Origin of the sequence: Arthrobacter sp. AL12 (assembly GCF_029960645.1) — a bacterium.
Lineage (GTDB): Bacteria > Actinomycetota > Actinomycetes > Actinomycetales > Micrococcaceae > Arthrobacter.
On the sequence record NZ_JASBQY010000014.1, the window covers coordinates 57,672 to 108,608 of the forward strand.

At 65.8% G+C, this 50,937-nt stretch carries 45 protein-coding genes and 1 pseudogene (1 of these 46 cut by a window edge); 24 read left to right on the forward strand and 22 right to left on the reverse strand.

Annotated features, from left to right (window positions below; translation table 11 throughout):
• From QK291_RS14495 to purU, 3 genes are all read right to left on the reverse strand, one after another.
• Nucleotides 1-363 carry the 5' portion of a cyclodeaminase/cyclohydrolase family protein gene (locus QK291_RS14495; RefSeq protein WP_282383119.1) on the reverse strand. Its footprint begins 264 nt before the window's first position, so only the first 363 of its 627 coding nucleotides appear in the window; its start codon is at nucleotides 361-363; its stop codon lies beyond the left edge, outside the window.
• 98 nt (nucleotides 364-461) lie between these two features.
• A complete protein-coding gene (locus tag QK291_RS14500) occupies nucleotides 462-2,954 on the reverse strand; it encodes an FAD-dependent oxidoreductase (RefSeq protein ID WP_282383120.1) in 2,493 nt (830 codons plus the stop codon).
• Nucleotides 2,955-3,011: 57 nt separating this feature from the next.
• On the reverse strand, nucleotides 3,012-3,926 hold the full coding sequence (gene purU / locus QK291_RS14505) for a formyltetrahydrofolate deformylase (protein ID WP_282383121.1): 915 nt from the start codon (nucleotides 3,924-3,926) through the stop codon (nucleotides 3,012-3,014).
• 120 nt (nucleotides 3,927-4,046) lie between these two features.
• Between purU and QK291_RS14510 the strand changes: the two genes are divergently transcribed.
• From QK291_RS14510 to QK291_RS14560, 11 genes are all read left to right on the forward strand, one after another.
• Nucleotides 4,047-4,730, forward strand: coding sequence for a GntR family transcriptional regulator (locus tag QK291_RS14510; RefSeq protein ID WP_282383123.1), 684 nt, complete (start codon nucleotides 4,047-4,049; stop codon nucleotides 4,728-4,730).
• 206 nt (nucleotides 4,731-4,936) lie between these two features.
• On the forward strand, nucleotides 4,937-6,235 hold the full coding sequence (gene glyA / locus QK291_RS14515) for a serine hydroxymethyltransferase (protein ID WP_282383195.1): 1,299 nt from the start codon (nucleotides 4,937-4,939) through the stop codon (nucleotides 6,233-6,235).
• Nucleotides 6,235-7,452, forward strand: a complete 1,218-nt coding sequence (locus tag QK291_RS14520; protein ID WP_282383198.1) for a sarcosine oxidase subunit beta family protein — start codon at nucleotides 6,235-6,237, stop codon at nucleotides 7,450-7,452. The genes glyA and QK291_RS14520 overlap by 1 nt, the downstream gene beginning before the upstream one ends.
• A 14-nt stretch (nucleotides 7,453-7,466) precedes the next feature.
• On the forward strand, nucleotides 7,467-7,886 hold the full coding sequence (locus tag QK291_RS14525; protein ID WP_282383125.1) for a sarcosine oxidase subunit delta: 420 nt from the start codon (nucleotides 7,467-7,469) through the stop codon (nucleotides 7,884-7,886).
• Nucleotides 7,883-10,861, forward strand: a complete 2,979-nt coding sequence (locus QK291_RS14530) for a 2Fe-2S iron-sulfur cluster-binding protein (RefSeq protein ID WP_282383127.1) — start codon at nucleotides 7,883-7,885, stop codon at nucleotides 10,859-10,861. Before QK291_RS14525 ends, QK291_RS14530 begins: the two co-directional genes overlap by 4 nt.
• On the forward strand, nucleotides 10,854-11,489 hold the full coding sequence (locus QK291_RS14535) for a sarcosine oxidase subunit gamma family protein (protein WP_282383129.1): 636 nt from the start codon (nucleotides 10,854-10,856) through the stop codon (nucleotides 11,487-11,489). The genes QK291_RS14530 and QK291_RS14535 overlap by 8 nt, the downstream gene beginning before the upstream one ends.
• Nucleotides 11,489-12,862 carry an L-serine ammonia-lyase gene (locus tag QK291_RS14540; RefSeq protein ID WP_282383131.1) on the forward strand — a complete coding sequence of 458 codons (1,374 nt, stop codon included), beginning with the start codon at nucleotides 11,489-11,491 and terminating at the stop codon, nucleotides 12,860-12,862. The genes QK291_RS14535 and QK291_RS14540 overlap by 1 nt, the downstream gene beginning before the upstream one ends.
• A 461-nt stretch (nucleotides 12,863-13,323) precedes the next feature.
• A complete protein-coding gene (locus QK291_RS14545; protein ID WP_282383132.1) occupies nucleotides 13,324-13,917 on the forward strand; it encodes a TetR/AcrR family transcriptional regulator in 594 nt (197 codons plus the stop codon).
• 332 nt (nucleotides 13,918-14,249) lie between these two features.
• Nucleotides 14,250-15,953, forward strand: coding sequence for a choline dehydrogenase (gene betA, locus QK291_RS14550; RefSeq protein ID WP_282383134.1), 1,704 nt, complete (start codon nucleotides 14,250-14,252; stop codon nucleotides 15,951-15,953).
• A 33-nt stretch (nucleotides 15,954-15,986) separates the two neighbouring features.
• On the forward strand, nucleotides 15,987-17,546 hold the full coding sequence (locus QK291_RS14555; RefSeq protein ID WP_282383136.1) for an aldehyde dehydrogenase family protein: 1,560 nt from the start codon (nucleotides 15,987-15,989) through the stop codon (nucleotides 17,544-17,546).
• Between the two features lie 157 nt (nucleotides 17,547-17,703).
• The gene (locus QK291_RS14560; protein WP_282383137.1) at nucleotides 17,704-19,254 is read left to right on the forward strand and encodes an APC family permease; all 1,551 of its coding nucleotides are present in this window, start codon (nucleotides 17,704-17,706) and stop codon (nucleotides 19,252-19,254) included.
• A gap of 382 nt (nucleotides 19,255-19,636) precedes the next feature.
• Here the strand turns inward: QK291_RS14560 and QK291_RS14565 are convergent, their stop codons facing one another.
• Nucleotides 19,637-20,791: an MFS transporter gene (locus QK291_RS14565; protein WP_282383139.1), complete on the reverse strand. Its 1,155-nt coding sequence runs from the start codon at nucleotides 20,789-20,791 to the stop codon at nucleotides 19,637-19,639.
• An 890-nt stretch (nucleotides 20,792-21,681) separates the two neighbouring features.
• Here QK291_RS14565 and QK291_RS19070 point away from each other — a divergent pair.
• Nucleotides 21,682-22,071, forward strand: a complete 390-nt coding sequence (locus tag QK291_RS19070) for a hypothetical protein (RefSeq protein WP_348994582.1) — start codon at nucleotides 21,682-21,684, stop codon at nucleotides 22,069-22,071.
• Between the two features lie 314 nt (nucleotides 22,072-22,385).
• Nucleotides 22,386-23,498, forward strand: coding sequence for a DUF6226 family protein (locus QK291_RS14575; protein ID WP_282383145.1), 1,113 nt, complete (start codon nucleotides 22,386-22,388; stop codon nucleotides 23,496-23,498).
• 194 nt (nucleotides 23,499-23,692) lie between these two features.
• Here the strand turns inward: QK291_RS14575 and QK291_RS14580 are convergent, their stop codons facing one another.
• A complete protein-coding gene (locus QK291_RS14580) occupies nucleotides 23,693-25,273 on the reverse strand; it encodes an alkaline phosphatase D family protein (protein WP_282383146.1) in 1,581 nt (526 codons plus the stop codon).
• 113 nt (nucleotides 25,274-25,386) lie between these two features.
• Entirely contained in the window at nucleotides 25,387-25,539 is a 153-nt protein-coding gene (locus QK291_RS14585; RefSeq protein WP_282383147.1) for a hypothetical protein, read from the reverse strand.
• 396 nt (nucleotides 25,540-25,935) lie between these two features.
• Here QK291_RS14585 and QK291_RS14590 point away from each other — a divergent pair, with 396 nt between their 5' ends.
• Nucleotides 25,936-26,445, forward strand: a complete 510-nt coding sequence (locus QK291_RS14590) for a hypothetical protein (protein WP_282383148.1) — start codon at nucleotides 25,936-25,938, stop codon at nucleotides 26,443-26,445.
• A 294-nt stretch (nucleotides 26,446-26,739) separates the two neighbouring features.
• Here the strand turns inward: QK291_RS14590 and QK291_RS14595 are convergent, their stop codons facing one another.
• Nucleotides 26,740-26,937 carry a hypothetical protein gene (locus QK291_RS14595; protein WP_282383149.1) on the reverse strand — a complete coding sequence of 66 codons (198 nt, stop codon included), beginning with the start codon at nucleotides 26,935-26,937 and terminating at the stop codon, nucleotides 26,740-26,742.
• Nucleotides 26,938-27,180: 243 nt separating this feature from the next.
• Here QK291_RS14595 and QK291_RS14600 point away from each other — a divergent pair, with 243 nt between their 5' ends.
• A complete protein-coding gene (locus tag QK291_RS14600) occupies nucleotides 27,181-28,158 on the forward strand; it encodes a type II toxin-antitoxin system PemK/MazF family toxin (RefSeq protein ID WP_282383150.1) in 978 nt (325 codons plus the stop codon).
• Nucleotides 28,159-28,161: 3 nt separating this feature from the next.
• Here QK291_RS14600 and QK291_RS14605 read toward each other — a convergent pair whose 3' ends face one another.
• From QK291_RS14605 to QK291_RS14630, 6 genes are all read right to left on the reverse strand, one after another.
• On the reverse strand, nucleotides 28,162-29,520 hold the full coding sequence (locus tag QK291_RS14605; protein WP_282383151.1) for a DUF3322 and DUF2220 domain-containing protein: 1,359 nt from the start codon (nucleotides 29,518-29,520) through the stop codon (nucleotides 28,162-28,164).
• A gap of 44 nt (nucleotides 29,521-29,564) precedes the next feature.
• Nucleotides 29,565-32,981: an ATP-binding protein gene (locus QK291_RS14610; protein WP_282383152.1), complete on the reverse strand. Its 3,417-nt coding sequence runs from the start codon at nucleotides 32,979-32,981 to the stop codon at nucleotides 29,565-29,567.
• Nucleotides 32,978-33,658 carry a DUF4194 domain-containing protein gene (locus QK291_RS14615; RefSeq protein ID WP_282383153.1) on the reverse strand — a complete coding sequence of 227 codons (681 nt, stop codon included), beginning with the start codon at nucleotides 33,656-33,658 and terminating at the stop codon, nucleotides 32,978-32,980. The genes QK291_RS14610 and QK291_RS14615 overlap by 4 nt, the downstream gene beginning before the upstream one ends.
• Nucleotides 33,655-35,097 carry a DUF3375 domain-containing protein gene (locus QK291_RS14620; protein WP_282383154.1) on the reverse strand — a complete coding sequence of 481 codons (1,443 nt, stop codon included), beginning with the start codon at nucleotides 35,095-35,097 and terminating at the stop codon, nucleotides 33,655-33,657. Before QK291_RS14620 ends, QK291_RS14615 begins: the two co-directional genes overlap by 4 nt.
• Before the next feature lie 184 nt (nucleotides 35,098-35,281).
• On the reverse strand, nucleotides 35,282-36,286 hold the full coding sequence (locus QK291_RS14625; RefSeq protein WP_282383156.1) for a hypothetical protein: 1,005 nt from the start codon (nucleotides 36,284-36,286) through the stop codon (nucleotides 35,282-35,284).
• A 3-nt stretch (nucleotides 36,287-36,289) separates the two neighbouring features.
• Nucleotides 36,290-37,180 (reverse strand): hypothetical protein, encoded by an 891-nt coding sequence (locus QK291_RS14630; protein ID WP_282383158.1) that lies wholly within the window; start codon nucleotides 37,178-37,180, stop codon nucleotides 36,290-36,292.
• Between the two features lie 673 nt (nucleotides 37,181-37,853).
• On the opposite strand from QK291_RS14630, the pseudogene QK291_RS14635 reads away from it, so the two are divergent.
• A pseudogene (locus tag QK291_RS14635) lies at nucleotides 37,854-38,375 on the forward strand (DUF6226 family protein); the annotation flags it as partial.
• 75 nt (nucleotides 38,376-38,450) lie between these two features.
• On the opposite strand, the gene QK291_RS14640 reads toward QK291_RS14635, so the two are convergent.
• Nucleotides 38,451-38,837, reverse strand: a complete 387-nt coding sequence (locus tag QK291_RS14640; RefSeq protein WP_282383159.1) for a type II toxin-antitoxin system VapC family toxin — start codon at nucleotides 38,835-38,837, stop codon at nucleotides 38,451-38,453.
• A gap of 8 nt (nucleotides 38,838-38,845) precedes the next feature.
• Nucleotides 38,846-39,109 carry a type II toxin-antitoxin system prevent-host-death family antitoxin gene (locus QK291_RS14645; protein WP_282383160.1) on the reverse strand — a complete coding sequence of 88 codons (264 nt, stop codon included), beginning with the start codon at nucleotides 39,107-39,109 and terminating at the stop codon, nucleotides 38,846-38,848.
• 346 nt (nucleotides 39,110-39,455) lie between these two features.
• Here QK291_RS14645 and QK291_RS14650 point away from each other — a divergent pair, with 346 nt between their 5' ends.
• The 3 genes from QK291_RS14650 to QK291_RS14660 all read left to right on the forward strand — a co-directional run bounded on the left by QK291_RS14650 (nucleotide 39,456) and on the right by QK291_RS14660 (nucleotide 41,701).
• Entirely contained in the window at nucleotides 39,456-39,977 is a 522-nt protein-coding gene (locus tag QK291_RS14650; protein WP_282383162.1) for a hypothetical protein, read from the forward strand.
• Nucleotides 39,978-40,039: 62 nt separating this feature from the next.
• Nucleotides 40,040-41,335: an acyltransferase gene (locus tag QK291_RS14655; protein WP_282383165.1), complete on the forward strand. Its 1,296-nt coding sequence runs from the start codon at nucleotides 40,040-40,042 to the stop codon at nucleotides 41,333-41,335.
• 123 nt (nucleotides 41,336-41,458) lie between these two features.
• Complete coding sequence (locus QK291_RS14660) at nucleotides 41,459-41,701, forward strand: SRPBCC domain-containing protein (RefSeq protein ID WP_282383167.1); 243 nt, start codon at nucleotides 41,459-41,461, stop codon at nucleotides 41,699-41,701.
• A 203-nt stretch (nucleotides 41,702-41,904) separates the two neighbouring features.
• Here the strand turns inward: QK291_RS14660 and QK291_RS14665 are convergent, their stop codons facing one another.
• The 3 genes from QK291_RS14665 to QK291_RS14675 form a co-directional block, all read right to left on the reverse strand.
• Nucleotides 41,905-42,483: a protoglobin domain-containing protein gene (locus QK291_RS14665; RefSeq protein WP_282383169.1), complete on the reverse strand. Its 579-nt coding sequence runs from the start codon at nucleotides 42,481-42,483 to the stop codon at nucleotides 41,905-41,907.
• 213 nt (nucleotides 42,484-42,696) lie between these two features.
• Nucleotides 42,697-43,098 (reverse strand): VOC family protein, encoded by a 402-nt coding sequence (locus QK291_RS14670; RefSeq protein WP_282383172.1) that lies wholly within the window; start codon nucleotides 43,096-43,098, stop codon nucleotides 42,697-42,699.
• A gap of 10 nt (nucleotides 43,099-43,108) precedes the next feature.
• Nucleotides 43,109-43,546: a helix-turn-helix transcriptional regulator gene (locus QK291_RS14675; RefSeq protein ID WP_282383174.1), complete on the reverse strand. Its 438-nt coding sequence runs from the start codon at nucleotides 43,544-43,546 to the stop codon at nucleotides 43,109-43,111.
• A gap of 268 nt (nucleotides 43,547-43,814) precedes the next feature.
• Here QK291_RS14675 and QK291_RS14680 point away from each other — a divergent pair, with 268 nt between their 5' ends.
• Nucleotides 43,815-44,018: a cold-shock protein gene (locus QK291_RS14680; RefSeq protein ID WP_024365339.1), complete on the forward strand. Its 204-nt coding sequence runs from the start codon at nucleotides 43,815-43,817 to the stop codon at nucleotides 44,016-44,018.
• Nucleotides 44,019-44,130: 112 nt separating this feature from the next.
• Here QK291_RS14680 and QK291_RS14685 read toward each other — a convergent pair whose 3' ends face one another.
• The 3 genes from QK291_RS14685 to QK291_RS14695 form a co-directional block, all read right to left on the reverse strand.
• On the reverse strand, nucleotides 44,131-44,481 hold the full coding sequence (locus QK291_RS14685; RefSeq protein WP_282383176.1) for a DUF6176 family protein: 351 nt from the start codon (nucleotides 44,479-44,481) through the stop codon (nucleotides 44,131-44,133).
• A gap of 129 nt (nucleotides 44,482-44,610) precedes the next feature.
• Nucleotides 44,611-45,120, reverse strand: a complete 510-nt coding sequence (locus QK291_RS14690; RefSeq protein ID WP_282383178.1) for a hypothetical protein — start codon at nucleotides 45,118-45,120, stop codon at nucleotides 44,611-44,613.
• The gene (locus QK291_RS14695; RefSeq protein ID WP_282383180.1) at nucleotides 45,068-45,931 is read right to left on the reverse strand and encodes a hypothetical protein; all 864 of its coding nucleotides are present in this window, start codon (nucleotides 45,929-45,931) and stop codon (nucleotides 45,068-45,070) included. Before QK291_RS14695 ends, QK291_RS14690 begins: the two co-directional genes overlap by 53 nt.
• Before the next feature lie 173 nt (nucleotides 45,932-46,104).
• On the opposite strand from QK291_RS14695, the gene QK291_RS14700 reads away from it, so the two are divergent.
• The 3 genes from QK291_RS14700 to QK291_RS14710 all read left to right on the forward strand — a co-directional run bounded on the left by QK291_RS14700 (nucleotide 46,105) and on the right by QK291_RS14710 (nucleotide 48,874).
• Entirely contained in the window at nucleotides 46,105-46,299 is a 195-nt protein-coding gene (locus tag QK291_RS14700) for a hypothetical protein (RefSeq protein WP_282383181.1), read from the forward strand.
• A gap of 168 nt (nucleotides 46,300-46,467) precedes the next feature.
• The gene (locus tag QK291_RS14705) at nucleotides 46,468-48,045 is read left to right on the forward strand and encodes an FAD-dependent oxidoreductase (protein ID WP_282383182.1); all 1,578 of its coding nucleotides are present in this window, start codon (nucleotides 46,468-46,470) and stop codon (nucleotides 48,043-48,045) included.
• Between the two features lie 73 nt (nucleotides 48,046-48,118).
• Nucleotides 48,119-48,874: a ZIP family zinc transporter gene (locus QK291_RS14710; RefSeq protein ID WP_282383184.1), complete on the forward strand. Its 756-nt coding sequence runs from the start codon at nucleotides 48,119-48,121 to the stop codon at nucleotides 48,872-48,874.
• A 36-nt stretch (nucleotides 48,875-48,910) separates the two neighbouring features.
• Here QK291_RS14710 and QK291_RS14715 read toward each other — a convergent pair whose 3' ends face one another.
• Nucleotides 48,911-49,093, reverse strand: coding sequence for a PspC domain-containing protein (locus QK291_RS14715; protein WP_282383186.1), 183 nt, complete (start codon nucleotides 49,091-49,093; stop codon nucleotides 48,911-48,913).
• A 117-nt stretch (nucleotides 49,094-49,210) separates the two neighbouring features.
• On the opposite strand from QK291_RS14715, the gene QK291_RS14720 reads away from it, so the two are divergent.
• The gene (locus QK291_RS14720) at nucleotides 49,211-50,479 is read left to right on the forward strand and encodes a plasmid pRiA4b ORF-3 family protein (RefSeq protein WP_282383188.1); all 1,269 of its coding nucleotides are present in this window, start codon (nucleotides 49,211-49,213) and stop codon (nucleotides 50,477-50,479) included.
• Nucleotides 50,480-50,937: the final 458 nt, after the last annotated feature.

Genomic DNA, 50,937 nt, shown 5'->3' on the forward strand with positions numbered 1-50,937 from the left:
GATGAGCTGTGCGGGGGTTTGCGCGGCCAGGATAAGGGCGCCCTGGATGGATTCCGTTCGTGCGGCCTTGAGGTCGTCCGTCCCGGTCGGAAGCTTGTACGAAGCGATGACGCCCCGGAACGCATGCTGGTCAGCGTCAGCCAGCCGCAGCGCCTCGGCCACCATTCCGTCCGCAGCGGCGATGATCCTTTGAACGAGGTCGGCGTGCTGGTCGTATTTCGGGCCGGTGGTGTACCTTCCAACCATGGCGACGAGGGCCGCCCCCTGGGCGGCGTGGATGGCTGCGACGGCGCCGCCGCCGGGGGTGGGCTCGCGTGAGGCGAGGCTGGCGAGGTAGCCATTGATTGTGTCTGAGCTGATCATGTGTCTTCCTGAGTATGAGAGCCATGGAAGGCTGCGGCCCGGACCCTGGTCCCAGGGGAGGGGTCCGGGCCGCTGCCTTGAATGGTCCGGCGGGGTTTTTAGCCGCGGAGCCTGGTCATCGTGGGGTCGTACAGCGGATCTGCGGTGACCGTGGCCTGGATGCGCCGGCCGAAGTACTCGATCTCAACGGAATCGCCCACGGAGACAGCGGCTGGGAGGTACGCGTAGGCGATCGGTTTGGCGACGGTGTAGCCGTAGGCGGCGCTGGTGACGTAGCCGACCGCCTGGTCCTTGTAGAAGACCGGTTCCTTGCCCAGGACGATGCTCCGGCCGTCCTCGACCGTCAGGCAGCGCAGGTGCCGTGCGGAGTTTTCCTCGGTACGGCCTTCCAGCGCTTCCTTTCCGACGAAGGATTCCTTGGCCATCTTCACGGCGAATCCCAGTCCGGCTTCCAGGGGGTCGTGCTCGGTGGTCATGTCTGTGCCCCAGGAGCGGTAACCCTTTTCAAGACGCAGCGCGCCGAACGCTGCACGGCCTGCCGCGATGACACCGTGAGGCTGGCCGGCCTTCCACAGCGCATCCCAGAGGCGCTGCCCATTGTCTGCGCTTGTGTAGAGTTCCCAGCCCAGCTCGCCGACGTAGGACAGGCGCATGGCCGTGACGTTGACGCCGCCGATCACTACCTCCTTGGCGCGGAAGTAACGGAGACCGTCGTTGCTGAAATCGTCGCTGCTGACAGTGCTGATGAGGTCCCGGGCGAGGGGGCCCCAGAGGCCGATGCAGCACGTGCCGCCCGTCGTGTCGCGCACCTGTACCCAGTCGCTGGCGCTCCCGCTTTCAGTCTGATGGCGGGCTGCCCTCTCAAAGTAGGCTGTGTCGATGTTTCCGTTGGCTCCGAGCTGAAAGGTGTCTTCGCTCAGCCGGGCTACGGTGATGTCGCTTCGGATGCCGCCGGCGTGGTCCAGCAGGAGGGTATAGGTAACTGCGCCGGGCTTCTTTGCCATGTCCGCGGTGGTGAGTTCCTGCAGCAGCTTCAGTGCTCCCGGGCCGGAGACCTCGAGGCGCTTGAGCGGAGTCATGTCGTACATGGCCACCGCCGTGCGGGTCTTCCAGGCTTCAGCGGCGGCAATCGGCGAGCTGAACATCCCCGACCAGGCGTCGCGGGCCGGCGGCAGCCAGCTGTCCGGCATTTCCTTCAGCAGCTCCGCGTTGGCTTCGAACCAGTACGGGCGTTCCCATCCGCCGCCCTCCAGGAAGAACCCGCCCAACTGCTTGTGGCGGGCGTGGAACGGACTCACGCGGAGGTTGCGGGGGGAGAGCTTGGACTGGAGCGGGTGGAGGACGTCGTAGATTTCCACGAAATTCTGCTGTGACGTTTCGCTGACGTATTCCGGGGTCAGCTGAACCTCTTCAAAGCGATGAATATCGCAATCACCCAGATCGATCTCCGACCTGCCGGTGGTCAGCAGTTCGGCAACGGCGCGGGCGATACCGGCAGAGTGGGTCACCCACACGGCTTCGGCGACGAAGAAGCCGTCCAACTCCTTGGACTCGCCCACCAGGGATCCGCCGTCGGGGGTGAAAGAGAAGATGCCGTTGAAGCCATCCTCTATATCGCTTTCCCGCAGCGCGGGCAGCATCCGTTTCGTGGCTTCCCAAGCCGGCAGGAAGTCCTCCACGGTGAAATCCAGCCGGGAGGGCATGTTGTGTTCGCTGATCGCGGAGGGCTCAAAGGTGCCAAGTTCGTCAAGGTCCACGGGCATGGGGCGGTGGGCATAGGAACCGATGCCGTAGCGTTCGCCGTGCTCGCGGTAGTAAAGGTCCTGGTCCTGGTGTCGCAGAATGGGCAAGGAGGCCCCGTGGGGCAGGTCGTTCTTGCCCTTCAACGCCGGCACCGGAGTGGTCTTGACGTACTGGTGGGCCAAGGGCAGAAGAGGAACGGACATGCCGATCATTTCGCCGATCTTGGCGCCCCAGAAGCCTGCGCAGGAAACCACGATGTCCGCGGGGATAACACCGTCGGATGTCTGGACGCCCGTGACGCGCCGGCCGGACTGTTCAATACCGGTCACCGTAGTGTTGCCCCGGTACTTGACGCCCGCGGCTTCCGTACGTTTGATCAGCAGCTGAACGGCGCGGGCGGCGTTGGCCAGGCCGTCGCTGGGGACATGGAGTCCACCCAGGACGTCCTCCTCGTTCAGGAGCGGGTAGAGCTCCATGCACTCCTCACGCGAGAGCATCTTGCCGTCAATTCCATACGATGCCGCGTATCCGAGCTTCCGCTTCAGGTCAGCGAGACGGGTCTCGGTGGTGGCGACCTCGAGGCCGCCGACCTGGTTGAAGCAGCTGACGCCGTCCTCGGTCAAGGACAACAGCTTCTCCACCGTGTACTTGGCGAAGAGCGCCATGGACTTTGAGGGGTTCGTCTGGAAGACAAGGCCCGGGGCGTGGGAGGTGGAGCCCCCGGGCATGTTCAGTGGCCCTTGGTCCAGGACGGTGATGTTGTTCCAACCCCGGGTGACCAGTTCATCGGCCAGGTTCGTGCCGACGATTCCGGCTCCGATAATGACAATGCTTGGCGTCGATGCCATGTGGTTTCTCCTGCTGATATTCGTGTGTGTTGTCTCTGCGGGTTTGGTGGCTTCTACTTACCGAAACACGACGGTGCTGGTCCGATCCAGCAGCACACGGTGTTGGCAGTGCCAGCGCACGGCGCGGGACAGCGCCAATGCCTCCGCGTCCTGGCCAACCGTTGAAAGGGCGGTCGGTCCGTAGCTGTGGTCGACCCTGATGACTTCCTGTTCGATGATTGGCCCCTCATCCAGTTCCGCGGTGACGTAGTGGGCCGTGGCGCCCACCAGCTTGACGCCACGATCGTAGGCCTGGTGGTAAGGGCGCGCACCCTTGAATCCCGGGAGGAAGGAATGGTGGATGTTGATAGCCCGGCCTGCCAAAGAGCGGCAAAGGTCGTCGGACAGTACCTGCATGTACCGGGCGAGTACGACGAGGTCGATGTTATGCTCGTCCACCAGTTCCAGCAGGCGCCGCTCGGCATCTGCCTTGGTCTCGGGGGTCACCGGGAGGTAGATGAAGGGGACGCCGGCGGCCTCGGCCATGGCCCGGTGAGTTTCATGGTTGGAAACCACAAGGGCGATGTCGCCGCCGAGGCTTCCGCCCCGCCACCGGAACAGCAAGTCGTTCAGGCAGTGGCCGAACTTGGACACCATGACGAGGAGGCGCTGCTTCGTCTCGTCATGAAAGCTGAATTTCATGTCGAAGCGGTCAGCGATCGAACGGAATTCTTCCTCGAGCCCGTCCGGGGTGTGGGCAGAGGGGCCCGAGAATGCCGTGCGCAGATGCAGAGTCTCGCGGAGGCCGTCATCGAACTGCTGGTGTTCTTCGATGTTGAAGCCACGCTCAAAGAGGAACGTGGTGACCGCTTGGACGATGCCTGCGCGTTCGACGCACGACAATGTGAGAACGAACTTCTTCGTCGGCTCTTCCCCAAGAACCTCCGACCGGGGCAGCGTGCTGGTAGATGAGTCTGTCGCCGTTAGCGTCATGTCTCCGCCTTTAGATATATTCTTATAATTGTTACTGATATATTAGACTTGATCACCAGCGTATACTGGTCATTGGGAGAGGTCAATAGCCTTCTCACTGGAATTGAAAGGGGTCCACGGATGGCTGTCGAAGCTGTGGTGCGTGCTGGTGATGACGCCGCAAGGAGGTCGTTGGCGGATATAGCCTATGAACGCATCCGGGACCGGCTGCTGATGCTGGACATTAAGCCCGGCGACCTCCTTAATGATGACCAGCTCGCCAAGGACCTTGGCGTCGGGCGGACACCGGTGCGCGAAGCCTTGAAGCGGCTGGAGCTCGATCGCCTCGTTGTGTCCTACCCGCGGAGAGGAACTTTCGCGACGCGCGTGGAGGTTACTGACCTTGCGTTCATTTCCGAAATCCGCACGCAGCTTGAACCCCTTGCCGCTGCCCGTGCTGCGCGCGTGGCCACGGCGTCTGCCAGGGAGCAATTGCGCGATGTCATGCGCGCCGTTGAGGCATTCGACGCGGGCGCAGCGTCCGTCGTCGAAACGCTGCGGCTGGACGCCAGTGTGCACCGAGGCATCTATGCGGCCGCCGGCAATCCCCACCTTGAAGATGTCCTGATCCGCTACGACAATCTCGCAACACGAATCTGGTGCATGGTCCTGGATCGCCTGCCCGACCTGTCCCGGCACGTCCATGAGCACGTGGACCTGCTCCGCGCCGTTATCGACGGAGATGAGGCAGGGGCCGCTGAACTCGCACGGATCCACGTCAGTGGCTTCGAGCATGCGGTACGCGAAGCTCTTTTCGCCGCCTGAGGCAGGCGCCGCCGGCCACGAAACTAAAGCGCAGCCCTGAATGGGCTGCGCTTTAGCCCATTCCGGGCCGATTTGGTCCGCTGGGTGGCCCCCAGCCCCGCCGGCCAGGCCGGCCGGAAAATCTGTTGACACCTACCGGCACGGATAGCATACTTGAGTCACTGAACTAATATATCAACAGGATATTAGAGAGACTAGGAGACATGATGGTCGATGTTCTGACCCGCTCGCTCGCAGAGACCGATCCCCAGGTCCACGCCGCTGTGCACCAGGAATTGCTGCGCCAGCAGGGGACACTGGAGATGATCGCCTCCGAAAACTTTGCGCCGACTGCCGTCATGGAAGCCCAGGGATCTGTGCTGACCAACAAGTATGCCGAAGGCTACCCCGGCAAGCGCTACTATGGCGGCTGCGAGCACGTCGACGTGGTCGAGCAGCTGGCCATCGACCGCCTCAAGTCACTCTTCGGCGCCGAATTCGCTAATGTCCAGCCCCACTCCGGCGCCCAGGCCAATGCAGCGGCGATGTTCGCCCTGATCCAGCCCGGCGACACCATCCTGGGCCTCAACCTCGCACACGGTGGCCACTTGACCCACGGGATGCGAATCAATTTCTCCGGCAAGCTCTACAAAGTGGTCCCGTACGGAGTCGCCGAAGACACCATGCTGATTGACATGGCTGAAGTCGAGCGCCTGGCGGTCGAGAACAAGCCGAAGCTGATCGTCGCCGGCTGGTCCGCTTACTCCCGGCAGCTGGACTTCGCCGAGTTCCGCCGGATCGCGGACCTGGTGGGTGCCTACCTGATGGTGGACATGGCGCATTTCGCAGGCCTGGTGGCCGCGGGGCTTCACCCCAACCCCGTGCCTCACGCCCACATCGTCACGAGCACCACCCACAAGACCCTGGGCGGCCCGCGCGGTGGTGTGATCCTGACCAACGACGCCGGCATCGCCAAGAAGGTCAACTCCGCGGTGTTCCCCGGACAGCAGGGTGGCCCGCTGGAGCACGTCATTGCCGCGAAGGCTGTTGCGTTCAAGCTCGCTGCTGAGCCGTCGTTCCGCGACCGCCAGGAACGCACCCTGGAAGGCGCCCGCATCATCGCAGAACGCATGCTGTCCGCCGACGTTGCAGAGTCCGGCGTCACCGTAGTCAGCGGTGGCACTGACGTGCACCTGGTCCTGGTGGATCTGCGCAATTCGGAACTGGACGGCCAGCAGGGCGAAGACCGCCTGCACCGGATCGGCATCACGGTCAACCGCAACGCCGTGCCCTTCGACCCGCGTCCGCCGATGGTCTCGTCCGGTCTTCGTATCGGCACGCCGGCACTGGCCACGCGTGGCTTCGGGAAGGCAGAATTCACCGAGGTCGCGGACATTATCGCCGCAGCACTCAAGCGCGAGTTCAGCGACGAGACCGTGGCGGAACTCCGGCAGCGGGTTGAAATCCTGGCCGGAAAGTTTCCCCTCTACCCCAACCTCTCCTCTGACGTGACCGAGGTGGCATGATGGCCGATCTGCTTCCGGAGCACCCGGAATTCCTCTGGCGCAACCCGGACCCCAAGAAGAGCTATGACGCCGTGATTGTGGGCGGCGGCGGGCACGGCCTCGCCACGGCCTACTTCCTGGCCAAGAACCACGGGATGACCAACATCGCCATCCTGGAAAAGGGCTGGCTGGCCGGCGGCAACATGGCCCGGAACACCACGATCATCCGCTCCAACTACCTCTGGGACGAGAGCGCCGCGATCTACGAGCACGCCCTGAAACTGTGGGAGATCCTGCCGGAGGAGCTCGAGTACGACTTCCTGTTCAGCCAGCGCGGCGTCATGAACCTGGCCCACACCCTGGGCGACGTGCGCGAAAGCATGCGCCGGGTCGGGGCCAACAAGCTCAACGGCGTGGACGCCGAGTGGCTGGACCCGCAGCAGGTCAAGGAACTCTGCCCCATCCTGAACATCAATGACAACATCCGCTACCCCGTGATGGGCGCCACCTACCAGCCGCGCGCCGGCATCGCCAAGCACGACCACGTCGCCTGGGCGTTCGCCCGCAAATGCGACGAACTCGGCGTGGACATCATCCAGAACTGCGAAGTCACCGGCTTCGTCAAGGACGGCAACAGGGTCACCGGCGTCAAGACCAACCGCGGCACCATCAACACCGAAAAGGTCGGCCTCTGCGCGGCCGGGCACAGCTCGGTCCTCGCGGAAATGGCCGGGTTCCGGCTGCCCATCCAGTCCCACCCGCTCCAGGCACTGGTCTCAGAACTGCACGAGCCCGTCCACCCCACGGTGGTCATGTCCAACCACGTCCATGTTTACGTCTCCCAGGCGCACAAGGGTGAACTGGTCATGGGCGCCGGCGTCGACTCCTACAACGGCTACGGCCAGCGCGGTTCCTTCCATGTGATCGAGCACCAGATGGCAGCCGCCGTCGAACTCTTCCCGATTTTCGCCCGCGCCCACGTGCTCCGGACCTGGGGCGGGATCGTGGACACCACCCTCGATGCCTCCCCGATCGTGGGCACCACCCCGGTGGAGAACATGTTCGTCAACTGCGGCTGGGGCACCGGCGGTTTCAAGGGCACCCCGGCAGCGGGCCTCACCTTTGCCCACACCATCGCCACGGGAACTCCGCACGAACTGAACAAGCCGTTTGCGCTGGAGCGGTTCGAAACGGGCGCCCTGATCGACGAACACGGCGCCGCCGCCGTGGCCCACTAGAAGAGAGTCCGGACATGCTCCTCATTTCATGCCCCAACTGCGGCTCCCGCGACGAGACCGAGTTCCACTACGGCGGCCAGGCCCACGTGGCCTATCCGGAGAACCCGAACGAACTGAACGACCGTGAATGGGCCGAGTTCCTGTTCTACCGCGACAACACCAAGGGCGCCTTCGCCGAACGCTGGCTCCACAGCACCGGCTGCCGCCAGTGGTTCAACATGCTCCGCGACACCGTCACCTACGACATCCAGGCTGTCTACCCGATGGGCGCCGCCCGTCCGGACAAATCCGCCCCGGCGCCTGAATCCGGCACCGCCAGCACCGCCCCGGACAGCACCACCACCGGGACCGCGGCGCCCAGCATCGCTGCAACCAGCACTGCCACAAGCACAGCCCCCGCCAGCGCCACCGCCCCGGAAGGAGCAACCAAGTGACTTCCAAGAACGCCCGCCTCGACGCCGGCGGACGCATCGACCGCACCATCTCCTGGCGTTTCACCGTGGACGGCGAGGATTTCACCGGCCACCCCGGCGACACCCTCGCCTCGGCCCTGCTCGCCAACGGCCGCATCGCCGCCGGCAACTCGCTGTACGAGGACCGCGCCCGCGGGATCATGTCCGCCGGGGTGGAGGAATCCAACGCGCTGGTTCGTATTGAACCCCGGTTCCCGGGCCACGTGGCCGAGTCGATGCTCCCGGCCACTACCGTCACTCTGGTGGACGGCCTGAAAGCAGAGCTGCTCAACGGCCTGGGCAAGCTGGATCCGGAGGAGGACCGCGCCGAGTACGACAAGAAGTACGTCCACACCGATGTCCTGGTGATCGGCGGCGGTCCGGCCGGCCTCGCCGCGGCCCGCGAGGCCGTCCGCACTGGCGCCCGGGTCATCCTGATGGACGACCAGCCCGAGTTGGGAGGGTCGCTCCTGTCAGGGTCCACGGCTCCCGGCCTGGTCGAGACCATTGAAGGCAAGCCGGCCCTGGAGTGGGTGGCGGACGTTGAGGCCGAATTGGTTTCCGGCCCCGAGTGCACCGTCCTGAACCGCACCACCGCCTTCGGCGCCTACGACGCCAACTACGTCATCGCCGTCCAGAACCGCACAGACCACCTGTCCAGCCCCGCAGCACCGGGCGTGTCCCGGCAGCGGATCTGGCACGTGCGCGCCAACCAGGTGGTGGTTGCTCCCGGAGCCCACGAACGCCCGCTGGTGTTCGAGAACAACGACCGCCCCGGCATCATGCTCGCTTCGGCGGTCCGCAGTTATCTCAACCGCTACGCCGTTGCCGCGGGGCAGCGCGTTCTCATCAGCACCACCAATGACAGCGCCTACGCGCTGGCTGCGGACCTGCAGGCTGCCGGCGTCAAGGTAGCCGCGGTCGTCGATGCCCGTGCCAAGTTCACGGACGTTGCTGCGGCCGCCGTCGAGGCAGGCACCCGGGTGCTGATCGGCAGCGCCGTGGCCGCCACCGCCGACGGAACAGGAACAGCCTCGGACGCCGGCGACGGCCGTCTCACCGCCGTCACGGTCCGCAGCATCAACGACGACGGCGAACTCACCTCCGGCATCGAAGAGATCGGCTGCGATCTGCTGGCCGTTTCCGGTGGCTGGAGCCCGCTGGTCCACCTTCACTCCCAGCGGCAGGGCAAGCTGCGCTGGGACGATGAGCTCGCCGCTTTCGTGCCGAGCACCGTGGTCCCGAACCAGCAGACCATCGGCTCCGGCCGCGGCAGCTTCGAACTCGCGGACTGCCTGGCCGAGGGCATCTCCGCCGGAGCGTCGGCCGCCGCCGCCGCTGGCTTCAGCCCTGAAAATGCTGGCGCAGTCGTCGGTCCGCTGGTCTTTCCGGAACCGAAGGCGTCGGCCCCGACCCGGCAGCTGTGGCTGGTCCCGGGCCAGTCCGGCACTCCGGAGGACTGGCACCACCACTTCGTGGATTTCCAGCGTGACCAGTCTGTGTCCGATGTGCTGCGCTCCACCGGAGCCGGCCTGCGGTCCGTGGAGCACATCAAGCGCTACACCTCGATCAGCACCGCCAACGACCAGGGCAAGACCTCCGGCGTCAACGCGATCGGCGTCATCGCCGCCGCGCTCCGCCAGGCAGGGGAAGCCTCGCGCGGGATCGGCGACATCGGCACCACCACCTACCGTGCACCGTTCACCCCGGTGGCGTTCGCGGCTCTCGCCGGACGCCAGCGCGGTGAATTGTTCGACCCCGCCCGTGTCACCTCCATCCACCCGTGGCACGTCGCCCAGGGTGCCCTGTTCGAGGACGTCGGGCAGTGGAAGCGCCCCTGGTACTACCCGCAGGCCGGGGAGGACATGGACGCCGCAGTGCTGCGGGAATGCGCCGCCGTCCGGGAGTCCGTGGGCTTCATGGACGCCACCACGCTGGGCAAGATCGAGATCCGCGGCAAGGACGCCGGGGAGTTCCTGAACCGGATCTACACCAACGCGTTCAAGAAGCTCGCCCCGGGTTCCGCGCGCTACGGCGTGATGTGCATGGCCGACGGGATGATTTTCGACGACGGCGTCACGCTCCGCCTTGACGAGGACCGCTACTTCATGACCACCACCACCGGCGGCGCCGCGAAGGTCCTGGACTGGCTGGAGGAATGGCTGCAGACCGAATGGCCGGACCTGGACGTGCACTGCACCTCGGTGACCGAACAGTGGTCCACCATCGCCGTCGTCGGACCCAAATCCCGGGCCGTCGTGGCGAAGCTGGCTCCTGAACTGGCGGCCAACGGCGGCCTGGACGCCGAGGCGTTCCCGTTCATGACGTTCAAGGAAACCACCCTCGCCTCCGGCGTGCAGGCCCGGGTCTGCCGGATCTCGTTCTCCGGCGAACTGGCCTACGAGATCAATGTCCCGTCCTGGTACGGGCTGAACATCTGGGAAGCCGTGGCCGCGGCGGGGGCGGACTTCAACATCACCGCCTACGGCACCGAAACGATGCACGTGCTGCGGGCCGAAAAGGGTTACCCGATCGTCGGGCAGGACACCGACGGGACTGTCACTCCGCAGGACGCGGGCATGGAATGGGTGGTGTCCAAGGCCAAGGACTTCATCGGCAAGCGCTCCTACGCCCGCAAGGACGCCGGCCGCACCGACCGGAAGCATCTGGTCAGCGTCCTTCCCGTGGACGGAACGATCCGGCTGCCCGAAGGCACCCAGCTGGTGGAAAAGGGCATCACCATCAACCCCGCCGACGGCCCCGTCCCCATGCAGGGTTTCGTGACCTCGAGCTACCACAGCGCCGCCCTTGGACGTTCCTTTGGGCTGGCACTGATCAAGAACGGCCGCAACCGCATCGGCGAAACCCTGGTGGCCGCCGCCGGCGACCAACTCGTTGATGTTGTGGTGGCAGAAACCGTACTTTATGACCCCGAAGGGACCCGCAAAGATGGCTAAGACAGCAGCACTGACAGGCGTCAATGGACTCCGGGACATCCGCCGCAGCCCCGCCTCCCACCTGGCCGAGGCCCTGGATGCCGGCTCCGTCCGGGGCCAGGTCGTCCTCAACGAAGGCCCGTTCCAGACCATGGCCGGAGTCCGCGTGGACCCCCGCTCCGAGGGAGGATCCCGGATCGCAGCCGTGACCGGCGGACTGCCGGTGCGCTGCGGCGAAGTGACCGGCACGGACAGCATCAGCGTCCTCTGGCTCGGACCTTCCGAGTTCCTGGTGGTGGCACCGGAAGCTGCCCATGATTCCTTGGGTGGCACCCTCATCGGATCCCTCGTGGAAGCACTGGGCGACGCCCCGGGCCAGGTGGTGGACCTCTCCGCCAACCGCACCACGTTCGAGCTCTCCGGCCCGCAGGCCCGGGCAGTTCTGGAAAAGGGCTGCGCCCTTGACCTGCACCCCCGCAGCTTCACCCCGGGAACAGCCCTGAACACCGAGGTGGGCAACATCCCGGTGGTCCTTGAGAAGACCGGGGAGGAAAGCTTCCGGCTCTTCCCCCGCGCCTCCTTCGCAGACTTCCTGGGCCGGTGGCTCCTCGATGCCATGCGCGAGTACGGCTCGCCGGAGGTCCCCTGATGGCGCTTAGCGTCCTGGATCTCTTTTCCGTTGGCATCGGGCCCTCGTCGTCACACACGGTCGGCCCGATGCGGGCAGCAAAGCTGTTCGCCGACGGACTCAAGGGCGACGGCCACCTGAGCGCCACCAAACGCGTCCAGGCTGAGTTGTTCGGTTCCCTCGGTGCCACCGGGCGGGGCCATGGCTCGGACAAGGCAGTGGTCCTGGGCTTCACAGGGCTGGACCCGGAAACCGTGGACACCGCCACGGCTGATGACCAGGTGGCCGCCGCAGCCCTTGACGCGGAACTGTGGGTGTGCGGGGACCACCGGGTGGATTTCAACTGGGACGAGGACGTGGTGCTGCACCGGCGCAAGTCCCTCCCGGCCCACCCCAACGGCATGACCTTCCGGGCCCTCGACCACGGCGGGGCCGTCCTGAGCGAACGGAGCTTCTACTCCATCGGCGGCGGCTTCGTGGTGGACGGCGACGCCGACGCCAGCGACCGCGTGGTGGCCGACGCTACAGTCCTCCCCTTCCCGTTCACCACCGCCGACCAACTCCTGGAGATCTGCAAGCGCGAGGACATGTCCATCTCCGACGTCATGCTCGCCAACGAACTCGTCTGGCGCAGCGAAGCGGAACTGCGTGAGAAGCTGCTGGCACTCTGGGCAGTCATGCGCGAATGCGTGGACAACGGCTGCGCCGCGGAAGGGATCCTTCCCGGCGGACTGAACGTCAGGCGCCGGGCGCCGTCGTTATTCCAGACCCTGACCGCGGACACAGGCGTCACCGATCCGCTGCGGGCCATGGAATGGGTGAACCTCTTCGCCCTCGCCGTCAACGAGGAAAACGCCGCGGGCGGGCGCATCGTCACCGCACCCACCAACGGCGCGGCAGGAATCGTCCCCGCCGTCCTGCACTACTACGTGAAGTTTGTTCCCGGCGCCAACGACGACGGCGTGGTCCGCTTCCTCCTGGCGGCGGCCGCCGTCGGAATCCTCTTCAAGATCAACGCCTCCATCTCCGGAGCCGAAGTGGGCTGCCAGGGCGAGGTGGGCTCGGCCTGCTCCATGGCGGCCGCCGGCCTCTGCGAGGTCCTGGCCGGCACGCCCGAGCAAGTGGAAAACGCCGCGGAAGTGGGGATCGAACACAACCTCGGCCTGACCTGCGATCCCGTGGGCGGCCTGGTGCAGATCCCCTGCATCGAACGGAACGCCATCGCCAGCGTGAAGGCCATCAATGCCGCGCGGCTGTCCCTGCACGGGGACGGCAGCCACAAAGTATCCCTCGACAAAGCCATCAAAACCATGCGGGAGACAGGAGCGGACATGAAAACCAAGTACAAGGAAACCTCCCGCGGGGGTCTCGCCGTCAACGTCATCGAGTGCTGAGCCCTGAAGTACCTGTGGCCCCAAGCCTGAACAAGGACCCAGGCAGTCACGAGCTCGTCACCGCCGCCGGCAGCCACCGCGTCAAGCGCGGCCGGTAGCGGATCATGTGGGATACGAGCTCGGGCCGGACCTCGGCCGGACGGGGGCCGCGCAGCGACTGGGCCCGGCTGACGGGCAACACGGTGGAGGTGTGTCTATTAGGGAAGCACATCGTGACCGGCGTCGTGGAACAAGCCGCTGACGACGGATCCGTCCTTTGGATTGCGGCCGCCGGAGCCAGCACGCGAAAGCTCTTTGATAAGCCGACCGGATATAGGGTCCGGGTCTAGCCGCCCAGGGAGTGCTACTTCCACCCGCAAGCACTCTCCCGGGTGGAGGCGCGGTGGCGCGCGACTGCGCGCTGGAGCAGGGCGTCCAGTCAGCGGGATGCACCGTCACGATTTTGGCCATATTCTGGCCAAGTGATTACAAACACCATGAAGTCAGGCCAACAGGGCGAACAGATTGACAGGCAGGCGCGCATTCTCGAAGCGGCACTGGAGCTGCTGTCACGCCACGGCATCTCAGGTGTCAATATGCGCGCCGTGGCCCGGGAAGCCGGCGTCGCACTCGGGCTGGTGAACTACTACTTCGAAGACAAGATGAGCCTCATCCGTGCGGTCCTGCATCAGATCGACGAACGCGATGTCAAGCTGGTCGCCCCCGATCCGGCATCGCCCCCCGACGGGCAGCTCCAGAAGGCCCTTCGCCGCCTTGCGGACCCGGAATTCCTCACCACCGAACATCTGTCCCTGCGCCTCCACCTCTGGGCTCTCGCGCAGGCCCATGAAGACTTTGCGCTGATTAACGCGGAGGCCTTCGAACGGTACCTCAGTGGACTCGCGGCGCTGATAGGTAATGCGAAACCTGAACTTTCCAGTGATGAATGTAGGGTGCGGGCGGCGGACATTGTTGTCGTGCAAAACGGGATGTGGCTGACAGCGCTCCTGGGCGTGGACGAGTCCTCCATCCAAAGGAGCATCGCCCGTACTGAGGAGATCGCCTTCGCCGCCTAGCGGGGGGATTGCCCAGGCATTCCGTGAAGGCGCCAGCGCCTTCTCCAACGACGCTAGGACCTTCAAGCTCGGCCACCGCACGGCCGCCAGTCCCCGGCGCGTACCGGGCCGCCGTAGCTCTTGAACGTAACAAACAAACTTTTCTGAACACTTGTCCAGTGGTGCTATTGAACACTTGTTCAAGCTGCATTACTGTTCAGCGGTATGACCTACACCACACCAGTGACGTCTTACGGTTTCTCCGGAGCGCCACGGTGTACCGCCAGTTCCCGGAAGCAGGATCACCGGCCCTGGGCGGAAGATCTGCGCCAGGCAGAAGGAGAGTTCGCAGCATGACAAAAACCAACTACGACTACGTCATCGTCGGTGGCGGGAGCGCGGGGTCCGTGCTTGCCAACCGTCTGAGCGATGGGGGCCAGAGCAGTGTCCTGGTCCTCGAAGCGGGGCGGAGCGACTACCCCTGGGACCTCTTCATCCAGATGCCCGCCGCGCTGACCTTTCCCAGCGGCAATCCTTTGTACGACTGGCGATACCAGTCGGACCCCGAGCCTCACATGGGCGGCCGTCGGGTAGCGCACGCACGCGGCAAGGTACTGGGCGGCTCCAGCTCAATCAACGGCATGATCTTCCAGCGCGGAAACCCGCTCGACTACGAACGCTGGGGCGCGGACGCCGGGATGGAAACCTGGGACTTCGCGCATTGCCTGCCGTACTTCAACAGGATGGAAAACGCGTCCGCCGCGGACCCGGACGATGAGCTGCGCGGGCACTCAGGCCCCCTCGTGCTGGAACGCGGCCCGGCCACGAACCCCCTGTTTCAGGCTTTCTTCGCCGCCGCCCAGGAAGCCGGGTACCCGCTGACGGATGACGTCAACGGTTACCGCCAGGAAGGCTTCGCGGCATTTGACCGCAACGTCCACAAAGGCCAGCGGCTGTCGGCGTCCCGCGCCTACCTCCGGCCTAATTTCGGCCGGGACAACTTGACCATCCTGACCCGGGCCTTGGTCACCAAGGTCAACTTCACGGGCAACGTGGCTACCGGCGTCACTTACCGCCGCAATGGCAGGACCCACCAGGTGAACGCAGGCGAAGTGATCCTCGCAGGCGGCGCCATCAACACCCCACAGCTGCTCCAGCTCTCCGGCGTTGGAGACGCGGCCCACCTGAACTCCCTGGGCATCAACTCCGTTGTCGACCTGCCCGGGGTCGGCGAAAACCTCCAAGACCACCTCGAGGTCTACATCCAGCACGCCTGCACCCAGCCGGTCTCCATGCAGCCCAACCTTGACCTGTGGCGCTACCCGCTGATCGGGCTCCAGTGGCTGCTGGGCCGGACGGGACCGGCAGCCACCAACCACTTCGAGGGCGGCGGCTTCGTCCGCTCCAACGAGGACGTTGCGTACCCGAACCTGATGTTCCATTTCCTTCCGGTCGCAGTCCGCTACGACGGCCAGAAGGCCGATGCCAAGCACGGCTACCAGGTGCACATCGGCCCCATGTACTCCGACTCCCGCGGCACCCTCAAGATCAAGTCCACCGATCCCACCGTGCACCCGTCCATGGTGTTCAACTATCTCTCCACGGACCAGGACCGCCGCGAATGGGTTGAGGCCGTTCGAGTTGCCCGTGACATCCTGGGCCAGTCCGCCATGGACCCCTTCAGCGGGGGCGAGCTGTCTCCGGGCCGGGCCGTGCAGACGGACGCGGAGATCCTCGACTGGGTTGCCCGCGACGCCGAAACAGCACTCCACCCGTCCTGCACTGCGAAGATGGGCCCCGATTCCGATCCCATGGCTGTCGTGAACCCGCTGGACATGACCGTGCACGGCACCAGGGGCCTCCGCGTGGTGGACGCCTCCGCTATGCCCTATGTCACCAACGGCAACATCTACGCGCCTGTCATGATGCTCGCTGAAAAGGCCGCCGACCTGATCGCCGGCAATGCACCGTTGGCGCCGCAGCACACGGAGTTCTACCGGCACGGCGTCAGCCCGCTGGAGCGTAACGGCAACGCCGCCCCTGCGACCAGGGGCTAGAAATGACCGATGCACACACCAGAAGGAGAGACAATGACTGCCACAGCTGAGCAAGTCCATCAGGCCGGGAAATCACGGGACCCCATCAAGGGCCTTTACATCGGCGGAGCCTGGCAGCAGGCGTCCGACGGCGGTACCACCTCCGTGCGCTGCCCGGCAGACGGTCACGAAGTGGCAGTGGTCGTGTCGTCCACCGTCGAGGATGCCGAGCGGGCGATCGCCAGTGCACGGGCAACGTTCGATGGCGGCCCGTGGCGCAAGCTCACAGATATCGAGCGGGGTAGCGTGCTGCTGCGCGTGGCCGACCTGCTTGAGCGGGACAAGGCCGCCTACGCCCGGGCGGAGGCGCTCGACACCGGCAAACGCCTCGTCGAGGCCGAGTACGACATAGACGACATTGCTGCCTGCTTCCGCTACTACGGAAAGATCGCAGGCCTCGACGCCGGCCGGGTGATCGACACGGGCCGGCCCAACGCCATCAGCCGCGTGGTCTACGAGCCGCTCGGTGTCTGTGCCCTCATCGCACCGTGGAACTACCCGCTCCTCCAGGCTGCATGGAAAGTGGCGCCGGCACTCGTCGCCGGAAACTCGTTCGTGCTGAAGCCCAGCGAGCTAACACCGTCCACCTCGATCCTGCTCATGGAAACCCTCGAAGAGGCAGGCGTCCCTGCCGGCGTCGCCAATCTCGTCACCGGACCCGGCTCGACGGTGGGCGGCCCACTCAGCTCCGACCCGCGCGTCGACCTCGTCTCCCTGACCGGAAGCCTGGCGACAGGCCAGACGATCATGGCCGCGGCCGCGGCGACAGTGAAGAACGTCGCCTTCGAACTCGGAGGGAAGAACCCGAACGTCGTCTTCGCAGACGCCGACTGGGACGCCGCCGTCGACAACGCCCTGACAGCCGTTTTCCTGCACTCCGGGCAGGTCTGCTCGGCAGGGGCGCGGCTCGTCGTCGAGGAGTCGATTGCAGACCGCTTTGTGGCCGAGATCGTGGAACGGGCGAAAAAGATCCGGATGGGCGGGCCGTTCGATCCCGACGCCGAGACCGGGCCGCTCATTTCCGCCAAGCACCGGGACCAGGTCCACGCCTACGTACAGGCCGGCATTGCGGAGGGCGCCGAGCTGCTGTGTGGCGGCTACATCCCTGACGAGGGACCGCTCGCCGACGGTTACTTCTACCCGCCCACCGTCCTCGGCAACTGCCGCTCCGGCATGAGCGTACTGCGCGAGGAGTCATTCGGCCCGGTGCTGACCATCGAGACGTTCCGGACCGAGGATCAGGCCATCGCAATCGCGAACGATACAGAGTACGGCCTGGCTGGCGCGGTATGGACATCGGACGCCTCTAAAGCGCAGCGCGTCGCCGGCGCCCTCCGGCACGGAACCGTGTGGATCAACGACTACCACCCGTACGTACCCCAGGCCGAGTGGGGCGGCTTCGGGAAGTCCGGGATCGGCCGCGAACTCGGCCGGGCGGGTCTCAACGAGTACCGCGAGGCAAAGCACATCTGGCAGAACATCCAGCCCGCGCCCAGCCGCTGGTTCGGCGCGGCTCCGGCTCCGAAGGAAACGGGGGAGGGCACGGCCAGCTAGGCAACAGCATTGGGGAAACAGCCGGGCGCCACCACGGCGCGGCGCCCGGTCGCTTGGTTTCATCTGCGTCCAAAGCGGCCGCAAATCACCACCATCGTGCTTTTCTGACTTAGGAGTTCCGTTGATAGAACCCAGCAAGAGTACTGATTCAAGCGGCATGGACCATTTCGGCTATGCCCAGACCCTGGACCGAAGCATCGGCAAGTTCGCCAGCTTCGCGGCCGGAGTCAGCTACATCTCCATCCTTACCGGCGTTTTTCAGCTCTTCTATTTCGGTTTCGCGATGGCCGGGCCGGCCTACGCCTGGTCCTGGCCGATTGTCTTCGCCGGGCAGCTGATGGTGGCCTTATGCTTCGCCGAACTGGCAGGGCGTTACCCTGTGGCCGGTTCGGTCTACAACTGGGCCAAAAGGCTCTCCTCCGGCACTTTCGCCTGGCTGGCCGGGTGGCTGTTGTTACTTTCCTCAATTATGGCCCTGGGCGCCGTGGCACTGGCCCTCCAGCTCACCCTGCCCCAGATCTGGTCCGGGTTCCAGATCATCGGTGACGGCACCGGCACCTACGACTTCGCCCTCAACGGGGTGCTGCTCGCGAGCATCATGATCGGCATCTCCACCCTCATCAACGCCTTCGGCGTGAAACTCATGACCAAGATCAACAGCGTGGGCGTCCTCGTTGAACTTGTTGCCGCGGTGTTGCTTATCCTCGCACTCGCGTGGCACATGGTCCGCGGACCCGGCGTCCTCTTCGAAACCACCGGGTTTGGGGCGGACCACCCCTTGGGCTTCTTCGGAGTGTTCATCATCGGCGCCATGGCATCGGGCTACGTGATGTACGGCTTTGATACCGCCAGCTCCCTCGGCGAAGAGACGAAGGACCCGAAGCGCACGGCACCCAGGGCCATCCTGCGGGCGATCACCGCGTCCTTTGTGCTGGGCGGACTGATCCTGCTGACCGGGCTCCTCGCGGCCCCGGACCTAAATGATCCGAAGCTAGGCCATGCTGACGGCGGCCTGCAATACATAGTGCTGTCCGTGCTGGGCGGCCCCTTCGGCAAAGCCTTCCTGCTGTGCATCGTGGTGGCCGTCATGGTCTGTACGCTGGCCGTCCACGCCGCCGCCATCCGCATGATGTTTGCAATGGCCCGGGACAACAACCTTCCCTTCAGCCGCCACCTGGGCAAGGTACACCCCGTCCGGAAGACCCCAACGGTCGCCGCGATCGTGATCGGAATCATCGCGATCATCCCGCTGATCGTGAACGTCTCCCAGCCTGCCATCTTCACCATCCTCTCCAGCATCAGCATTGTCCTGATCTACCTCTCCTACCTGCTGGTGACCGTGCCCATGCTTCGGAACCGCCTGGCCAAAAAGTGGCCGCTGCCCGATGACGGCACCGAGCCCGGCTTCAGCCTGGGCAAATGGGGACTGCCGGTGAATATCCTGGCGGTTCTGTGGGGCGGCGCCATGACACTGAACCTCATCTGGCCACGCCCGGAAATTTACAACTCCGTGCCGCCATTCGAGTGGTACCTGCAGTGGGGCGGGGTTCTCTTCGTCGCTGCCGTCACAATCACCGGCGTCCTGATGTACCGGCTGAAGCTTCGGCACCAGACGGGTATCCTCGCCGGGCATGCAGCCGCACCAACAGCACCTTCGTCGCTGGGCTCCGCCGAGACGAAATCGGAAGTGCCCATCAGCGTGATGTAACGGCCCGGCTCCCGGGCGTGTGGCGGCCACCGCGTGATTCTTGAAACGACCCACCAGAGTACGTTTCGAAGAGAGCTCACGCGGTGGCCGCACCCATGTTATGGATCCTGCCCGTTTTCTGTCAGAACAGCTCGAGCAGGCATCTCGGGATCTGGTGCGATCCATGCTGACCACCTTCATGAACGCGCTGACTGCCATCGCTCCTCCGTCCCGGTCGTGGCCGGATTGGAAAGGCCTCTGCTTCACGCTCGGGTACACCGCTTACGGGGCGTCAGCGGCGCCGAAGGGCCCGATGACGGAAGAGCAGAAGGCCGAGGGGCAACGCTGATCGAAAACAACACGCTGATGCAGTCGGCTACTTGCTCTGCACTGACGTGGGCAGCTAATTCGCTTTCCCTGCCGATGACCGGTGCAGCATCAGCGTTACCCCGCTCAGTAGTGACACCGCGGCCGTGAGAGCGAGCAGTGGCCCCAGCCCCAGGCCAGGGATCACCGCGCCGGCGAGGGCCGGCGCTGCGACTGAACTGATGGCTCCCACAACCAAGCAGCCCGTGAACGCGGCACCTGCGCGGTCGGGCACCAGCTCGGCGGTCCAGACCGCGAGTACCGCCGATCCCGTCATGTACCCCGCACCGAAAATACACGCTGAGACCGCCGTCGCGGTCAGGGAGTCGCTGGCCAGGCCGAGGAGCGCCAGCGCCGCACCGACGGTCACGAGGCTCAGGGCGGCGACCCGCGAGGTGCCCAGCCGCTGCGCGGCGGCCCCGGTCGCTACGCCTACCATGCCGCTGAGGCCGATAGCGGCGTAGAGCGCAGGGACGGCTGCCGCGGGGAGGACGCCGCGGTCCAGGATGTCCGCGGCGTAGGTGAAGTAGATGACGACGACCGCGAAGTAAACGACCGAGTAGGCGGCAGGGACTCGCAGCGCTCTCGCCAGTGAGGAGGTACTGCGCGGTCCGTCCGGGCGCGGGTCCGGCCTGGTCCGCGGTACCAGGCGGAGGTTCGCGGCCGCGGCGGCCACCGCGGCAAGGGCGGTGCCGGCCCAGATCAGGCGCCACGAACCGAGCGCAGCGAGGGCGGCCAGGCCGCCCAGCAGTACCAGTCCGCCGCTGGTACCGGTCGTGATGATGGCCAACGTTCGTGGTTGCTGCCGCAAGGGCACCGAACGGGTCACGATGTCGGAGTAGGGCGCCCAAACAAAGCCGCCTGCGCTGCCGGCTAATATCACACCGAGGGCGAGCAGCCAGGGAGACTGGGCGACCGTTACGATCACCGCTCCCAGAGCGCCGCATGCGCCGCCTATGGTCGTCGGTGTACGCGACCCGTGGCGGGTGGCGAGCGGCCCCGTGAGCAGCAGGCCGGCCAAATAGCCTGCGAATGTTGCGCTGGCGACCAGGCCGAGCACCAGCTCGGAAAGCCCCAGGTCCTGCCGGATGTCCGGCAGCGTCAGGCCGTAGGCGTATCGGGCCATGCCGAATGCGACCCCGACCACCGCCGCACCGGCCAAACCGACGCGGCCACCCGCGGAGAGCTTCATGAATACCCCTCGTCCTGCACCGTGCGCTGTCGCCCTGACGAGCTCGGCTTTGAAGTCATCGGGCAGCAGCGCGATGTGGACTAAGCGGTCCTCGCGCGCCAGCACCGAGGCTCACCCTATCAATGGCTCGTCTACGCAGTCGTCAGGTGCGTATCCTTGGCATGCCGGGGGCGTGCCGTTCCCGCCGGCGATTAAAAGTTTCGGTGCCCGGGCAAGGCTCTGGTGGAAATGCCGACCAACGAGGTCCTTACAGGTCCTTTTGCAGATCTCGACGTCGAATCGCTTCCGGCCAAAGCATCGGGACTTTTCGTTTTGGAGCAGCAAGAGCTTAAGAACGCTGCGGAGGAATCCGATCTTATTGTCCTGGACCGCGATTGGGGCGCCAGGTCCGTGGCAACAACACGGGGGTGCGTGGGGATGCCGTCAGCGGGTATTTGACCGGCGCAAAGTTCGCAGAGGTACGTCGCTAAAAGTTCCGGAGGGCGCGACACTTAGGGGACCATCGTCGGCGCCGGGAGGGTCACATGAGCAGATCAAGATCGTCCAGCGTTTTGGTTTCCGCGGCAGTTCTATTCGCCTTGTCGCTTTCCGGATGTGGTCAGCAGGCAGCGCCGCCGGCGTCGGACACTGCGAGCGGACCCGCCGCCTCCGTGGTGACAACCGCAGCACCGAGCCAAGGGCCCTCGTCGGTTGGGTCACAGAGCGCTGCTGGAGCCCCCATAGCGTCGGCGGCCTGGACTAAGTACACGACGGCGGACGGCCAGCTGACATTCGACTTGCCCGCCGCATGGACCGTCAGGGATCCCGCCGGTGAGCTGGCAGAAGGTGGTGGCGTATTCGCGGAGGTTAAGAACCAGGCCGGGAGGCCACTGGCTACTCTCCGGACCAACATGGCCACGGGTTCCACCTGTACGGAGCGGTACCCTTACTCCATCCTGGACTCGCAGGAGATGACGGCGCTGACGCAGAACGGTGCCGTGCCCCGGTACGTGTTCGAGACCCGCGGCAACGCAGAGGATCCCGGGCCAGCGGATACGCCGGGAGCTGCCTACGGCATCGTGACCGGCCCGGTACCAACGGGGGATTCTGCGTGCTATATGTTCCACTTCTTCCTCTGGCCGCCCAATTCTGCCATGTTCGGGGCGTTCTACGATCCCGCCAACAACGTGACGCCTGGAGACGCAACCCTGCCGTATCTGGAGAAGGCGAAGAAGTACGCGGACACTCCCGAGTACCGAGATATCAGGAGGATGATCACCTCGTTGCGGCCGACGAGTTAGGCAAGGGCAACGGCGCTTCAGACATCGGCAAGATGCTCGGAGTCTCCCGCGCCACGGTCTGCCGATACCTCCCACAGGCAACGGGGCGAGAAACCCCGGTCCGACGACGACCTCGAAGCGGCCCGCTCGACCCTCGTCCTCGGTCGCAGGCGGGTGGCGGGCCGGTGGCGATGATACCGGGAGAGGTGCGCTTCGCGATGGCATCCATGGCGAACGCCGGTACGAACGCCGGCGAACTCTACGAGGAGCTCGGGGGGTTAGGATCGGCGATTATGGGGACAGCAGAGGACTTGTTCGAAGGGCAGCCCACCGGAATGCCTGAACCGATACCGCGCGGCACCGCGCTGTACCGGGAAGGTCCCGGCCCCGCCGTGGTCCGGCACCTGGAAGGCTATGGCTCGTTCGTTGACTTCTGTTCGGCGCAGGGAGTCCCGGCCTATGAGCTGGCCGCTGACCCTGAACGGCTCATCCGGTTCCTGCGCACCGTCGGCTCCCAACTCGCCGACGACAGCACCCTCCGCGCGGCGGCTGCGGTCTTTGTCGGGAACACCATCGCCCGGCTCCGGCCGGACGCTAAGTGGACCGCCTATGAAGGGGCCCCTTCCACGGTGGGAAACCGCGAGAAGGCGTTCGAGGTTCACCGCCTGCTCGAAGCTCTGCGCAGCGCGAACGACGATGCCGAGCGCGGGCTGCTTGCCGTGCTCGCGGACTGGGCCCAGGAAGAGCCGGAGGAGCCCCCGGCAAGGCCGCCCCTTCCGGTGTTCCCGTCAGCAGGGCAGCCCCGCTACGTCCGGCCCGACGTGCCGGCTGGAACCTATTACAACCGCGACGGGGAGCCCATTCCCTACGGCCGGCAATGGGGCGCGGGTGCGCCCGATCCGGAGTCCCACAGCGTGGACAGCCACCCCGAGCGTTTCGCCGGGCTCCACGCCGTCGCCCGTGCCCTGATCGACCACCTCACGTCCGTGTACGATGTCGACGTCCAGGACGATCCGGCCCATGCCGGCGAGCTGCTGAGGGCGGGCCGGGATGTGCTGCGGGCGGTCAAGGTCAGCCCCCGGGATCCCGGGGCGGCGGCGCTGACCTTTGTGCTGACCGGGTACCCGGGGGTGATGGTCCACGCGGGGGTGCTGCATGACTTCGCGTTTCCGGTCTGCGGCTGCGACGCCTGCGACGAAACGGTGGAAACGACAGCGGACCGGCTGGAGCGGCTGGTGCTCTCGGTCGCGGCCGGCGGATACCGCGAACGTTACCCGGTGGGCCGCAAGCGGTGGAGCGAATACGCCCTGGCTGCGTTTGACGATTCCGGCTCGGAAAGCGGTCAGGGCGAACCCCCTCCGGCCAGTGCCGAGCGCCTGCACGCCGCGGAAATCACGCTGCGGGAGGTCCCGGTCGGGTGGAAACCCTGGCCCCCGCGCCGAAGCTGACACCGGACGCCTGTGCCCAGCCCGGAACCGGACTTGGCTCAGGAGATGGCCGGCCTTTGCCCGTCCGGGAACGGGGTGTTGAGCCCGCCGGGAACCTAGCGTCACCGCGCCGGGCGCACGAGCGTGACCCACAGATGCCACAGCATCGCGGCGAGGGTGGCCGCGGGCCTTTCCCTAAGCGACGTCTACCGCCGCTACTGCAGCCCTGGCACCCCGTCCCGGATTGTGAAGGCCGCCTTTGTGCGGACGGGGGAGCCCGGCGTCGTGACGTAGTCGAGCACCCGGAAGTCAGCGGTCAAGGCGTCCTTGGTAATGCGGGTGTTCACGTAGCCGCGGTTGTCGTTGTAGAACTTCAGGTGCGGGTTCCAGGCCATGGTCGCGTCCGTGGTGGAGCCGGTGCCGTTGCCGGTGGACGAGATGGACGTGCAGACCAGTTCCGAGCCCACCACGGGTGACGCCGGGTCCTTGTAGTCCACCTTGACGTCGTTGGCCCAGTTGCGGTGCACGTCTCCGGTCAGGACGACGGCGTTGCGCACCTTGGCGTCCACCCAGCCCTGGGTGATGCGGCGGCGGGAGGAGGCGTAGCCGTCCCACCCGTCCATGGAGACGTCGTCGATCTCCGGCGCCTGGTTGCGGTCCCGCTCGGCGAAGAACACCTGCTGGCCCAGGATGTCCCAGCGCTGGGTGGAGTTCCGGAACCCGTCCAGCAGCCACTTCTCCTGCTCCGCGCCGGTGATGGTGCGGTCCTCGGCGAGGCGGCCTGCCACGTTCTTCTTCCAGCCGTCACCGGCGAGCTGGTCATCGCGGTACTGCCGGGTGTCCATCATGTGGAAGTTGGCCAGCTGGCCCCACTGGATGGTGCGGTAGATCTTCATGTCGAACCCGGCCGGCACGGAGGACGCCCGCAGCGGCATGTTCTCGTAGTACGCCTGGAACGCGGCGGTGCGGCGCTGCCGGAACCGCTCGGTGGTGTCGTTCAGCTGGGCCGCGTCGGTGTTCTCCGGGATCTCGTCCGCCCAGTTGTTGTCCACCTCGTGGTCATCCCAGACCACCAGCCAGGGTGCGACCGCGTGCGCGGCCTGCAGGTCGGCGTCGGCCTTGTACTGCGCGTGCCGCTGCCGGTAGCCGGCCAGGCTGGTGGTCTCGGGACCCTCGTGGTCGCGCGGGTTGCCGCCGCCGATCACGTAACTGTCCTTCTTGTACTCGTACAGATAGTCGCCCAGGTGCAGCACCAGATCCGGCTGGTCCTGCGCCAGCCGCGCGTAGGCGGTGAAATAGCCGTGCTCGTACTGCGCGCAGCTGGCGAACGCCATGGCCAGCGCCGCCGGCGTCTCGTGCAGCGCCGGGCTGGTCAGCGTCCGGCCCACTGCGCTGAGGTGCCGTCCGGTGCGGAACCGGTAGAAGTATTCACGTCCAGGCCGCAGGCCCCGCAGCTCCACGTGCACCGAGTGCGCGGTTTCGATCCGGGCAGGCTCGACGCCGCGCGCGACCACCTTGCGCATTCCGGCGTCCTCCGCCACCTCCCACGCCACCGCGACGTTGCGAGACGGCATCCCGCCCAGGCCGTCCCCGGCCACCGGGTCCACCGCCAGCCGCGTCCAGATCACGAAGCCGTCCGGCCACGGCTCGCCGGAGGCGATGCCGAGCAGGAACGGATCGGTGCGGAGGCCGGCGTCGTCCGCGGTGGAAACGGCGACGGCGGCACCCGGCCAGGCGGCGACGAGCCCGGCCCCGAGGCCTGCGGAAAGAACGGATCTGCGTGAAATGTTGTCCATGCCTTCGACCGTACGGAGGCCTGTTGGACGGGTTCTGTGGACAGTGTGAACGCGCCGTTAACGACGTGACAAGATCTGTTGACTGGGTTTCTGCAGGCTCGTTTTCTCCAGGCTCAACGCCTCCCTGCGATGCGCTTGGACAGCGCGTCGATCGTGTATGTAGGCCCGAGCAAGCAGGCAGTGCCTTCAACCGCCCCGGGGTTTTTGTAGGTCAGCGCCTTGTCCTCGCGTGCCGCCGCGATGAACTGTCCGACGGTGGCGACCATATCCCCCCAGGGACTCTGTTTCGGGCGTCGTCGAGCGGGTCCACTGGGGTGACACCCAACGGCCGCATTCCTTCTGCGGACGCCAGACCCCCCAGGGAATACGAGCAACATACTCATTTCAAGTGATCGGTCCGTCACCGATGACGCTGCCAACAAAACGGCGGCATGATTCCCGGGACGGTCTTCCTTCGCACCGCCCAGGTCTTTGGTCCCTTACCCCTAGTCGAGGGGCCTACGTAGGCTGGCCCGTGGGTCGGATCCCGGCCAGCGACGTCACACAGCATGTTCCGGTGCTGCACACAGGGCACGACCCGGAGTTCGTCCGGTGATCGGTCACCTCCCCAGATTTTGGCATTTTTGGCGGTGCGCCAGCCCAACTCGCACAACTCTAGGCAAATGAAGGAAACCAAAATGAGGAAATACTTGTGGCGTCTGCTGCTTACGGCGCTGTTCACAGTAATGACGCTGGCCGTTCCACAATCGGTCCTAGCCGCCCCGCCCGACCTTGGGTATCCTGCCTGCGCTGGCTTTAACATCACCGTCAAGTCAAGTGGCGGGAACCAAGGCACCCGCATGACGCGGCTCAAGGACGGCATCATCTACACCATCGTTGCTGGCAGCGGGACGACCATATCTGTGACGAACGTTGATACCGGCAAGACCGTAACTTTCGATACGAAGGGTTCAGTCACCAGGACTGCCACGGACGCCACAACGGGCGAAATCCAGTGGGCGCTTTCGGGTGCAAACCTGGTCCTGTTGTTCGACAAGGTCGACGTTGGCGGCCCGTCCACTGTCCTGTACACGGGGCTGGTCAAATTCGCCACTGACAAAAATTACACCTTGACACAGCCTTTCCAGAAGCAATCAGGTACCCAGCGGGACATTTGTGCAGAGTTGAGCTAGGTGGAATCATCGCCTGGGCATCAGGAGAAACCTGCTGCCCAGGCGATATTTTGTGCTGGCCAGTGGTACCGACCAACACAAGACGCCGACTGTCGACGGCGAGCTTTCATGGCGTCGAGAACGGCACTCAGTTGAGAGGAGGTCCTTTGTCAGGGCGGTCAGCTGCTGGAAATGATCCAGCACTTCGGGGCCTGTCATGACGCGTCTGTTGCCGTCTCGGTCCGCTGCATCTCGGCGTCGATCCCGTCGCGCTGGCGCTGTAGTTCGGCGAGCCGCACCTCAGGATCGGGCGTCCTACTGCTGGACCAACTTCGCTAGAACGGCAAGGACGCTGGTGAGCGGTCTGGGAGCCACGAAGTCGCGTTCGCCGCGTCCCGCCGAGAGATCGTATCGGAGCTCGTCCTGGCCCTGGATGAGGCCAGACTCTTTCGGGACGGCCCAGCCGTCTAGGTACTCCGAGGCCTGGCGCGGCAACTTGTCTTCGGTAGGCATCCCGGAGGGAGAAGAACCTTTCAGGCGCCCGGTGCCGGTGAATCAGCTCCTGTTCCAGCCTCACTGACCGTCCCCGACCTGACCGCTCTCAACGAGTCATATAGCGCAGCCCCATCAGATGCCAGTCTGCAATGGGTGTTTTCGTTCAGTGCGGACTGCACTACCTTCTTGCTAAGGCCGCGGGCAAGCAACGGTGCGCTGACCCCCTGCAGGAATTTCTACCCGGAAGGACTGGGAAAGGTCATGAATCCACGTACCAAACTCTTCGTTGTTCTCGGCGTCCTGTTGCTGGTTGATGGCGGGGTGGCACTGTTTGCCTTCAACAACACCACTCGGAGCAGGGCCGCGGAGTACAGCCCGCAGATCAACCCTGCCGATTTCAGCACCAACATCACCAACAAATACTTCGCCCTTCCGGTCGGGAAGAAATTGACTTATGAGACCACGGAGCAAGGCAAGGTCACCGAGAGGGTTGAAATCGAAATCCTGCCGGAGACTATGACCATAGACGGCGTGGAGACGGTGGTGTATCTGGACAGGGAATTCAAGAACGGGCAGCTCGTAGAGGAAACCCGGGATTATCTGGCGCAGCACAAGAACGGCGACGTGTGGTACTTCGGCGAGGACGTGGACAACTACTGGAACGGGATGCTGCTGAACCACTCCGGCAGCTTTTTGCATGGACGGGACGGGGCTAAAGCCGGCGTCTGGATGAAGGCCGAGCAGCGCGTTGGCGATTCCTACCGGCAGGAGTTCTACGCGGGTCATGCGGAAGACATCACGGACACGGTCGCTACCGGCGAGACCGTCACCACCAAATCCGGCACCTACACCGACTGCGTCAAGGTCTACGACTGGACGCCGCTTGAAAAGGATGCACGGGAGTATAAATATCACTGTCCCCAGGTCGGTGCGCTGGTCCTTACCGAGGACCTGCAGACGGGGAGCCGGGCCGAACTCGTGAATGTTGATGACCTGTTTGCGGCGTCTGAGTCGATCACCCTTTTGCCGCTGACGTCCCAGTTGACGGACGCGCCACTGCTGAGGTTGACCATTGAGCCAGGACAGCTGACCGGGTTGGAGCGCGTCAGCCAGATCATGGTGGACAAGCTGACAACGGTGCCTCGCGCCAACCTTGGGCAGCGAATGGGACGAGTGGATGCCAAGACGATGGTTGCAGTTGAGCAGTCCCTTGCCATTTTTCTAGGTCTGGGGAGCTGAGATTCACTCGCCGGCGCCGGCCTCGGGCGGAGCCCACATGGTTGGACGGGGTTCGCCCCGCAGCCGTTCGACAGCCCAGTCCCAGCGAATCAGTTCCTGTTCCAACCGGACCGACTGGCCGTAGCGGTCACCGCCCAGCGCATCATAGAGCGCAGACTCTTCAGCCGTCAGCCTGGTGAGCGAGGCCCGTGACGGAGTTGGCTCGGTGCCCCACGCATCACGGTGGGCCAGTAGCGTTTCCTCGTCCATTAGCACGCTGACCACATGCGGGTGAACGGACCGGAGCTGGTCTAGGATCCGGAAGCCGTGGGTGTCGACATCACCCCAGTACCGGACCGCGCAGTCGCGCAGCCACTCCGCGTCCCGGAGCGACGAGAACCCGTACCCTCCGCCGTAGATGGCGAGGGTGCCGGGCGCCTCCGGTAAGGCTAGGAAATTTACCAGGTTCTCGGTGACGATCACTCTCTTGACAGGCAGGTTCAACGTGCTGAACGCCTCCGCCGTGACGGTCAGGTCCTGTGCCTCGCCCAGCAGTTTGAGCCCTGGGTCCAGCGCCCGGAACCTGACGAGTTCGGGCTGGTGCAGGAATCCGTGCCGCGCCGCGAACCGTGACGCCGGTGTCCGGGCGGTTGTTTGCCCCAACAGCGACCCCGGCTCGGTGGTCCCCTCCGGAAGAAGATCGTCCGAATCGGCGTGCACGGGGACATCAGCGCGGGGGCCCGCGGCGGCGTCGGCGATGGCAGAGTGCAGCGGCGGGTCGGTGCGAAGCTCCGCGGCCAGCTCACCGATGACTTTCCGGTGCTTCTCGATGAACTTGGTGTGGACCCCGGGCAGGCTGAGCTGCCGGACATACACGCCGGGGTCAGGGTTGTCCCGCAGCCAAAGGGCCACCCGGGCGGCGGTCAGCGCGTCGGCGCCGAGTTCCAGTAGCTGCACTGGCCGCTTCAGCGCCCAGTGGCGGAAGGAAGGATTCAGCTCCAACAACCCGTCGGCGAGCCTCCGGAACCGCGCCGCGTCCTTCGCCTTCCCCACAAACGCAATCTCATCCTCCGCGGAGTCGAAAACCGCCGCAGCCGGCAGCAGGTTGGCTCCGATGGTGCTTCGGCCCACCTCCGCGGTCTCCAGCGAGAAGTGACCAACGGAAGCGAACAACTCCGCCGCCCAGGCCCGGGCCGCAGCGTAGTCACTGCGGAGGGTGGCCGCCGTCGGACGTTTCAGCGGGCGGCGGCGTGGATAGGCGCCGCTGGGATCCAGCAGCTCGCGCAGCAGCGTCCCGCTGTCCCAGGCCTTTTGCGACTGGGCGCGCAGCATCGCCAGCGTGGTCCAGCCCTGCGCGCGCCCGGCCGGGGATTCAGCCGGCACGGCGGTCCCTTCCCGAGCCCGGTTCGGGGCCCTCGGGACGCCGCTTAGGCACGCCGGTCCCGTTCGTCCCGGTATTCCTGGATGGTCATGTTGCGCAGCTGGGAGTCGTCGCCGTTGGTGTTGGCCACGAAGCCGACGTGGGCCACGAACGGTTCGATCACATGGATCTTCTGCAGCGGAGTGACGATCAGCAGCTGCAGCTTCATCCGCTGGAAGAGCTCCAGGCCGTACCGTGCGGACTCGTCCGAGCCGCGGCCGAAGGCTTCATCGATGACGACGAACCGGAAACTGCGGCCGGCGCCGGCGTTCCTTCCCGTCGCTTTTCCGGAGCCGAGCCCGAACTGGAACGCCAGTGCGGCGGCGAGGATGGTGTACGCCAGCTTTTCCTTCTGCCCGCCGGATTTGCCGCCCGAGTCGGTGAAGTGCTCAAACTCCTCACCGGTCTCGGTCCACTTCTCGGACGCGGAAAAGGTGAACCAGTTCCGCACATCCGTCACCTTGGCTGTCCAGCGTTCATCCAGCGCGGTGTAGCCGTCCCGGCCGCGGAACCTTTCGATCAGCCGCGCCACCTGCAGGTACTTCTGCTCCGAGTACTGCTCCTCGTCCCCGATGGTGCCCTCCGAACAGGCCCGCAGGTCCATCCCGAACTGGCGGACGTCCAGGTCCGTGGTGTTCTGGTGCTCCAGCTGGATGTGCCGGCCGGGGTTGTACTCAATGCCGGCCAGCGAGAGGTTGATTTCGCCGATCCGGTTCACGATGTCCTGCCGGCGGCTGTCCAGGAAGGCGTTGAAGGCCACCACCTCGTGGATGGTGTTCTGGTTGAGCGAGTCCTTGAAATGGGCCTCGAAGCGGGGCAGGTCGTTGCTGGCCAGCTGCTCCAGCAGCCGGTTGTAGTCCCCGGCGGCCTCGAGGGCGGCGTCGATTTCGGTGGTTTCGTTCGGGTATTTGTTCCGGAAGTCGGCCATCAGCCGCACCGTGTTTTCCGCCGTGCGGGCGATCCGTTTGACCAGCGCGTCGATGATGTCCGTCAGCCCGGCCCGCACGGTGCTTTCCACCGCCGCGGTGTTCTTGTACGTCAGCGGTTTGTCCCCGAGCGCGGCAGTGGCGAGCTGTCCGACGGCGGCCAGCACCCCGGCGTCGTCCGTCAGGGGCTGCTCGGCGAGGACGGCAGCGCTTTCCTCGATCGCGGCGGCGATCTCCTTGGCCGCCTCCTCGTTGGCGCCGATCCGGCGCTGGAGTTTGTCCGCCTGGTCCTCCAGGCGCCCCAGCCGCTCCGTCATCTCCTGCTCGCGGGCCGCCAGCTGCTGCAGGACATCGCTGGCGGACTCGAGGTCGGATTTCTCCTGCTTGAGGTCCTCGATCCGGCGGGCGGTGAGCTGCCAGCTGATCTCGGCGAATTCCGTCACGGACCGGACCGTTCCGAGCTGCTGGTTCTGCCGCCCGAGCGCACCGAGGTAGTGGTCCACCTTGCCGAGCCGGTCTTTGTTGGCCTGGAGCTGGCCGCGGATCTCGTCCTGCTCGGCGAGGAAGCGGGTGACCTTGTCCTGGTTGTCCCAGCCGAGCACATAGTTGCGCCGGTCCGCCAGGTCTTTGCGGTCGTCCTTCTCATGCCGCCCGCGGCCGCCCTTGAGCTGGCCGTTACGGGTCAACGCCTTGGGGTACCGGCGGAAGTCCTCCAGGTTCTCGCAGCAGAAGTAGTCGAAGCGGCTGTTGAGTTCGTCGAGCAGGAAGTCGCGGAACGGCGTGCCGTGCTTGATGGCGATCTTGGCCGCCAGCGTCCCCGGCTCGGCGGCCCTGGGGGAGTGCGACTCGCCGATCTTCAAGTACACCAGCCGGCCCCGGAGGTTGTTGGTGTCCACCCATTGGCTCACGGCCTGGTAGTGCTCGGCGGGGACGAGCAGGGAGAGCGCGAACCCGTGGAGGGTGCGTTCCGCGGCGCCCTCCCACTCGGCCTCGCCGTCGCGGACCCGGAGCAGTTCGCCGGCGTAAGGCAGCGCGTTTTCTGGTATGCCGGTGCCGTCGGACAGCCGGCGGCGGAGCTCCAGTTGGGGGCGCGGCAGCAGGTTGGGGCGGGACTGCAGGCTGGTCAGTTCAGCGCCGATCTCGGCGGCGCGCTCGGTGAGCGTGGTCCGCTCGATGGTCAGCGTGGTGCGGCTTTCCTGCAGCCCGCGGGAGTTCTCGCCGAGCTCCGCTTCCACCGCGGTGAGGCGGGCGCGGTTGGCGTCAAACAGCACCCGGTCCCCGGCGGCCGGCAGGCCCAGGCCTGCGGCGGCTTCCGTGTAGTTGTCGAAGCGCTGCCGCTGGGTGCGGGATTCCCCGGCTAGGCGGGTGACCTCGGCATCAATGGCGGCCAGCCGGCCGCCGCCGTTGCTGCGGATGTCCTCCTTGACAGCGGTGAGGTCGTGCCGGAGGGCGGTGATCGCGGTGGACAGCTTGCCGCCGTCCTCGCGCAGCCGGACTCCGGTGTCCGCCAGCTCCGCCTGGTGCTCCCGGCTCAGCGTCAGCTTCCGGTCCGTGAACCACGGATGCAGCTGGTCCCGCTGGGCCCGGGCGGTCTCGTCCTCGCGGCTCAGTCGGGCGTGCTGGGCGGAGCCCTCCCTGATGGGCGTGAGCAGGCCGATCTGGTCCTTGGCCCGCAGCACGGCGTCGTGGGCCTTTTTCAGGTCATCGAAGTGGTGGATGAGGTTGCTGATCCGGGCCTCCACGTCGTCTTCCTCGAGCATGTTGGTGCGCACGAAGGACGTGATGTTCTCCACCTGCTTCATGGAGACGGTGCGGTGGAACAGCTCCATTGCCTGGTTCCCGCCGATGCCGAACTGCCGCTTGAACGCCGCCGCGTAGGGGTCGAAGGAGTCATGGACGGTGACGCCGGCGGCCTTCAGCCTTCGCTTCAGGAGGGCGGGGTCCTGGCCGAAGTTCGCGAAGTCCGCCGCGATGGACATGTCCTTTTCCGCCAGCGAGTAGAAGCGGTTGGGTGTGCCGGCCTCCTGCATGGCCCAGAGCGTGACCGCCAGGGTGACCGATTTGCCCAGCACCGCGTTGTGGAACACGGCCAGCACCACGGTGAGGGTTCCCGTCCCGCGCAGTGCCACCGGCTTGGAGTATTCACCCCCGGCGCTGCGGGTGCTCTTGTGGAAGCCCCGGACGTAGGACATGAGGTTGCGTTCTTTCCTCGACGCGCCGGCGGCCTTGTTGTACTCGATCTTGTTGGCCGGCAGGAGAAGGGTGGTGATCGCATCCACCACGGTGGACTTGCCCGAGCCGATGTCGCCGGTGAGCAGGCTGTTGGCGCCGTCCAGCCGGAACGTGCGGATCCCCTGGTGGAAGGTGCCCCAGTTGAGCAGCTCCAGACGGTGCAGCCGGAAGCCCGGGGGAGTCCCGGCGTCGTCGGTGGAGTCCTGGCCGGGTTCCTCCAGGCTGAAGAGGCTGTCCTGCAGGTCGGTTTTCAGTTCAGCGGTCATTTGCTTTCCCCTTCCATTGCCTCAGGGCCAGCGCCGGTGCCAGGACCAGCGCCGGTCCCGGCCCCGGCGCCGCCGCCGGTGAGCGACGATCGGTAGTCCGCCAGCCGCGCGTCGAACTCCTCCAGCCACTGCGCGTCCACGTAGGCCTTCAGGATCCGGGCCACCTCGTAGGTGCCCGCCTGTCCGCGCAGTTTGCGCAGGAAGCCCAGCTCCACCACTTTTTTGATGTTGGCGCCGAGCTGGTCCAGGATGCGGGCCTCGTTGCTGGACTCGGGCAGGAACACCGAGACCATGTCCGCAATTTCCTGCTCGGTCATGATGAGCCGGAGCTCGCTGGAGTTGGTGTCGAACTCCAGCATCCGGCCGCGCAGCAGGGCCAGCAGCAGGCTCACATTAAACGTCAGCTGCCGCCGCGGGATCAGCCGGGGGAGGGTTCCGTCCGGGTCCTCCCGGGACTTCAGGAACGCGTACCCCTCGGATTCGTCCAGGATCAGGTCCAGCCCCAGCACGGACACGTAGTCGCGGACCTGGGAGGTCAGGGCAATCAGCGACTGCCAGATCTTCTCGTCCGCTTCGGCGTAGACCACACCCTTGAAGAGACGGGTGACGACGCCGGGAAGCTCCTCCGGCGTCGGGGATTCGGCTGTCCTGGTGTCCGGCGCTCCGGCGGGGTTCATGCTGGCCTTCCAAAAATGATCTGGTCGATGGTCGCCTCGCGGATGCTGCCGTCCGGCAGCTGCCAGGACAGCTGCTGCGTGGCCTCGGCGTTGATGTCGGCCCACTCCGACTCCGTGGCCAGCTGGTAGTAGGCGACGATCTCGGCCAGGCCCTGCCGCAGCGGATGGGCGTCGGTGATGTCCGCAAGGGTTGCCTGCTCCGCGCCGGCCAGGACGGCGTCGATGTTGGCCTGGAGCCGCTGCGTATCGACGTGGAACTGGCTGAACAGGGCGCCGGCGTCCACGTCCGCGTCGTCGGCGGCCACGACGTCGTCGTCCACCATCACCTTCCGGCTCGGCTCGTACAGGGGCCGCTCAAACGGCAGCGCCACGTCCACGGACGGCGCGGCGATGTCCAGGAAGACGCCCGACGGCGGCGCCTCCCGGGTGCCCAGCGCACCGGATTCGACGCTGCGGATCAGCTGCATGATGCGTTTGTTCTCCAGGAAGACCTTGTCATCGAGCAGGCGGCGCATCTGCTGGGAGAGCTGGCGGACCGTGGCCTGGGTCTGTTCGACGGCGGGCAGCCAGTCCTGGTGGAGGTTGGTCACGGCCTGGAGGTTCTCGGTGCCGGCCAGCGCCTCGATCCGGGTGGCGCGCTGGAGCAGGTCCTTCAGTTCGGTGCGCAGCTGCGGGGACATCAGGTAGTCCCAGAAGCCCTGGAACGTCCGTCCCTGCAGGGAACTGCTGATGTCCTGCTGGTTGGCGAAGATGGTCTCCAGGAGATCGCCCTGGGACCCGTCCCAGGTGGCGATCTGTTCGCGGACCTGGCGGTCCAGTTTCCGGAAGTTCTGCTCGACCTCGCGGAAATCGGAGAGCAGGTCCTTGGCCAGGGAAGTCAGCTGCTGGAAGTGGTCCAGGGCCTCCGGGGCGGTCATGACCCTGATGTTGCCGTCGCGGATGCGCTGCATTTCCGCGTCGATGCCGTCGCGCTGGCGCTGGAGCTCGGCCAGCCGCACTTCCGGGTCCGTCTCCGACTGCTGGACCAGGGCCTTGAGGACGGCGAAGATGCTGGTCAGCCGCGACTGGGTGGCCACGAAGTCCCGGCCGCGCAGGCTTTCCACCCAGTGCACCACGTCCTCCGCCGCGGCGGTGAGGTCGTACCGGGGCTCATCCTGGCCGGGCACGTAGTACTTGCGCAGCCAGGCCCGCTCCGGGGCGGCCCAGTCGTCCAGGTACTCTGCGGCCGGGCGCGGGAACTTGTCCTCGCCGACGTCGTCCCGGAGGCCGAACAGGACGTCGTCGAGATGGTCGATGAGGTCCTGGCGGCCGATGTCGCGCTGGTTGGGGCCGGTGAAGGCCTTCATGAAGAAGGAGACCGCCAGCGGGGCGTTCTGCGCGCGCAAGAGCGACCATCCGGCGTGGTTTTCACGCAGCGAATTGATTGCGTAGTAGTCCATCGTGTCCTTGGTGCGGTGCGTGCAGGGGTTTAAGGCGGGTCTAAGGCCTAAGGTACATGCGATCACAGACGGGCTGTGGAGGAGAAGCCGACGTCTCTATTTTAGTGCGGGGTGGGGCCGGGGGCGGCGTGCCGGCCTACTCGGAGGACCACATGGTGATGGCAGCGTAGGGCAGGGAGTCCGGCTATTCGACGAGCAGATCGTCAATAACTGCTTCCAGCACCGTTGAGCGCAGTGGAATCACGGAATCGAAGTGCTTCATCTCGCCTGCAACGTGCTTCGAGAATACGTCCTCGAGCAATGAGGGCATCTCTTTCACCGTCTTCGTGTACCGCTTGGCAGCAAAGTCGAACTCTGATTTGCTGGCCTTAATCGTCTTATTTAGACTCTTCGCCTCGTCAGCAAGACCAAGCAGTTCTTCGGCCGAAGCCTTCCTCGCTGTTGCCTCGTCCACTTTCTGCACTAGCTGATCTTTTGTCGCAGTAAACGCTTTGAGATTCTCCTCCGCCTTTGCCGTGGATGTCGCATCGAGTTCCATGAGCCCTACCCGGTTTTCCACTCGCTGGGCATATTCAGCGTACGTTGAGTTTTGAGACTGCCCGAGTTCTTCAGTGGCGTTGCGGCAAATGCCGGCGGCTTCAGTAAGGAGAGTCTCGCGCTCACTCAGGTTGGCCGCTTTATTGCCGACAAAGATGCCCTGGCAGCTCGCGTCGCCTTCTCCGAACAACGATTGATATTGGGGATATGAGTCGACGAGTCCGGTCATGTAGTCCACAAAACCCAGATAGGAATCCTCGTACTGCGCGATGGCATCACTCACCTTACCCCCTCCAACACCGCGGCCAGCGGTCAATGTCCCCATTGCATTGCGCGCGGAAGCTTCGGCTTGCTTAAACTCGCCGTGCTCCTTCTTCGAGTCCTGCTCGGCCTTGTCTCGTGAACCAGCGGCGAGGTGTGCTTTCTTATACGCCGCTATGTACGTATTCACCGCTGGTGGTAGCTTGCCTCTAGCGTCAAGAAGTGTCTTCAACTGCTCTTCCTTGAGCTGCAGGAGGCTGTCTCTGTCCTGCTGCCTGGATGCGCTGGTCACTGCGAAAATAGCTGAGGCGGTCATAAGAAGAAAGACAATAACGCCGGCTAGTAGGACAAACCCTTTGCGGTTTTTTCCGCGGATCAGATTGGTAGTCATGGCCTATCCCTCACTCTTCAATTCTTGACCGGCGGACTCAAGGCTATCCTTCAAGATCCGTTCGAATTCGGTATTTGACTTGTTTGCCTTTTCAACAACCTCGGTTTGCTTCATAAGTACATCAGCTTCGTATGTCCGCTGCGCGTCATTGAGAGGTTTGTTGATTTCCAGTAGCGCCAGTGCGGACTCGATGCTTGCGGCAGAACGCTCAAATTCGCCTGTGCTCCCGACCACCTTTTGCGCGCTGTCCCGCTGCTTTTGAATGATCCCCTCAACGGCAGAGAGCAGCTTAGTTGTTTCCTGGCCACTACCCTCCTTGGCCGATGAGAGTGCCGCCAAGCATCCGTCGGCGGCCTTCACATACTCCTCGGCGTATTTTTCGCCACTGACATTCAATTTTGAATGTATGGATGAGCATGCCCCGCCAACCGACCGGGTAATACCTGTCGAGTTGATCACGAGTTGATCGTTGTAGGCGATTACCGCGCTGTACGCCCGTTTGAACTCATTGAACGCGTCGGCAACCTCCTGCTTGTGCAGCGCAGGTGATGAATCCATTCTTTGCAGGCGATCCAGATTTATGCGCGATTCATTTTTGAGCCTTCCGGTTTCTTCATCAAATGCCCGCTGCTTGCCCTCATCAGAGATTTCGTCTGAAAAGGCAGTGGTATATCGCGTTGTAAATTTGTTCACCAGAGGCTCGTACAGGTTCATCGAGTTGGCGACAATTGCACGCTGGTTGTTGAGATGGACGAGGTCCGACCGTTCCGTTCCAGCCATGCGCGAACCGGCAAACCAAGCTCCAAGGGCGATCAGCAGCACTGCTGCCAGCGAAATGGCAATGACTCTCATGCGCCGCGAAGGCCGCTGCTGTAATTCTCCGTGTGTATCCAAGCCCATATCCCCCAATTGAGACGACCTCGCAAACCGCGCCAGAATGCAACGGCTTCCGATGCGAGTGCGCGTGCGGGCCAGTTGCATTGCGGCCAGTCCGGCCGTCCCTGCGCATCGGGGCGTATGCGCCACCCTATCCCTCGGGATTACGGCGTGACTCCGGACTCTCCGGGACCTGCCCACCACGAACCTCCGCGGCATGTTGCGCGACCTGCGTTGTGCCCCCGGACTGCCCCGGGTTGTGACGAAGCTGTTGATACGGAGTCTCCCTGCACACGGTGAGCTCCCAGCTTGCGGACGACAGCACCCTCAGTGCGGCTGCGGCTGTGTTCGCCGGGAATACCATCGCCCGGCGGCGGCCGGACGCGCACTGGACCGCCTACGAGGGGCCCCCCACGGTCGGAAACCGTGGGAAGGCGTTCGAGGTTAACCGCCTGCTGGAAGCACTGCGCAGGGCGGACGACGACGCGGTCCGCGGGATCATTGCCGTGCTCTCGGACTGGGCCCAGGAAATCCTGGATGGTTCCCCACCAGTACAGCCTCTCCCGGTTCCACCGGCTCCAGGTCAGCCCCGCTACGTCCGACCCGCCCTGCCGGCTGAGACCTACTACGCCCCTCAGGGGGAGCCCATTATCTGCGGCCGGCAGTGGGGAGCTGACAGCCCCGACCGGATTCCTACGGCGTGGACAGTCATCCCGAGCGGTTCGCCGGGCTCCACGTCGTCGCCCGTGCCCTGATCGACCATCTCACAGCCGTGTACGACGTCGACGTTCAGGAGGATCCGGCCCATGCGAGGGAACTGCTGAGGGAGCGTGATGGCATGGTGCAGGCGGTCAAAGTCACCCCGCGGGCTGCCGGGGCGGCGGCCCTGACGTTTGTGCTGACCGGGTATCCGGGAGCCGTGGTGCACGCCGGGGTGCTGCACGATTTCCCGTTTCCGGTGTGCGGCTGCGATGCCTGCGACGAAACGGTTGAGACCACAGCGGACCGGCTCGAAATGCTGGTGCTCTCGGTCGCAGCCGGCGGCTACAGCGAACGCTACCCGGTGGGCAGCCGGAGGTTGAGCGAATACGCCCTGACGGCGTTCGACGGCTCCGGCTTGCAGAGCGGACAGGGCGAACCCCCTCCGGCCAGCGCCGAGCGCCTGCACGCCGCTGAGGTCCGGCTGCGGGAGGTCGCTGGCGGATGGAGTCCGTGGCCGCTTCGCCGGAGCTGGCGCCGGAGCCTCGGGCATAGCTTGAGCGGGGTTCGGCCTCGGCTCAGGGAACGTTCAACCAGGGAAAACCGGGGACAGGACGTTGAGGCCAGCGTCGACCGCTGCGGCCAGCAGTTCGGCGTCGTAGGCAACCAGCATGTCGGACTGCAGCCGGATGGCCGCCGCGAGATGGATGGCATCCGCGCTCCGCAACCCTCCGGGCAGGGCAGCCGCGTACATCAGGTCCGAGCGCGCCAGGTCCACCAGATTGATCCCGCCGAGCACGGAATTGATCAGCGCGGCGGGGAAGCCGCGCCGGTGCCCTGCGCAATGCAGTTCCGTGTAGAGCAGCATGGATGCCACCAGCTTGTCGCCGCGGGCCGCAGCTTCTGAGAGGTACCTGGCGGCGGAGGGTGATTCCTTTTCCTCCACCACCAGCTTCAGGACAGCAGAGGTGTCCACGTAGATGATCAACGGTCCCCGCGGAGGTCGGCCAGGATTTCAGCTGTGCCGGTGGACTGGCTGACGCGCGGCAACGCCTGAAAGTCCACGACCCCGGCGGGCGGCCGGACCTGCCCTGCCAGCAGCAGCCGCTCGAAGGGGGAGGAGGACGGAGGGATCAGCGTGGCCGCTATCTCGCCGTTGTTTGTGACATCAATGGTTTCGCCGTTTTTCACGCGCTCAAGAATCTTGCTGCTCTGGTTGCGCAGTTCACGGTGCGGGATGGTTGTCATGGCTGCCTCCGTAGCAATCGTAGCAAGCAGAGGCGGAGGTGCATAGGGCCGGTGTCCCGGCGCCACCCGGGGAGCTACCGGCGAACTCGTGGAACCACCGTCCCAGTTCAGGCGCACCGCGGCAGCGGCAGCAGCCCTGGCCCTCCCGTCGCGCTGGCGCCGGCCGAGATCCTGCTGCCGGCGCCGCCGTCCGCGGCCGCAGAAGAATCCGTCCCCGTCATGGTGGTCCTCGACGCCTCCGGCTCGATGGTGCAGGACGACGCCCCCTGGCTAAGGATCGACGCCGCCAAGTCCGCGGTGAAAAGACCTCTTCGGCGCGGTCCCGGACTCGGCCCGGATGGGGCTGATGGTCCACGGGACAGGCTCCGACTCCGCAGCGTCCTCCAAGACCGCCGGGTGCGCCGACATCCGGACCCTGGCGCCGGCGGGCGCTGTGGACAAAGCGGCGCTGACCGCCGCCGTCGACGGGAGTAAGGCCACCGGCTACCCCCCGGTGGGGGCGTCCCTCCGCACGGCCAGCGAGGCGCTGGCCGACGTGAATGGCCCGCGATCCATCATCCTGCTCTCCGACGGCATCGATACCTGCGCCCCTCCCGCCGCGTGCGACGTCGCCAGGGAACTCGCCGCCGCCGAATGCCACGGCCGCTGCCGCGGAGCCCTCGTCGGAGCCCTCCATCCAGACCTCGGCCGCTGCCGCTGCGGGCGCCCCGCAGGAGGCCTCGACGTCGGGCGGCACCGGTCCGCTGTGGTGGGGACTGGGATTTTCCGGGCTGCTGGCAGCGGCCGCGGGAGTGTTCGTGTTCCTGCGGCGCAGGTCGACCCAGCGCCGCGTCGGCTAGCCGTCTCGGGGCTGTCCCGCAGCCGCTGAACTGCCTGAGGACCAGCCCCGGCACCCCTGGTGCAATGTAACGAACTGGTAACATAGGGTCAATGCGCTCTAACTCTGGTCAAACACGAGTCACGCAGCTGGATGGCCTCAGGGGGATTGCCGCACTGCTGGTTGTCGCCTGCCACGCCCTGTCCACACTCCCGGGAATCGGGAACGCAGTCAGCGGCAACCGCTCCGCGGGACTCAACGCCGCAGAGACGTGGGCGGTTTTCTCGCCACTGCACGTCCTGTGGAACGGCACCCCTGCTGTCCACGTCTTTTTTGTGCTCTCCGGCTATGTCCTGATTCTGCCGTTCACCCGGCCGGGGGCGGCCGGGAAGTGGGCCCAGTACTACGCCAAGCGTTTCTTCCGCCTCTACCTGCCGGCGTGGGCCTCCCTGGCCGTGGCCGCTGCGCTGATGGCCATCATTCCCCGGTCGGCGTCGCCACTGCAGAGCCCCTGGGCGGACATCTACGTGACCGACCCCAGCTTGGGGCAGGTCCTCAAAGACGGACTGCTCCTGATGAACGCCAGCACCATCAACACGCCGCTGTGGTCCCTCAAATGGGAAGTCCTCTTCTCCCTCCTGCTACCGGCCTACGTCCTCATCGCCCTCCGCTGGCGGCGTCTCTGGCATCTGAAACTCGGACTGGCCCTCGCTTTGGCCGCGGCGGGAGCCCTGCTGGACGTGGAGTGGCTGTCCTACCTCCCGATTTTCGCCATCGGCGCCGTCCTTGGCGCCGAACGCGAGCGGATCCGGGAGCTGACCGAACCCTGGCCCCGCTTCGGATGGTTCCTCGTGGCGGCCGCGGGCATGTTCCTGGCCAACGCGGAATGGATCAGCCCCGAGCAGCCGATCCCCGGCGTGGAGGCCGTTGTGACGGTGGGAGCGACGCTGATCGTCCTGCTGTTCGTGTCCTGCCGCTCGGCCAAGCGGCTCGGTGACACAGCCGCCGCGCAATGGCTGGGACGCGTGTCCTTCAGCCTCTACCTGGTGCACCTTCCGATCATCCTGGCTGGCGTCACCCTGCTCCGATCCGTCTCGCTTCCGCTGGCGCTCGCCGTTTCCGTGGCCGCCGCATTCGTGATCGCCGAGCTGTTCTACCGCTACGCCGAACAGCCCGCCCACCGGCTTTCGATGGCCGTGGGACGCTCCGTGGCACGCGCCGCGGAACGTAGGGTCCGCCGCGGTGCCCACACGTCCATCCCGGTCGGCCCGGCAACCCCGGCGGGCGCGGATACCGCGAGCGCCCCGGATACCGCGAGCGCCCCGGATAACGCGGACACCCCGAGCGCCGCGCCTGTCCCGGAATCCGTCCGGGCAATGGCAGGGGCGGTGTCGGGCCACCGCGGGTAGCGGGCCCGGCATTCCTGAACGGCCGTTTCAACGCCCACTGCTGGAGTGGGGCCGCTGGGAGCTGCGGCGCCGTCGTGCCTCAGTTTTCGCCCCCCACTGCTGACCCTTGCGCTTGCGGCCCGGGTGGACCTTCGGATCGGTGGCGAGGACCTCTGGTCCGTCAACCCCGGCCACCACACGGCCGGCACCTTCCCGGAGATCGAACCGGGCAAACGCAGCGTCTTTTCCTGGGGCTGGGAGTCCGGCATGGACCTGCCGCCGGGCGCATCCACCGTGACCATCTTTATGCAGCCCGACGCCGGGGGCACCTCCCTCCGGCTGGTGCGCGAGGGACTCACCGAGCACCATACGGCCAGGACGTGGTGACCACCGCGCTCCGGGGGCGCTTTGGCGCTGACCCGCCGTCAACTGTGGCGCCGCAGTCGGGCATTTGAGCCCAAAGTGCCCCCCGCACGGAAGGTCCGGCCCAAAGTGCCCCCCGCACGGAAGGTCCGGCCCAAAGTGCCCCCGCACGGACCGCAGGAAGGCGGCGTGGCCCGGTCGGATTAGTTGGGCGCCGCCGCCGACACTCACCAGGACGGTGAGTATGGCTCGGCCCAAAGGGCGGCCGTCAGCGTGACGGACTTGAACCACGCCTGGTACATCGCCTCCACCTCGTCGTCCGCGCCCTGCCCGGCAAGAAACGGCCGGATCGTGACCGTCAAGGGGACAATGAAGGCGATGATGTACCGCAGGTGGATCTCGGACGCCGTCGAGCTCACGCCGTCGGTGAGGTTCTTCTTTGCGGCCGTGTGGCGGAGGGCGATCTCATGCTGGTAGTCCAGCCACTGCTGATCGCGCTCGCGGGAACAGGTATCCACGATCCACTGGGCGAATCTGGCACGCACGGCCGTCAGATAGTCCGGATTCGCCGTTCCGTCCGCACCGGCGAAACTGGCGATGAGGAAATCGTGGCCACCCACAAATCCGTACCAGACGTCGAGGATGCGGTCCGCTTGGGGTCCAAGAACTTCGCCTGCCCGCCGCAAAGCATCCGCATCATCCTGTGTCCAAAGCACCGCCGCTTCGAGCCGGGCCAGGTAGTCACGGGACACTGGACTCGGGGCGAGGGACTCGCTGCCGAAGGTGTAGCCGGGGATCGTGGACATGATGACACCTTTCGCCGGGGAACCTTCCCATAGAAGCACTCGGAGGCGCCGCCGTATAGAGTCCAGCCCAAGAGGCTCGCAGTCGTGGTCCTTCTGGCCCCCTCAGCAGGCCCGGCACCGGCCCGCCGCGAGGTGCAGCGCACTGAGGTAGCGGTTGCCGGGCGCGGCAGGCCGCGGTGAGCATGGCGAGCCGTGCGCAGCGCCGCCAGGGACTCATGCCTGGTTGAAACGGACCATGTTCCCGGACGGGTCGCGGAACGCGCAGTCCCGCGGGCCCCAGGGCTGGGTGATGGGTTCCTGGAGGACCTCCGCGCCGGAGGCACGGATGGCCTCGAACGTGGCGTCCATGTCGTCGGTGCGGAACACCAGGATCGGCAGGGCACCCTTGACGAGCAGCTGCTGGAGGGCGTCGCCGTCGTCCTGGGAGCGGCCGGCATGCGGAACGGAGAGCACCAGCTCCAGGTCCGGCTGTGCCTTGCTGCCGAGGGTGACCCAGCGCTGCCCGTCGGAGCCGACGTCGTTGCGGACCTCCAGGCCGAGCACGTCCCGGTAAAACGCGAGCGACTCGTCGAGGTCGTTGACGGTGATCTGTGAATACTGCAGTGAGATGTTCATGTCTTCCACGCTATGGCAGTGGCTGCGGGGGCGCTTCTTCGATCCTGCTCGGTTTGCGGGCGGGCCGCGTGCGCAGCCGGGCAATGCACGGCGGCATCGCCATTACCGCGTGGTGCTGCCGGGTCCGGTATTCGCTGGGCGTCATGCCGACTACCTCGGTGAACCGTGAGCTGAACGATCCCAGCGAGGTACAGCCGACCTCCATGCAGGCATCGGTCACGCTGGCGCCCGCGCGCAGCAGCGCCATGGCGCGTTCGATCCGCCGGGTCATCAGGTAGTTGTAGGGCGACTCCCCATAGGCCGCCTTGAACTGGCGGGAGAAGTGCGCCGGGGACATCAGGGCGCCGGCGGCCATGGTGGGCACATCGAGCGGCCGGGCGTAATCGCGGTCGATCATGTCCCGGGCCCGGCGCAGGTGCGCCAGGTTGGCCAACTCCTGCGGTGTCATGCGGCCATTCTAGATCCGCTGAGCTCCGCTCAGGTCCCGGCGAAGGCACGCAAAAGGGGTCCGTCCGGGGCCCTGCCGACCCCGGTGGTAAAGCGTCCGGGAAATCTCCTGTATTGTTGATCCTGTTGTTGTGTTTATGCAGTTCGTAGTTCAGGCAGTACGCAAGGTTGAAAGACCTTGTTCTTCTGAAGCAGCGGTTTTGAGCACCCCACACCGGAGGACCCGAAAGTCGGGACTTTTCCTCTACCTTCACGAAGGACAAAAAATAATGGCTACTGGTACCGTCAAATGGTTTAACGCTGAAAAGGGCTTCGGCTTCATTTCCCCCGATGACTCCTCACAGGACGTCTTCGCACACTACTCCGCGATCGCCTCTTCCGGCTTCCGCTCCCTCGAAGAGAACCAGAAGGTCTCCTTCGAAACCGAGCAGGGCCCCAAGGGTCCCCAGGCCGTAAACATCCAGGCTCTCTAAGACTTAGCTTCCAGCTAACTCTTCTGAGTCCGGAACCTTACAGGTTTCGAGCAGGGTCCGTCTTTGACGGGCCCTGCTTTTGTTTAACCCGGGTGTGCTGCTTCAACAGCGGCTATCCGGCGGCGCGGTAGTCGAGGCTCAGTGTGGCCGGGAGCGGCCCCGCCAGCATGTCCGCCGTCATCCCGTGCACGCTCACCAGATGCTCCTTGAACCACACGTCATAGGGGTACTCCGACGTGGCAAGCGTCCGGTAGGCCTTGGCTAGATCCTCGGCCTCGTGGAAGATGCAGGTGAAGTCCCCCTGCGGGGTCTGCATCAGGCTGGCGACTTCCCGCACCAGGCCCATGCGCGTCCGGGAGGCTTCGTGATCTTCCCGCCGCGGGCCCTTTATTTCCTCAACGTTCGCCTTCCATACCTCCAGTTTCCCGGGCAGGATCGGCGCGAACCACGTAATACATTCCATGACAGATTTCCTTCCACGCAGTAGTGAGCACGGTGGCAATCCCATCGGTACAGCTGAATGTTAGTCCCGCGGACGACGGCGGGATAGGGCATCCGGAATAGGCTCCGGACCCGCTCCACCGCGGCCAGCTCACAGGGCGACGCCGTGGCGCTGCGCGAGGAACGCGGCCAGCCCGGGGTTGTCGATCTCCTGCGCCGGCCAGGGTACGGCCTGGGCGGCGGCCTCATCACCGAGCGCAGCCCGGTGCGACTGGGCCCGCACCACGAAGTCCCGCATGCCGCTCCGGCTGGCCAGCGCGGCCAGCCGGTCCACGAACTGTGAGGCGCGTGGGGAGCCCGTGGCGATGGTGACTTCCGCGGCGACATCCAGCAGCCGGGCGGTGTACCAGAGGTACCACGGCTTGGGTTCGAGGCCCCGGTCGATCCAACGCTCGGCGGCGGCGAGGTCGCCGTGCGCCAGGAACGGCCGGGCCTCGGCGCCGGCGGCCAGCGCCATGTAGCAGTGGTCGCTGGCCAGCTCGGCCATGACCCAGGACCGGTCAATCAGATCCGCCGCGGCCTCCTGCCGGCCCGCGGCCAGGTAGGTCTCACCGCGGACGCCGGCGGCAAATGGCTCGAACGTGGTCCAGTTCTTCTGCAATCCCGTCGAGCGCCCGGTCCAGGACGGCGGCCGCGAGCTCCAGGTCCCCGCGCAGCAGATGGACGCGGCCCAGCAGCGCCTCGCTGAATGCCAGCTGCCGGCGGTTCCGGACCTCCCGGGCCAGTCTCCTGGACTCCGCGAAGGCAGCCACCGCGTCCCCGTAGTGCGCGGTGTCCGAGGCCAGCATGCCCTGGATCGCGAGGATCCTGGCGCTGCCGGCGTCGAGATAGGACCGGACGGTGGCTGCGGTGGCGGTGATCTCCGGGTCGGCGGCCGGCGCCGAGTCGGTCAGGGCGCGGCGGACCTTCGCCGGCAGCGGCAGGCCCAGCTCCCGGTGGTAAAGTTCCGCGCACTTGGTGACCTCGTACAGGGCCGACTGGATGCAGTTTTCGAGCCGGTACCGCTGTTCCGCCAGCCAGGAGTCAAAGACCGGGCTGTCCGCGAATGAGAGCCCCTCCAGCAGCTGGCCGTCGAACCGCCGCGGGTCCGGCCCGGTGCCGGCGGCCGAGTCGACCAGCTCCAGGGCATCGCAATGCCATGACTGCAGGAGGGTCGGCCGCAGCGGGTCACCGGTGATGGTGGCCCCGTCCAGGGTCCGGCGCAGCTCGGAGAGGTTCCAGCGCAGGGCGCCGAGGGGATCCGCGGCGTCCGGGAACAGCAAGGTGGCGGTCCGGGACCGGCTGACCCCGTCCGGCAGCAGGGCGAGGCAGGCCAGCACAGCCCAGGCTTTGCGGCCCTTGGGCTGTGAGGGAGGGGCTCCGGGGGACTCGATCCTTGGCGGACCGAGGAGCAGGATCCACGTCTCGGCCATAGGAGCAATTTTACGCCGCGGGCACTGCAGCGGGCTGGGGAAACCAGCCCCGGATCTTCAGCCGTGGGGCTCCCGCGTCGCGGGTCTTCAGCCGCGGGCGTTCACACGGTTGCTCACACGGCGGCGGCAGACTCTGGAGTCATCCAATCCGCACTCCACCCGAGGAACCCAAAATGGAACTGCTTGTAGTCCTGGTGTTCGGACTCGTGATTACCGCCGGCACCGCCACGGTCCGCGCCATGCTGAAGGACGGACACGGACACACCCCCGTGGTGCGATCCACGGAGTCCTGGACCGCCGGGAGCCTGCCCAGCGAACCCTACACGGCCGCCCTGGCCTGGTACCTGCCCGGGTCCCCGGCCCAGTAGGCGGTGACCCGGCCAGTTTCAGGCAACCCAGATCGCCGGCGCGGCGAACTTCACGGGGCGGTGGGCCCGCAGCTCACCGCCCCGCCGTGTGCCCGGCAAATGAACTCCCCCGGGGAATACCGCCCCGCTGGTGACGGCGGTATGGTGTGCTCGTAGGAGGGGGCCGTCATGGGTGAGAGCTTGCAAGGCCGGGCCATTTCGCTGTGGATCGCCACTGCCGAACGCACGTCTTATGCCCCGCTTGGTGCGAACATCGAGGTGGACACCGCGGTGATCGGCGGCGGGGTTGCGGGCCTGACGGCGGCGCTGGCCCTTAAGCGTGCCGGCCAGTCGGTCGCGGTGATTGAGGCGGCGGGTATCGGTACCGGCGTCACGGGGCACACCACCGGCAAGGTAACCTCGCTGCACCGGCTGGTGTACACCGAACTTGCAGGGCGCCACGGCCCTCACACGGCGCGCAGCTACGGACAGGCGAACCAGGCCGCCGTCGAGCACATCGCGCGGGTCGTCTCCGGCGAGGGCATCGACTGCGGGTTCCGCCGTGTACCGAACTTCACCTATGCCGAAACCGACGAGGCACTGAATCTCGTCCGGGACGAAGCTGCTCTGGCGGCAGGGCTGGGCCTTCCCTCCGTCTTTACCGCCGACGTGCCGCTGCCCTTTCCGGTCAGGGGGGCCGTGCGCTTCGACAACCAGGCGCAGCTCCACGCGGTGCGGTACCTGCAGGGCCTGGCCCGTGCGGTCGACGGTGCCGGCAGTTTCGTTTTTGAGGAGACCCGGGCCCTGGCGCTCCGGGACGGCTCTTCGGTTGTCGTGGAAACGGAACGGGGAAGAATCCGTGCGCGGGATGTCATCGTTGCCACCAATGTCCCGTTCGGCGACCACGGGAGCTTTGCTGCACGGAACATCCTGCACCGCTCCTACCTCGTCGCCAGCCGGGCGGGCTCCCCGCCACTGGAGGGGACGTACATCAGTGTCGACGAGCCGATGCGCTCAATTCTGGCCGTCGAGGTCGATGGCACCGGCTACGTGCTCGCCGGCGGCGAGGGCCACCGGGCCGATTACTCTGGCGACACCGCGGAGCGGTACCGGCGCCTCACCGATTTCAGCCGCGACCGTCTCGGCGCCGGTGAGCCGGTTTTCCGCTGGTCCACCCAGGACGGGATCCCCGCCGACGGGCTGCCGTATGTGGGCCTGATGTCCCGGGACAACAGACACGTCCATGTGATCACGGGTTTGCGGAAGTGGGGCCTGACCAACGGCACCGCTGCGGCCCTGATCCTCGCCGACACCTTGTGCGGCCGGCCGAACCCATGGGCACGAATGTTCGACAGCACCCGGCAACCCAGGGCAGCGGCGACGGCGCCCGCCGGCCAGGACGCCCCGGTTCCGCCCAGCCCACGGCTGTCAGCGCCGGACCAGGACGGCACGGACACTCCCGCCGGTTCCGTCCATCCGGCCGCTACCGTCCTGCCGGCGCCGGGGGACGGCGCAGTTTTCGAACTGGAGGGTGACAAGATCGCCGTCTACGCCGCCCCGGCCGGCCAACTGCAGGCGGTCTCGGCGGTCTGCACGCACTTGGGCTGCACCGTCGAGTTCAACGCCGCGGATGTGACTTGGGACTGCCCCTGCCATGGTTCGCGCTTTGCCACGGACGGTTCGGTCATTCAGGGTCCGGCCAGCACGAACCTCGCCCCCCGCACTCTGCCTGCGGCACTTCACCGCCCGCGTCTGCAAGAATTCTGAGGTGCCCGGCCGCTTAACGCCGGGCAATTCGGATGTCAGCTAGCAGGCTTCGCGGCCGCGGAAGGTAAAACGCATGCCGATGTGGGCGCAGGCTCTGTTCTGGGGAACGCTGGCGGGCGGGGCGCTGGTCCTCGGTTCCTGGCTGTCCTGGAAGTGGACCATCCCCGCCAAGCTGGTCTCCTCGATCATGGCATTCGGCGCCGGCGTTCTCATCTCCGCCCTGGCGTTCGAACTGGTGGATGAGGCAGTCCAGGGCGGCGGGTTGTGGCCCACCGTCGCGGGGTTTTTGACCGGCGCCGTGGTCTATGTCAGCGCCAACGCCCTGCTGGCGCGGTCCGGGGCGAAACACCGGAAGCGGTCTGGGGGCAGGCAGCCCTCCGAAACGGACAGCCCCGGCAGCGGCACGGCCATCGCCGTCGGCGCCCTTCTGGATGGCATCCCGGAATCTGTGGTCCTCGGACTGGGCCTGGTCACCGCCGGGTCCGTCAGCCCGGCCATGCTCGCGGCAGTGTTCATCTCCAATGTCCCGGAGGGGCTTTCCAGCACGGCCGGCATGAAGAAGGCCGGCCGCAGCGCCGGGTATGTCTTTGGGGTCTGGGGCGGCATTGCCCTGCTCTGCGGCGGCGCCTCACTCCTCGGTTACACCGCGTTGGAGAACGCCCCTGAGGAAGCGGTCGCGTTCATCACGGCCGTGGCCGCGGGCGGGATTCTCGCCATGCTGGCCGACACGATGATTCCCGAGGCGTTCGAGGAACACCACAACCTCACCGGGTTGGTGGCCGCTGTCGGATTTCTCAGCGCGTTCACCATCCACCACCTGGGCGGCTAGCTGACGCAACGCGGGCGCCGTCGTCGAACCCGGCCGCTACGGGCCCTTGGGCATGATGATCCACAGCACGATATAGACGAGTTCTCCGACGCCGAACAGGCCGAAGAACACGAAGCCGATGCGGACCAGCGTCCTGGGGATGCCGAAGCGGTCGGCGAGGCCAGCGCACACGCCGGCGATGATCTTGCCATTTCTGGGCCTAGCCAAAGATCGTTCCATCCAGCCAAGGTAGCAGTGCGAGTGCGCCAGGAGAACAGGCAGGCAGGTGCTCACGGGGACAGATGCGGTAGCCGCCACTGGCAGGCCGGGCAGCCGGGCTCTGGAAGGATAACCAGTATGGAGTCCATCCCTGCCCTTCCCGTGCCAGTTCCCGCCTATGACCTCCGCGTCAGCATCCACGACACCGAACCGGAGATCTGGCGCCGCCTGCTGGTGCCGGAAACCATCACCGTCCCGGACCTCCACCGGGTGCTCCAGACGGCCTTCGGCTGGGAGAACCGCCACCTCTTCGGCATCCGGTGCGTGGACCGGCTCGGCCATCGCCGCGACATCATCGGCCCCGACGAGGCGGCGGAGGAGACGGGCGCCGAGCCGGCTTCCGGCGTCGTGCTCTTTGAACTCCTGGACGCGCAGAAGACCGGGCCGAGCACGCTCGAATACGAGTACGACTTTGGCGATGCGTGGACCCACGTCATTGAAGTGATGGGGCCGGCGGAACTGCCGGCCGGTGCCGTGCGCTGCGTCGGCGGCGCCAGCCGGGGCCCGGTCGAGGACGCCGGCGGGACCTCCGGCTATGCGCGCCTCATTGAAGCCTTGGCCAACCCCTCGCATGAGGACCACCAGGAGCTCTCCGACTGGTACAAGTTCGCGACCGGCCAGGACGCCGGCACCTTCGAGCCGGACGCGTTCGACGGCGCCGCGCTCAACAGCCGCTTGGACGGGCTGGCGAAACGCATCTGGCCGGAACCGCCCACGGACGAGGAGATCGACGCCGTCATCCGTCCCGTGCAGTGGCTGCTGTCCCAGGCCGGCGCGGACGGACTGCAGTTAACACAGGACGGTTATCTCAAACCTGCCGTGGTCAGCGAGGCCGTCCGCGCCCTCGGGTGGACCTATCGCTGGCCCGGAGTTGCGAACCGCGAAAGCCAGACCCTGCCTGTCCTGCGGCTCCGGCAGCAGCTGCAGGCCTGGAAACTGCTGCGGAAGAGCAAGGGCCGGCTGGTCCTGTCACCGGCCGGCCGCAGAATGCGCGACGGCGGCCGCCCGCTGTGGGACTACCTCGTCCAGACCGTGGCCGTCCCGGCGGACAAGTCGACGGCCGCTGTGACCCGCATGGTGATCCACTGGCTGCTCGAAGGCTCCACGCCGTCCTGGGACCAGCGGGCGCGGATCATCGCGGATACCCTGACCGCGGCGGGGTTCCGGATGGGTGACGGGGAGCCGGTGCCGCTGGGCGCCGCCCGGGACCTTTACTCGGAAGTGCGCTGGACGTTGGATTGCCTGCAGCTGAAGGTTCCGGGACAAACGTTCACGGAAGAACCGGCCCTGACCGACGGCGGACGGAAGTTCCTGCTACCGGTTCAAGGGTTGCTCGAAGGCCGGTGACAGCCCGGCCCGCAAGAGCGTGACGGGGGCCGCCGCGGTGTGAGCCACTACACAGCAGCCCGACTTCGCCGAGAGGCGCCGCGGAAGCCCGGACGGGTGCCGGTATTCGGTGTGGTGAAGGGGTTTTTGGGGGTGTGGGGGGTGGTGTGGGGGTGGATTTGTGTGTGGGTCGGGTGGCGTGTAAAGTAATTCGAGTCGCCGCCGCTGATGCGGAGAGATTGCGACCGCCCCCCTGACAAACATCCTGAAAATGGTTCGCGGTTTTGCGTGCTGTTGGAGGGTGGGGGCCTGGTTTGTGGAGTTGTTGATCGCGGAATCGTTGATTTGCATTGTTCATGGTGACCGGGTAAGTTTGGTAGGTTGCTCCGGAGCGATCCACGGCTGAGGTTGTGGTGGTGCCGGGTGTGTCTGTTGTTTGAGAACTCAATAGTGTGCCAAGTTTGTTGATACCAATTTAT

What these genes read in the sequence shown, in the direction of transcription:
- QK291_RS14710 (WP_282383184.1), top strand. Translation starts at nt 48,119, where the DNA reads ATGCCGATGTGGGCGCAGGCTCTGTTCTGGGGAACGCTGGCGGGCGGG.
- QK291_RS14500 (WP_282383120.1), bottom strand. Translation starts at nt 2,954, where the DNA reads ATGGCATCGACGCCAAGCATTGTCATTATCGGAGCCGGAATCGTCGGC.
- QK291_RS14580 (WP_282383146.1), bottom strand. Translation starts at nt 25,273, where the DNA reads ATGGACAACATTTCACGCAGATCCGTTCTTTCCGCAGGCCTCGGGGCC.
- QK291_RS14625 (WP_282383156.1), bottom strand. Translation starts at nt 36,286, where the DNA reads ATGACTACCAATCTGATCCGCGGAAAAAACCGCAAAGGGTTTGTCCTA.
- QK291_RS14555 (WP_282383136.1), top strand. Translation starts at nt 15,987, where the DNA reads ATGACTGCCACAGCTGAGCAAGTCCATCAGGCCGGGAAATCACGGGAC.
- QK291_RS14685 (WP_282383176.1), bottom strand. Translation starts at nt 44,481, where the DNA reads ATGGAATGTATTACGTGGTTCGCGCCGATCCTGCCCGGGAAACTGGAG.
- QK291_RS14525 (WP_282383125.1), top strand. Translation starts at nt 7,467, where the DNA reads ATGCTCCTCATTTCATGCCCCAACTGCGGCTCCCGCGACGAGACCGAG.
- QK291_RS14670 (WP_282383172.1), bottom strand. Translation starts at nt 43,098, where the DNA reads ATGAACATCTCACTGCAGTATTCACAGATCACCGTCAACGACCTCGAC.
- QK291_RS14595 (WP_282383149.1), bottom strand. Translation starts at nt 26,937, where the DNA reads ATGCCTACCGAAGACAAGTTGCCGCGCCAGGCCTCGGAGTACCTAGAC.
- QK291_RS19070 (WP_348994582.1), top strand. Translation starts at nt 21,682, where the DNA reads ATGGCCACGGGTTCCACCTGTACGGAGCGGTACCCTTACTCCATCCTG.
- purU (WP_282383121.1), bottom strand. Translation starts at nt 3,926, where the DNA reads ATGACGCTAACGGCGACAGACTCATCTACCAGCACGCTGCCCCGGTCG.
- QK291_RS14655 (WP_282383165.1), top strand. Translation starts at nt 40,040, where the DNA reads ATGCGCTCTAACTCTGGTCAAACACGAGTCACGCAGCTGGATGGCCTC.
- QK291_RS14620 (WP_282383154.1), bottom strand. Translation starts at nt 35,097, where the DNA reads ATGGACTACTACGCAATCAATTCGCTGCGTGAAAACCACGCCGGATGG.
- QK291_RS14535 (WP_282383129.1), top strand. Translation starts at nt 10,854, where the DNA reads ATGGCTAAGACAGCAGCACTGACAGGCGTCAATGGACTCCGGGACATC.
- QK291_RS14645 (WP_282383160.1), bottom strand. Translation starts at nt 39,109, where the DNA reads ATGACAACCATCCCGCACCGTGAACTGCGCAACCAGAGCAGCAAGATT.
- QK291_RS14705 (WP_282383182.1), top strand. Translation starts at nt 46,468, where the DNA reads ATGGGTGAGAGCTTGCAAGGCCGGGCCATTTCGCTGTGGATCGCCACT.
- QK291_RS14675 (WP_282383174.1), bottom strand. Translation starts at nt 43,546, where the DNA reads ATGACACCGCAGGAGTTGGCCAACCTGGCGCACCTGCGCCGGGCCCGG.
- QK291_RS14680 (WP_024365339.1), top strand. Translation starts at nt 43,815, where the DNA reads ATGGCTACTGGTACCGTCAAATGGTTTAACGCTGAAAAGGGCTTCGGC.
- glyA (WP_282383195.1), top strand. Translation starts at nt 4,937, where the DNA reads ATGGTCGATGTTCTGACCCGCTCGCTCGCAGAGACCGATCCCCAGGTC.
- QK291_RS14575 (WP_282383145.1), top strand. Translation starts at nt 22,386, where the DNA reads ATGCCTGAACCGATACCGCGCGGCACCGCGCTGTACCGGGAAGGTCCC.
- QK291_RS14720 (WP_282383188.1), top strand. Translation starts at nt 49,211, where the DNA reads ATGGAGTCCATCCCTGCCCTTCCCGTGCCAGTTCCCGCCTATGACCTC.
- QK291_RS14650 (WP_282383162.1), top strand. Translation starts at nt 39,456, where the DNA reads ATGGTCCACGGGACAGGCTCCGACTCCGCAGCGTCCTCCAAGACCGCC.
- QK291_RS14610 (WP_282383152.1), bottom strand. Translation starts at nt 32,981, where the DNA reads ATGACCGCTGAACTGAAAACCGACCTGCAGGACAGCCTCTTCAGCCTG.
- QK291_RS14715 (WP_282383186.1), bottom strand. Translation starts at nt 49,093, where the DNA reads ATGGAACGATCTTTGGCTAGGCCCAGAAATGGCAAGATCATCGCCGGC.
- QK291_RS14585 (WP_282383147.1), bottom strand. Translation starts at nt 25,539, where the DNA reads ATGGTCGCCACCGTCGGACAGTTCATCGCGGCGGCACGCGAGGACAAG.
- QK291_RS14600 (WP_282383150.1), top strand. Translation starts at nt 27,181, where the DNA reads ATGAATCCACGTACCAAACTCTTCGTTGTTCTCGGCGTCCTGTTGCTG.
- QK291_RS14520 (WP_282383198.1), top strand. Translation starts at nt 6,235, where the DNA reads ATGGCCGATCTGCTTCCGGAGCACCCGGAATTCCTCTGGCGCAACCCG.
- QK291_RS14510 (WP_282383123.1), top strand. Translation starts at nt 4,047, where the DNA reads ATGGCTGTCGAAGCTGTGGTGCGTGCTGGTGATGACGCCGCAAGGAGG.
- QK291_RS14615 (WP_282383153.1), bottom strand. Translation starts at nt 33,658, where the DNA reads ATGAACCCCGCCGGAGCGCCGGACACCAGGACAGCCGAATCCCCGACG.
- QK291_RS14695 (WP_282383180.1), bottom strand. Translation starts at nt 45,931, where the DNA reads ATGGCCGAGACGTGGATCCTGCTCCTCGGTCCGCCAAGGATCGAGTCC.
- betA (WP_282383134.1), top strand. Translation starts at nt 14,250, where the DNA reads ATGACAAAAACCAACTACGACTACGTCATCGTCGGTGGCGGGAGCGCG.
- QK291_RS14665 (WP_282383169.1), bottom strand. Translation starts at nt 42,483, where the DNA reads ATGTCCACGATCCCCGGCTACACCTTCGGCAGCGAGTCCCTCGCCCCG.
- QK291_RS14540 (WP_282383131.1), top strand. Translation starts at nt 11,489, where the DNA reads ATGGCGCTTAGCGTCCTGGATCTCTTTTCCGTTGGCATCGGGCCCTCG.
- QK291_RS14700 (WP_282383181.1), top strand. Translation starts at nt 46,105, where the DNA reads ATGGAACTGCTTGTAGTCCTGGTGTTCGGACTCGTGATTACCGCCGGC.
- QK291_RS14590 (WP_282383148.1), top strand. Translation starts at nt 25,936, where the DNA reads ATGAAGGAAACCAAAATGAGGAAATACTTGTGGCGTCTGCTGCTTACG.
- QK291_RS14560 (WP_282383137.1), top strand. Translation starts at nt 17,704, where the DNA reads ATGGACCATTTCGGCTATGCCCAGACCCTGGACCGAAGCATCGGCAAG.
- QK291_RS14565 (WP_282383139.1), bottom strand. Translation starts at nt 20,791, where the DNA reads ATGAAGCTCTCCGCGGGTGGCCGCGTCGGTTTGGCCGGTGCGGCGGTG.